Genomic DNA, 57671 nt, shown 5'->3' with positions numbered 1-57671 from the left:
TGGTATTGCCTAACTATCAGTTGATGGTTGGGCTTAAATTTTTAGTTTAATTTGGTAATAACCTAACCTCTGAGGAATTTTTCATGGAACTCACTTTAGGTCTAGTTGCAATTGCATCTGCTATCTTGATCGCTTTCGGTGCTTTAGGTACTGCGATTGGTTTTGGTCTTTTGGGTGGTCGCTTTCTAGAAGCTGTTGCTCGTCAACCAGAATTGGCTCCACAACTTCAAACTCGTATGTTCTTAATCGCGGGTCTTCTTGATGCTGTGCCTATGATCGGTGTTGGTATTGGCTTGTTCTTCATCTTCGCTAATCCATTTGTAGGTTAATAGCTTAATTCCTAAATCCACATATTGAGGAATAGCGAAATGAATATCAACCTCACATTGATTGGCCAAGCGATTGCATTTGCGGTTTTTGTCGCATTTTGTATGAAGTTTGTTTGGCCACCACTAATCAATGCGATTAGTGAGCGTCAGCGTAAAATTGCTGATGGCTTAAATGCTGCTGAAAAAGCGAAAGCTGACTTAGCTGATGCGCAAGCACAAGTAAAGGCAGAGATCGATGCAGCAAAAGCACAAGCGGCTCAATTGATCGAACAAGCGAACCGTCGTGCGGCACAATTGGTCGAAGAAGCGCGTACCCAAGCTGCGGCTGAAGGTGAGCGTATTCGTCAACAGGCGAAAGAAACTGTTGATCAAGACATCAATGCTGCTCGCGAAGAATTACGTCAACAAGTTGCTGCTTTGGCAGTTGATGGCGCAGAAAAAATTCTGAACCAACAAGTTGACGCAGAAGCTCATAATGCCATGCTGACTCAGCTGGCTGCTAAACTTTAAGCGAGGGAAATATGGCTGAACTCTTGACGTTGGCACGCCCATACGCTAAAGCAGCATTTGCTTATGCATCTGAGCAGAATGCAACTGACGCTTGGTCAAATGCGTTACAACTGCTCGGTGCTGCGGTGCAAGATGAAGCATTTTCCGCTTATTTAAATCGCCCTGAGCTGACTCCTGCGGAACAAGTAGGTCTTTTTGCGAAGGTTTTAGGTGAAGATCAATCTCAAGCAGTGTCAAATTTTCTGACACTTCTTGCAGATAACGATCGTTTAACGTTGTTACCTGAAATCGCAGCAGAATATGAATTACTTAAATCGCAGAACAACAACACCTTGGAAGTAGTGATTGAATCTGCTTTCCCGATGGACGCGAAGCAAGAGCATATTTTAGCTCATGCACTAGAAAAACGTTTTAACAAAACAGTTCAAATGACTGTGACCGTTAATCCGGCGTTGATCGCAGGTGTTGTGATTCGTGCAGGCGACCAAGTGATAGATGACTCTGCGCTTAACAAGCTTGAAAAAATGCGGACTCGTCTTCTTGCGTAATAGCAAAAAGACTGAACTTAAAAAAGATTGAGGAATAGCGCAATGCAACAACTGAATCCATCCGAGATCAGTGCGCTCATTAAACAGCGTATCGGCGATCTGGACACCAGCGCGACCGCAAAAAATGAGGGTACCATTGTTATGGTATCTGACGGTATCGTGCGTATTCACGGTCTTGCGGATGCCATGTACGGCGAAATGATCGAATTCGACGGCGGCTTATTCGGTATGGCACTGAACCTAGAACAGGATTCAGTGGGTGCCGTTGTTTTAGGTAACTACCTAAGCCTGCAAGAAGGTCAAAAAGCTCGTTGTACTGGTCGTGTATTAGAAGTTCCAGTAGGTCCTGAACTTCTTGGCCGTGTAGTAGATGCTTTGGGTAACCCAATTGATGGGAAAGGCCCTATTGATGCAAAACTAACTGATGCTGTTGAAAAAGTAGCACCAGGTGTAATTTGGCGTCAGTCAGTAGACGAACCTGTTCAAACTGGTTATAAATCAGTTGATACCATGATCCCTGTAGGTCGTGGTCAGCGTGAGTTGATTATTGGTGACCGTCAAACTGGTAAAACAGCAATGGCGATCGATGCGATCATCGCTCAGAAAAACTCTGGCATTAAGTGTGTATATGTTGCGATTGGTCAAAAACAATCAACAATTGCAAACGTTGTACGCAAGCTAGAAGAAACTGGCGCTATGGCGTATACAACTGTTGTCGCAGCAGCGGCTGCTGATCCTGCAGCAATGCAGTACTTAGCTCCGTACTCTGGCTGTACAATGGGTGAATACTTCCGTGATCGTGGTGAAGATGCGTTAATCATTTATGATGATTTGTCTAAGCAAGCTGTTGCTTACCGTCAAATTTCATTGTTATTACGTCGTCCACCAGGTCGTGAAGCGTATCCAGGTGACGTATTCTATCTTCACTCGCGTCTTCTTGAACGTGCTTCTCGCGTTTCTGCTGACTATGTTGAGAAATTCACGAACGGCGAAGTTAAAGGCCAAACTGGTTCTTTAACTGCATTACCGATCATTGAAACTCAAGCTGGTGACGTATCTGCATTCGTACCAACCAACGTAATCTCGATTACTGACGGTCAGATCTTCCTAGAAACATCATTATTCAACGCAGGTATTCGTCCTGCTGTGAACGCGGGTATCTCTGTATCTCGTGTTGGTGGTTCTGCTCAAACTAAGATCATCAAAAAATTGTCTGGCGGTATCCGTACTGCTTTAGCGCAATACCGTGAATTGGCTGCGTTTGCTCAGTTTGCTTCTGATCTTGATGAAGCGACTCGTAAGCAACTTGAGCATGGTCAACGTGTAACTGAGTTAATGAAGCAAAAACAATATGCTCCATACTCAATTGCTGACCAAGCTATTTCTGTATATGCATCTAACGAAGGCTACATGGCTGACGTAGAAGTGAAGAAAATCGTAGACTTTGATGCTGCGTTGGTTTCTTACTTCCGCTCTGAACATGCTGCGTTAATGCAACAGATCGATGAAACTGGTGATTACAACAAAGACATCGAAGCTGCAATCAAAGCAGGTATTGAGAGCTTCAAAGCGACTCAAACTTACTAAGTTAAGCTTTAGTTAAGTTTGGTTCACGGATCAACCTTCGAAAGCTCGAAAGAGCTTTCGACTACTAGGTTAAGCGTATGGCAAATTTAAAAGAAATTCGCGCCAAAGTAGCTAGTATCAAGAGCACGCAAAAGATTACTCGCGCGATGCAAATGGTAGCTGCTTCTAAAATGCGTCGTGCGCAAGAGCGCATGGCTCAAGGCCGTCCGTATGCCGATAATATGCGCCGTGTAATTGCTCACTTGGTTCAAGCAAACCCTGAATACAAACACCGTTATATGGTTGAACGCCCTGTTAAGCGTGTTGGCTATATCGTGGTGTCTTCAGATCGTGGTTTGGCAGGTGGCTTGAACATTAACTTGTTCAAGAAAGTTGTGCAGCATGTCAAAGCACAACAAGAGCAGTCAATTGAAGTTGAATTTGCTTTGATTGGTCAAAAAGCGGTTTCGTTTTTTAAGAGTTACGGCGGTAAAGTGCTTGGTGCAACTACCCAACTTGGTGATACACCGAGTTTGGAACAGTTGACAGGTTCTGTTCAGGTGATGCTTGATGCATTTGATAAGGGTGAATTAGATCGTATTTACCTTGTGTCAAATGGTTTCGTCAATGCGATGACCCAACAACCTAAAGTTGAACAACTTGTTCCTTTGGCACCAGCAGAAGAAGGCGAAGATCTTAACCGTACTTATGGTTGGGATTATATCTACGAACCAGAAGCAGAAGAGCTGTTAAATGGTTTGTTGGTTCGCTATATCGAGTCGATGGTTTATCAAGGTGTAATTGAAAACGTTGCATGTGAGCAATCTGCTCGTATGGTCGCAATGAAAGCAGCGACAGACAACGCAGGACAATTGATTAAAGACCTACAACTCATTTACAACAAGCTGCGTCAAGCCGCGATTACTCAGGAAATTTCCGAGATCGTTGGCGGTGCCGCTGCCGTTTAACATTATTAAGTTTGAATTGAGGAGACAGCAATGAGTAGCGGTCGTATCATTCAGATCATCGGCGCGGTTATCGACGTCGAGTTTGAGCGCAATAGCGTTCCTAAGATCTATGACGCTCTCCAAGTTGACGGTACTGAAACTACATTAGAAGTTCAGCAACAGCTTGGCGATGGTGTTGTTCGTACCATCGCAATGGGTTCTACAGAAGGTCTTAAACGTGGCCTGAATGTAACTAGTACAAATGCACCGATTTCTGTTCCAGTAGGTCCTGCTACGCTTGGTCGTATCATGGACGTTTTGGGTCGTCCGATTGATGAAGCGGGTCCAGTTGCGACTGAAGAGCGTTTGCCGATTCACCGTGAAGCACCTTCTTATGCAGAACAAGCAGCTTCTACTGATCTTTTAGAAACAGGTATTAAAGTCATTGACTTGCTATGCCCGTTCGCTAAAGGTGGTAAAGTTGGTTTGTTCGGTGGTGCTGGTGTTGGTAAAACCGTTAACATGATGGAGTTGATCAACAACATCGCTAAAGCGCACTCAGGTTTATCTGTATTCGCTGGTGTTGGTGAGCGTACTCGTGAAGGTAACGACTTCTATCACGAAATGAAAGATTCTAACGTTCTTGACAAAGTAGCAATGGTCTACGGTCAGATGAACGAGCCACCTGGTAACCGTTTACGCGTAGCGTTAACTGGTTTGACCATGGCTGAATATTTCCGTGATCAGAAAGATGAAAATGGTAAAGGTCGTGACGTATTGTTGTTCGTAGACAACATCTACCGTTATACACTTGCAGGTACTGAAGTATCAGCATTGTTAGGCCGTATGCCATCTGCAGTAGGTTACCAACCGACACTTGCAGAGGAAATGGGTGTTCTTCAAGAGCGTATTACGTCGACTAAGTCTGGTTCGATCACATCGATCCAAGCAGTATACGTACCAGCCGATGACTTAACAGATCCATCTCCTGCAACTACGTTTGCTCACTTGGATGCAACAGTTGTATTGAGTCGTGACATCGCTTCACAAGGTATTTACCCTGCGATCGATCCACTTGACTCAACTTCACGTCAGCTAGATCCATTGGTTGTTGGTCAAGAGCATTATGAAATTGCACGTTCTGTACAGAACGTATTGCAACGTTATAAAGAGCTTAAAGACATCATCGCAATCTTGGGTATGGACGAATTGTCTGAAGAAGATAAATTGGTTGTTTACCGTGCGCGTAAAATCCAACGTTTCTTCTCTCAACCATTCCACGTAGCTGAAGTATTTACTGGTGCACCTGGTAAATTAGTACCACTTAAAGAAACGATTCGTGGCTTTAAAGGTCTATTAGCTGGTGAATACGATCACATTCCAGAACAAGCGTTCTATATGGTTGGTGGTATTGACGAAGTGATTGCTAAAGCCGAGAAACTTTAATTAGCAACTCTAATTTAAGGAGATTCTCATGGCGACGATGCAATGTGATGTTGTAAGTGTGAATGAGTCGATTTACTCTGGCACGGTTACGATGTTAATCGCAAAAGGCGCAGGTGGTGAGCTTGGTATTTTACCAGGGCACGCACCACTTGTAACTTTGCTCCAACCGGGCCCGATTCGTGTTCAGTTGGAAAATGGTACAGAAGAAATCGTTTATGTATCTGGCGGTGTGTTAGAAGTTCAACCTCATGTTGTGACTGTACTTGCAGATACTGCAATCCGTGCGGACAACTTAGATGAAGCGGCAATTTTAGAAGCTCGTAAACAAGCTGAACAATTGCTCGCAAATCAAAAGAGTGATTTGGATTCTGCTGCTGCACTTGCTTCGCTTGCAGAAACTGCAGCACAGCTTGAAACGATTCGTAAAATCAAAAATCGCGCACTTTAATCAGTACCGATTTTCGATTGAAAAAGCCACCGTCAGGTGGCTTTTTTATTGGAAAATATACTGGAAACAAAATTCAAATAGTTCTCATTTTCATATAAAGTACTGCTCGCAACATATAACTTCATGAGAATTATCATAATGAAAATTTTACTTCCAGCCATTCTTGCACTTACATTTGTTGGTTGTGCTTCCGTACCGCAAGCAACACCGCAATTGTCTCAACAAGCAAAAAAACTTGATGCACCTACAGAAGGTAAAGCTGCGGTTTATGTTTACCGTTCAAATAGTGTGTTGGGTGCAGCACTCAAAAAAGATGTTTGGATTGACGGAGAGTGTTTAGGTGAAACTGCGCGTGGTACATTCTTCTTAAAAGAGGTGGAGGGTAATCAGAAACATACGATTTCGACTGAATCAGATTTTTCACCGAATCATTTGACACTGAATACAGAAGCAGGAAAACAATATTTTATTCAGCAATATATCAAACCTGGTGTAATCACAGGTGGCGCGAACCTGAAACAAGTAGATTTAGAGACAGGTAAAAAAGCGATTGCTGAGTATAAATTTGCACAAGCTGGAAAGTGTAGTAAGCAGAGTATTAGTTTGGATAAAAAGTAAATTAGCGATTTTTTAAATAATAACAACGCTTAATTCAGTTTTTAGCACCTTCAATATCAATCTTAGATTGTTTTGAAGGTGCTTTTTTATTATCTCGAAACATAATATGATGAATGCTTAACGATGAATGGATGACATCGTTGTAAGCGAGAAAGAATGCGTATATTAAATAAAAAATTAGGAAAAGTATGTTAGCAAGTAATGTCTTAAAGTTGCGCTTGGATCGTATTGAACAACAAGGACATCATTTGTGTGTCAAAGATCAGATAAAACTCGTGACATTAATACAGCCGGATTTAACGGCTAACCTCTATACGCAGTTATTTAATTTAACCCTACCTAAGATTTGGTATTTCCGACACAATACAGTCGATGAAATTCATTGTTCATTACGTTTAATTCAGCTCATCAATCGGGTTTTTATTCCTGCTTATCCACAACATGCCTATCGATATGCTTGGTTTGAGCAAGGCCTGATGTTCAGACTGCAATATACTCAGCAACCGCTCGCATTATCTGAACGTGCTGCGGTACTAACTCAGTTACTCGCTTGCCAAGATAGTGATCTCAAACTGAGTATTTTTAACCAGTTACAAGATAAATATAATGATGCTCCCGTTAAGTTAGCATTAGCCGAGTTATATTCCCGTTTAGAGGATTGGTCAGCCGCAATTAAAAGCTACCGTATACTATTTCAACAGCAAGCCACTCAGCCAGAAAGTGTGCATTATGATTTTATACGCTGTTTATTGAGTCGAAATGATTATTGCAATGAGCAAGGACAGCGTGATGCGGTTGAGGCTTTAGAATATTTGACCAATCTTGATTATATTCAGCAACCGCATTTACATGAGCAATTAACACAAAGGGCAGTTGCTTTGTTATTGCCAGAAAATGTGCAATCACAGCCTAGCGAATTACCTAAATCATTGCTTGGTATCCAGCATAAATTAAAATTTGTTGGATATTCCATAAATTATTGGCTAACAATGGATGAATTCACAGTTCCCTATTACAGGAATGTAGTAGAGGATGCGCCTAAGCTGTTAAGTAACCAAGAAATTGTGATGAGTTTGGATCGTCATAAAGCAGCAAATACAGCCTTACAAAAAATTCTAGCAGGGCGTGATCTGAAGTTAGTCAGTGGAATTAATGCGATCAATCATCGCATGGGATTTATTTGGAACTACTTACAAATTAATCCACTAGTACTTGATGCCTTGGTAACGACCGCTCATCGTGAACCTGATGCATTTTATAATTTAAAGCAAATCTCCGCACCTGATTACCAGCATGATGCAGCGTTGTTACAAGTGTCATCTTATCTTGCTAAACAGCAGGTTGCATATAATCTAAGTCAACAAGGACATTGCATCGAATTTGTTGAGCATACTGATGTTGCAAGTTTTGATTTAATTGTTGATGGTACGCCGATGCAGGTAAAATGTAGCTTAGATGCAGAACGAATTGAGGCATTTGTAAGACAGCATCCGCATATTGCGATTATTGTGAATATTGAACTAGCGCATTTACAAGAAAAATATCCTTCAGTTTTTGCTGATTTTGCTTTGAGTTATGCTTCAGTACAGCGCTCAGCTGTTGCGTGTTTGCAGCATTCAACTGGCAATGAAGAGTTTTTACCGATTCCATTGATGAATACCGGTTTTGCAGTATATCGTAATTTTAATACAACGATAAATTCACCGATATTGGGGATGTATTCGCAAGATAAATATTCGAGTTCAATACCAAAAAATGGCTTGGCCATTGGGACTAGCGTCGGTAGTGTGGTTTCGGATTCAATTGGTGCTTTCTTTGTTGGAGGGCTTACAGTATATCGAAATTGGCGAATACAGAAGATCGAGCAACGTCGACCTGTTTCAGAGAAAGTAGCGATAAAAGCTCAATCTGATTTGGTCATTGATTTGTTAATCCGCTTTGCTGAATGGTTTAATCAAAATTTATTAAAATATCGTGTTGATTTATATGCATTTCAACTGAGACAGATTGAAACAAAGCTGATGGGTAAGCTTCCAGATGCTGTTATTTCAACAACCTTATATGCTTATAAGTTTGAGGCTTATCAACGTGCACTCAGGTTGTATGTATGGATACAAAAACAATTAGCGCATGATCATCCTAAACGCAGAGCTCAGGCAGGCTGGGTTGCATTAGCACAGGCAGACCAATTTATGTCGATTGAGTTGAAGCAACGTATGACACAGCTAAATACTGAACTACAAAAATATAAGCACATGTCTCAACATGTTGTTAAGTTGCCAGATTTGGAACAACAAGCCCCCAACGATGCCAATCCACCTTATTCAATGCAAGCCATCTAAGATTTAGAAATCAGAAAATTTATGGATTAGCTTGAATGATCTGCCTCTGAGGTTGAACTCCCTAAAACAAGGGTTGCAAGTTTTAACATATCGACTTGAATTTTATTAAACTGTGCTGCGATTTTTTCAAAATCTAATTGGCTAATGTCTTGTTGACCATGTAAAAGAGGTAGATTGAGTAACTGTTGATTTGCACTCAGCAGACTTTGGCGGATTTGGTCTACTTCGGTGCTTTTGAGTTGCAAAGACAACAAAACATCATGTAATGCATGAAGCTCTTGTTTAAGTTTTGCAGTACTTTCTTTGAGTTGTTGAACATTCTGGTTTTGAATCGCCTGTTCGAGTTGGCTCTGTGAGTTCTGGAGCAATGCTGTGTAGTCATCTGTTTTGAGTTGCAATTGCGCAACATCACGGATGATATTAAACATATTGCCATGACTTAGACTCTGTTCTTCTACTATATTCGAAAGGGGCTTTTGTTCTGTGCTCGAAGAAATATTTTGTTCTAGTTCAGTAGATTGCTGAGTTTGTTCATTCTTTTGAGGTGATTCGTCACAACCGACCAGCGCAATCGTGCTAATCAATGCTGCTGCAGAAAGAATCGCGGAGATTGGGCGGTATTTAAGCATGACAGAACTTCATCAAAATCTGAAAAGAGCGTCACTATAATCAGAAAGTGTGAAGAAAAATGTGATTTTTGCAATTCGTTAACATTTTCATGCAATAAGATAATACAGGTTGGTTTGAGCTGAAGTATGAGAAGAATAAGGCTATTCTTCTCAGTGATGATTAAACTTATTTCGCCAATTCAGCTTCAATCGCAGTCACAATGCGCTCATCATCTGCCGTGATATCAGGTGCGAAGCGTGCAACGATTTCACCATTTTTATTGACGAGAAATTTCTCAAAATTCCAAAGAACCTCTGGTGGGTTGTTCGGTGTTAAACCATAATCTACAAGATCTTTCCACCAAGGTCCTTCACCGATTCGTTCAGGAATCGCTTGGGTCAATGTTTGATAAAGTGGATGTTTATCATCACCGGCCACAGAAATCTTGGCGAAAAGTGGGAAATGTACATCATAATTGAGTGAACAGAATTGTTCGATTTCTTCATTTGAACCCGGTTCTTGTTCTAAGAAGTTATTGGCAGGGAAGCCGAGAATTTCCAAGCCTTGATCTTTTTTAGCTTGATATAGTTTTTCTAAACCTTCGTATTGAGGGGTCAATCCACATTTTGAGGCTACATTCACCAAGAGTAAAACTTTGCCTTTATATTGTTCTAGATCAATTTCTTGACCTTTAATGTCTTTAACTGGAATGTGATAAACCGATTGGCTCATGGGGGATGTCCTAATTTGTTGTTGTGAAATCACTTGTTTGTTTTAACTGCTAATCTTTTAGAGTGCAATGCTATTGATATGAATACATACAAAATATGCTGAAAAATGTATAACTTTAAAGCGTTGCATTTTTAAGTTGTATGGGGGTTTGTCCTGTGTAGCGTTTAAAGAACTCGATAAAACTTGAACTGTGATGATAGCCGAGTGCAAATGCCAGCTGTTTGATGGTCATTCCTTCGCGAATTTGATTAATTGCAAAAATAATTTTTGCTCGATTGCGCCATTCTGAGAGTGTGAGTTGTAACTCTTGTTGACTCAGTCGTAATACATGTCGTTCGCTCACGTTAAAATGATGAAGAACCTGTTGTAAGCTCAAATGAAATAACTCAGGATCAGCAAGCTTTTCTAAAATTGGCGATAAAATAGGATGATTGCTTTGCGGAAGATAATGGGAATACGTCGGTGCTTGTTTGAGTTGATCGAACAATACTTGGAGTAGATGTTCCAAATACTCTGGTGAATGGTTTTGCTTTTGTTGTTCTAAGATTTGAATGACCAATGCGCGGAAAAAAGGTTGGATACTGAAACAACGACAACTATTTCCTAAAAATTGCCCAAATTTAGGGTGTAGACGAATACAAATATAATGAATTTCATGTTCGACGGGCAGCGATTGATGTTCAGTACGTGGGGGTAACCACAGTCCATAGCTGGGGGGAGAAAGGTAATATTTCCCTTCAATATCAAACTCTAAAGTTCCATTGAGACTGAAGTTAAAGTCCCCCCAAAGTGAAGAATGAGGGCTAACAACGTCATCTTTTTGATAAAGAAATTCATGCACTTCAATACCATGTAAAAAAGGAAATTGTTTAGCCAGATCATGCTTCATGGGGAATATCTCTATTCATTTTCACAGCTGAGTTGAGGATTATTTAAACCGCGTGCTAGCGTGAAAATCAAGACTAGAGAGCAAAGTACCAGCGGAAGCATGGCAAAGAATAAGATGGTGCCATCAAAATGATCGACAATAATTCCGCCAAACATACTGCCTAAGGCAATTAAAATGAGGAAGGTCAATGTCACCATTGGCATGCCTTTTTCTACTGCTTCTGGTGCGTGGGTAAACATCCAGATATTCACTGCCGTTGGTATGATGCCATAAGCGAAGCCCCATAAAGCCGTCAACACCATGGCGGTCATAATATGTGCACCAAACATCGGCAAGCTTAAAAATGCCAAAAAGAATGCAAAGCCACTGACTGCAAAAGTATAGCGAATATTGATTTGCCCGAGATAACCCGCAAAGATATTGCCAAAAATCCCCGCAATTCCATATACCAAAAGTAAACGGCTAATCAGCCCATCAGAGAAATCAATTTGATGTTTAAAAAAGGCGGAAAAATAACTATAAACTGCGAAGTGTGCAAATCCCATAAAGATAAAAATAATCAGCCCCTTACGAGCAGCGGGATGTTGCACAAGAATTGGAAGTTCTTTCCAACGCAGCGAAGACGATGGTTTTAATTGGGGTAAATAGAGGTATTGGAAGATAAAAAGCAAGATTCCCATGAGTGATATGACGGTGAAAGAGGTACGCCAGCCATTATACTGTGCCAACCACGTGCCCATAGGTACACCGAGTACACTTGCTAAAGTCACCCCGAAAGCGACCCAAGCCGTTGCTTTGGCAATCGGTAAATGCGGTGGAGCTAAGCGACCACTGAGAGCAACTGCTGTTGCCCAAAAGCCACCAATCGCAATCCCTAAAATAATACGTCCAAACAGTAATAATGCAAAGTTGGACGCAAAAGCTGTAATGAAATTGGCCAAAATCATGAGCAAGGTTAACAGTAGTAATAGTGTCCGGCGATCCAGTGTTTTGGCCGATATCGGGATCAATACTGCGGCAAACATTCCGACGATGGCCGTTAGCGAAACAGTTAAACCTGCTGTTCCAACGGACACTTGAAAATCTCGTGCGATCTCATTAAGCACGCCCACAGCAAGGAATTCACCAGTGACCAGCGCGAAAGCACTTAAAGTAACGGAGAGCAGTGCAAACCAATTGCCTTGAGAAGGGTTTGACTCAATGGGTCGTATATCAGTGGGAGATGATTGTTCCATAATAATTTCCTTTATTGTTATATAGATAACAATAAAATTGAAAAAGATTGAATTTTTATAACGATCGTTAAAAAATAAAATAGTTGATAAAAGCGATGGCGTCAATTAATTTAATAGTGATCGTTATAAAAATATTTGTGATTGCCATGACCCATGCAGATGATTCTCTAATAACACCGAGTGACGACACGCTCAAAAAAAAGCGTGGACGCCCAAAGTGCTTTGATGAACAACAGGTTTTAGAAAAAGCAATGTTGTTGTTTTGGGAGCATGGTTATGAAGCGACATCTGTCAGTGACTTAACACAAGCATTGGAGCTGACGGCACCAAGTTTATATAGTAGTTTTGGTGATAAAGCGGGGCTTTTCTATAAATGTATTGATTATTATTTGGCGCATGAAGCTTGCCCTATTGAAGCAATCTTCTTAGAAGCAAAGACTGCTAAAGTGGCATTCGAACTTTATCTTTATGACAATGTACAACGTTTAGCACAGCCAGATAAACCAACAGGATGTATGTTGGTGGTGGCGACCATTAACTGTTCGGATAATGCACAACAAATTCAGCATAATATTTTAGAAAAACGTTTAAAAACCAAGCAAAGACTACTAGAACGTCTGCAACAGGGGGTTGCCGAGGGTGACTTGGCAGCAACTGCACCCGTAACGGAAATGGCTGATTTCTATGCCACGGTGTTACAAGGCTTAACCATGCAAGCACGGGATGGTGCAACGGTCACCCAATTACATAAAGTGGTTGAGCATGCGATGCGGACATGGGAATTATTCGAATGATCGATGTCTAAAGCGCGATATAAATGTCTGATATACGATATTTCAATTATTTTGGACATCTCTCACAATATTTGCATGGTTGTAATAAGGTGAGACAAACTGATGGGTCAGTTATCTAAATATCAGAAATGGGCATTTGTATTGCCATTGATTGCGGTCTTGATTTGGTCGCTGAATATTGCAGTAACCCGCTATGTTGCTGATTATATTTCACCAGTTAGTATCAGTTTCTATCGCTGGTTGGTGGCATTTCTGATATTAACGCCGTTTATGTTACCTAAGATTTGGCAGCAACGCGCTTTGATTCGCCCTCTTATTCCAAAATTGGCGGTATTAAGTGCTTTTGGTATGGTGCTATATCAAGGTTTGTCCTACGCGGCAGCGCATTATACCACCGCCACCAATATGGGAATCGTCAATGCTTTCGTTCCTATCTTTACCATTTTTATCTCATATCTGATTTTAAAAGACCGCCCAAATCGATTTGCGATTTTAGGAAGTGTACTTTCATTTGCTGGATTACTTTATGTCATGGGGCAAGGTCATATTTCCAGCTTATTTATGCAGGGTGGGCATTGGGGTGATGCTGTGATGGTACTTGCGGTTGGATTTTATGCTTTTTATGGTGTATTCCTTAAAAAGTGGCAGTTAAAGCTGCCACTCATGACCAGTTTATATGTTCAAATCGGATTTGCATTGGTATACCACCTGCCATTTTTACTTTGGTTTGGGCTGGACTGGATCAATGCTGAAAATGCAGCAAGTGTCATTTATGCAGGCGTCTTTCCATCCTTAATCGCGCCTTTGCTATGGATGCTGGCTGTTCAGGTCATTGGACCCAATCGAACCAGTATTTTTATGAATCTGATGCCAGTGTTTACAGCAATTATCGCGAGTTTTTGGTTAGCGGAAAGCTGGACAATTTATCATAGTATTGGTGGTTTTATGATCTTGGTTGGGATTATTCTGGCGCAGAAAAAAAGCCTAAAACTGCCATCTCGTGCGTTAGAATCGACAACTTAAGATGTAAATAAAATGCGTGTTTGTATAAAAAATAGACAAACGCGCATTTTATTTGGTATGAAGACGATTCTTTCTATTTGATATTACAAGTATATTTTGAAGAACAGCTAAAATTATCATCAAAAAAAAGCTCAATAAAAATAAAAATATAATTTTATTGAAAATCCAAAGGTGACAAAAATGGTATGCTTTTCACATTTTTTGTTAGGAGAATAATATATTTGTATAAATGAGATGATTCCGCCATAATAAACACCGAAGCAAATTGATACATTTTTTATTTGCTGACCGAATTTTCGAACCCTCTGGATGTGATTATACACATCCTTTTTATGCTCAGTTATCCCTATATAACTGAGCTTTTTTTTGCCTATTTTAGGCGCGAATAACTTCACCTGTTAACGCATTGAGAATCCGACTCGGTTCTTGACTCAAGCCTAAATTGCCTGCTAAGTAATGTAGGGAATGACCAAAGTAGTTTTGTGCTTCCTCTAAACTGCGAGCTGGTGCTAACCCAGCAGGATTAGCGCTGGTAGACACAACAAATCCACCAAAATGGTGACAAAGTTGGACACATAATGGATGTGTAGTGACGCGCACCGCGACTAAAGGGTGCTGTCCTTTGATCCATGTCGGAATGTGTTGGTCTGCGGGTAATAGCCATGTCGTTGCGCGTTCTGTCTCAACACGATCTGACCAACTATTAATCACCTGATGCCGAATCGCGGGTTCAAGGTCTTGTAATAAATGCTCTACTTGCTCGATACAGCCTGCTAATAGAATGACACCTTTCTCAATTGGACGATGCTTGAATTCAAGGACATTTTGAAAAGCCTGTTCATTGAATGGATCACAACCTAGCCCCCAAACGGCTTCAGTGGGATAGGCGAGTACTTGTCCTTGTTTTAAAAGTTGAGCAGCATCAGCAACAGAGGAAGTAATCATGTTATGTATACGAAAAAAGGAGGAGACATCGCTTAGTTTAAAGCATTGGGCGACAACGTAAATAGCGTCCGCCTCGTTGTGTACATAAACCTAATAGCTCAAGTTCCATGAGGTGTGAAGTAAGCTCAGCAATATTGCTTTGCTGTAGTTGTGTGAGTTGGTCTATGTCTTGTCCAACCCAGTCTAAACATTGATACAGACCAACCAAGTGTGAGGGAAGGCTTGGAGCCGCATTTGAGGATTTTTCTGAAGATTGCTGTTCAGATTGCCATTGAGTAGGTAAGGCTAAGTCCTCGATTACTTGCTCAGGATGATCGACTAAGATTGCACCTTCTCGAATGAGTTGGTGACAGCCTTGATGGTGTTCACTATAAATATGCCCAGGAATCGCAAACACCATTTTTCCTTGGCTAGCCGCCTGATTGGCAGTAATAAGAGAACCACTTTTTATTGCAGCTTCAACCACAACAACACCAAGACTTAAGCCACTGACAATCCGATTACGACGAGGGAAATGTTGTTGTAAAGGCATAGTGGAGGGAAGGAACTCGGAGATGATAGCACCCGACTGTGCAATTTGCTGGGCTAGTTGTACATGTTGAGTTGGATAGACACGGTCTAATCCTGTTCCAACAACAGCAATGGTACGTTGATGAACCAATCCACCTTGATGTGCAGCATGATCAATACCATGTGCTAGACCACTACTAATATAAAAACCTTTTTCACTTAAATAATACGCAAAATCATAAGCGACTTGGCGCCCATGAGGACTCGGTTTGCGGCTTCCTACCATCGCGATTTGTGGTTGTAATAAAGCGTGTGGATTCCCTTGTCCAAAAAGTATCGGTGGATGGTCTGAGTAAGGGAGTAGTTGTGTCGGATAACCAATATCTTCGGGTGTTAAAATAAAATCACTATGTTGACAGATTAATTTTACTAACTGAGCAAATTGTTGTTGCCCTTCAGGTGTTTGAAATTCAGCTAAACGTTTTAAATGATTGGCATGTAAGCCCAGTTGTTGCCATTCAGGGAAGCGCTCAGTTTGGGTTGCTTGTTCGCAATTGCCAAAATAGTCGACAATTTTTTGAAAGCTAGAAAGTGAATGTTGAACCAAATACCACACCAGCACGGTAGAGTAATGGTGAGGTAATAATTGGTTCAACATATGCCATCTACTTAGTTATCTAAACGAGGTGGTTTGATACTTGAGCCCATTTTTATTGGTAACTCACTTTCAAGCACATACGCATAGCTGATACGGTCAAAGCTCTTAAAGATCATCACACTACCGACATACTGTCCTGGTAATTTGACATTTTCTTTCGTTTTCGGATCTTTTACTGTTTCACCGTCTTGATAAGCATTAAATACTTGTCCGATTTCGATTCCATCAGCTGTACCACGATCGACGGTGACAACACCATTTTTAGCGGCTGTACCAATTGAACCCATGACACGAATAATTTTACCGCCATCAGTGACTTGATTTGCATCGGTTGGGTAGAACAATGTTGGTAACATGGCATCTTGTTCAGGCATGACACGATCACCACGACGAACTTCACCGTTATAACTATCGGTTAACTCAACAGTGGTAATATCCTTTTCAGTGCTAATGGCAACACCTGAAGCAACTTGGGTCAATTCAACGCCAAGGACCTGCTTTTTGCCATGTTCATCAAGAATGGTGTACGGTTCACCTTCACGGAATACGCCATAGCGTTGACCATTTTCAATGCCGTTACCACGGACATAAACACGTTGACCTTTACCAGCGAGTACACGTTGATCGGCTGTACCCAGGATATAAGGTGTATGCGCAATTGCATCAGCTGGAAGAACCGAGGTACGCTCGAGCCATTGTTGAATATGCGCCAATGGAATAACTGGAATGCTATTGTTGAGTGCTTCGACACGCACCTGTGGGCGTAATGTTGAGGTGTTGCCTGTATAACGGCGAATAATACCCGCACAGCCATCTCCCTCATCTTTACCCACCAATGGTTTGCCATTCAAACTACAAAGCAATAAGCGGTCGCCTGGATAGATCCAGTGCGGGTTTTTAACGTGCTTATTGCTTGCCCAAATCTCAGGCCAACGCCAAGGCTTGCTTAAAAACTTACCTGAAATGTCCCAAAGCGTATCGCCTTTTTTGACCACATAAACGTGTGGTGCACCCACTTTTACTGAGGGTGGACTAACGTTCGGACTTGCAGCATGTGCAAGATTGACACTCATGCCTAGTCCTGCACATATTGCAGCGGCAATCAGTTGTTTTTTTAACCCCAAGGCATGAAATGATTGTATGCCGTTTAAAACCTTTTTCATTATCATAATTCCTAAAAATTATGTGTGTAGTTGCGCTATAATAACGACTTTACACACAATTTTTTTTGATCAAGCATTCCCTTCAGTCGGTTTTCTGATCAACGGCATAAGTTTAGGATGTCAGTATGGCCTTATTACCTATTCTAAGTTTCCCTGATCCCCGCCTTCGTACCATTGCTAAGCCAGTCGAAGAAGTCACTGATGAGATTCGTCAGCTTGCAGCAGATATGCTTGAAACCATGTACGAGGCACCGGGTATAGGTTTAGCGGCAACTCAGGTTGATCATCATATTCAGCTTATTGTTATGGATCTCTCTGAAGAGAAAAACCAACCGATGGTGTTCATTAACCCCAAAGTCACTCCGCTGACTGAAGAAACGCAGCCTTATGAAGAAGGCTGTCTCTCTGTGCCTCAAATATACGATAAAGTTGAGCGTCCGTCACGCGTAAAAATCGAAGCAATTAACCTTGAAGGTCAAGCATTTGAGTTAGAAGCTGACGAACTTCTCGCTGTTTGTATCCAACATGAAATGGATCACTTAAATGGCAAACTTTTTGTTGATTATTTATCACCACTAAAACGCCAACGTGCGCGTGAAAAGGTCGAAAAAGTGGTTCGTCAACGTGAAAAAGAGAAAGTTGCAGTTAAACGCTAAACTGTAAAAATCATTTGAAGATGCTTTCTTTGTTTCGTTGTGGGTTATTGCTTGCGTTTACCGCGGTCTGTTTACAGATTGCGGTATTCTTGCAGCCATTACTGCCCAAGCAATATCAGATTGCACCTGTCTGTGAAACGATTACACAGGCGTTGCTACTACCGAAAGTCATAACAGCGCATAATCAACATACGCAACACTCTTCGCATCATGGTCATCAGTTTGATCAGACTCAGGCATCGGTGTCACAGCACGATCACCACGATCCCAATCATCAATGCCAATATTGTACCGTTTATGCCAACTTGATCTTGCCACCTGAGCTTGGCATCAAAGAGGTTTTAGTTCGGATTCAAATCCGTTTAGTTGCATATCAGCAAGCTTTTAAGCATGTTTATTTTGCACTACAACGATTGTTCTTATTGCCCCAAGGGCGGGCTCCACCTCTTTCAGCATAAATTAAAACTTTATTTTATTAGGGTTTGCATAACTCTAGCCCAGTTTTACTTATGTTTTTAAGAGAGACCAATCATGGCTCAACCTAAATTTTTATTACAACCATTAACGGTTGCGATTCTTGCTGCCTCAAATGCCGCGATGGTATGGGCAAATGCTGAAGTTCAACCACAATCTCAAACGGCTCAAGTGATACTTGCACCGATTGTCGTCACCGCACAACAACCCAATCAAAACAATGGTTTGGTGGTACAGGCCGATCCGAAGAAGCCCATCCAACCTGTGCCAGCAACAGATGGGGCAGATTATTTACAAAGCATTATGGGTTTTAATGCGATTAAAAATGGGGGAACCAATGGTGATGTAACGTTCCGTGGAATGTTTGGTTCACGGATTAAAATGCTCGTTGATGGTAGTGAAAATCTAGGGGCATGTCCGAGTCGTATGGATGCCCCAACCTCTTATATTCAGCCTGAAAGCTTTGACAAAATTACCGTGATTAAAGGACCACAAACGGTACGGTATGCAACACCAGGTTCGGCTGCCACGGTGATTTTTGAGCGTCAACCAGAGAGTCTCAGCAAAGATCAACCTTATCGTGGGCAGGCGAGTGTGGTGACAGGGTCATATGGACGTTTAGATCATAATGTCGAAGCCGCAATTGGGGATGAGACGAAATATGCACGTTTGAATGCCAATCGCTCTGTAGCCGACAACTATAAAGATGGTGATGATCAAACCGTTCATTCTAACTGGGAGCGTTGGAATGCTGATCTCGCCTTAGGTTGGAAACCGACACAGGATTCATGGTTGGAACTGCGTGCTGGTAAGGGAGATGGCGAAGCAGCCTATGCAGGCCGTAGTATGGATGGTTCGCAATTTAAACGAGAAAGCCTTGGTTTACATGCTGAACAAAAGAATCTAAATGAGGTGATTAAAAAGATCGAAGCTCAAGTGGATTATAGTTATAACGATCACATCATGGATAATTTTAGCCTGCGTACACCACCCATGACGACAATGGAAATGCATGGTATGGACATGACTGTACCCAACAAAATGTCGATGCGTGTTGATCGCCGGACCTTAAATACGCGTTTCGCCGTAACAACTGATTGGAATAAGTTTAGTGTCATTTCAGGCGTAGACACACAGCATAATAAACATGGTGGGGACATGGTGATGTATGCCATGCCGTCAATGAATTCACCTTATGCTGAAGATTTAAAATTCCAGTCTTATGGTGGGTTTAGCGAGTGGACCTACAATGTTGATTCTGACCAAAAGCTAGTTGCAGGCGCACGTATTGATCAAGTCAAAATTGATAACTTAAAAAATGGTAAAGATCGCCGTGATACATTGGCAAGTGGTTTTATCCGTATCGAAAAAGCTGTACCTGAACATGGTGTAAAAACCTATGCAGGCTTGGGTTATGTTGAACGCAGCCCTGATTTCTGGGAGCTATATAGTACTTCAACAAATCGTGGGGTTGGAGCAACCGATATGAAGGGGAAAACTACCTATCGTATGCTTGATAATTTAAACAATCTCAAAAATGAACGGACAGCACAACTGGATGTTGGTTTTCAAACAGAACATGGTGCATGGAACACTTGGGCTTCTGCTTATGCAGGCTTAATCAAAGACTTTATTTTGTTGGAATATAATACACCAGCTAAGAGACAGCCTTTGGCGCGTAATGTGGATGCAACGATTGCTGGGGCAGAAGCGGGTGTAGGTTACCAATTTAATGATCAGATTCAAGTGGATGTATCCACCATGTATGCTTGGGGAAAAAATACCTCTGATGATCGTGCCTTGCCACAAATTGCACCTTTAGAAGGACGTATTAATCTTCGTTATGTTGAGGATAAGTATAGCTTGGGGTTATTGTGGCGTGTGGTCGCTAAGCAGAATCGTATCAGCCTAAATGAAGGAAATGTGGTGGGTTATGATATGAATGAAAGCAAAGCGTTCAATACATTAGCAGTGAACGGTAGTTATCAATTAACCAAGGCAATGGATGTTTCGGTTGGTATTGATAACCTTTTAGATAAAACTTATGCCGAACATCTTAATAAAGCAGGCGCTTCAATGTTTGGTTATGGTGCCAGTGAACAGTTCAATAATATTGGACGAAACTATTGGATGCGCATGAGCATGAAGTTCTAAGCAACAAAAAAACAAGGTGGATATTTCCACCTTGTTTTTTTACATTTAAGCCAAGCAATCTTGTTTTGGCATTAAGCTATCGCAGTACAACGGATTGAGTGCACATTGTAGGTCATCAATCTGTCCTTGAGTGACATATCCATTGGCTTTGAGATATTCGGCGACACGATCATCACGTAGACTTAAGAATGCAGCATCATAAACGCCCAGATCAACAAACAAAGCAGCCGTTTCTAAGCTATTAAAATGATCTAGGAATACATCATTTTCATACATCAAGAAAATATGTCCGAATTCAGCTTTGCTACGAATTTTTAAATGTTGTGCCAATTGTTCAGGGCGTGTTTTGATGAACAATAAATCTGAAAGCTCATCAAATTGAGTACGATCGAGTTGGTTAGCCCCTACTTTGACATGACCAAGCCATGCTTTAAAGACAAGCACCGCACCGCCACGTAATAACATACTCCACATTTGATATCGTGTTTCTTCATCGAGATGTGCTGATTCAGTTTCTAATGTATTTAAAAACAATTCTTCCTGTTGAGCGAGCTTTTCAAACAGTCCAAGTCCCTGAGGCTGATAAGCAGCAGGTGCAAATACATCAAAATTCAATTCATCAAAGACCTTTAAAGCCAAAGGAATTGCTGTTTGATAAAGCGTATCAAGTGCACGTATATGCGCGTCATTTAATTTATTTTGTACAAAAATCGCTTTCCAGTCCAATTCTGGCAATAACGCATTGGCACTGTATTGGCGATAAAATTGCTGTGAACGAAGTTCTTTTGTGGGCTGCTGATTCATGTTCAATGTCCTTTCTGATAATAATGATGAGAAACCCATGAAACATGAACCTAGGTTCCTCTTGATTCGCATAAATTTATGCGTTATTCAGAAAGCAAGTAGAATACGACTAAAGTCTTATATGTTTATTTTTGTAGTTAAAGTCTAATAAAAACAATAGGATGTTAAATTGTAAATAAATATACAAATGTTCTGTAATGTAAGTGAACATTTTTGCCATAGTCAAAAAAGCTTTGAGCGTTTTGGTCACTTAATCATCAGCTAAATCTAATTATTTTGGTGTTTTACGCCTATGTTTCAAAATATATTGCTATTTTGTTGAGACATTACGCTTTTGACCAAAGAGAAATCTCTAATCAGTTCACAGAATTGATTACATCGGCATAATTTTTAATCCTGATAGCCATGCACGTAAAGCAGCGGGTTTCAATGGTTTTCGAAGTAGCACAATATTTTGCTCTTTGAGTCGTTGCGGTAATTCAGGATCTGAATCTGCGGTGATCAACGCAACTGGTACATGGGTAGGTCGATGTTGCTCAATAAAATCTAAGCCGAGTTGGTCATGGTTTAAATGCTGATCGATCAACCAGACTTGGATATCTTCTTGTTCAATCAATTTAAGTGCCTCAACTGGTTCGGTGGCAGTGAAAATTTGATAGCCCCATTTACCGAGCAGTGTGCGCATACCTTCTAGTATGTTTTCATCATTGTCTAAGCACAGTACCTTGTAAGCAGTATGCTGTAGCGCCGTGTTTTGTGTCGGTGCGAGATGAGGTTTCTTGGCTTCTGCCAAAGGCACTTCGATCATGAAGCAGGAACCTTTGCCTAACTCAGAGTACACATAGACTGGAAAATCCAATAAATGAGTCATGCGTTGGACAATTGCTAAGCCAAGCCCTAGTCCTTGCTCTCCCCAAGGTGAGGTATGTCCACAGCGCTCAAACTCTTGGAAAAGTTTGATTCGTTGTTGTTCATTAATGCCCGGACCTGTGTCCCATACACCAATCCGGATATGATGTGGACGCTGAGCTGAACGTAGAACACCGACCACGACACGACCTTGGGCAGTATAACGCAGTGCATTACTGACAAAGTTTTGGATAATACGTCGCATCCATTGTGGGTCCGTATCGACCCAAAATTTTGTATCGTGGACATGGAGCTGAATCTTTCGTTGAGCGGCAATCGATTTAAATTGCAGTTCAAGATCGCTGAGTAAATCATGCAGGGCATAGGCTTGACGTTTAGGCTGAATCGTCCCACCTTCCAATCGAGCAATATCTAATAATGCAGACAGCATACTCTCAGCCCCATATAAGGCGCGATCGAGTTGTTGCAGTGTTTGTTGGTCTTCGGCTGAATGTACGCTTTGTTCTAATGCAGTACTGAACAACCGTGCAGCATGCATAGGTTGTAATAAGTCATGGCTGGCTGCGGCAAGGAAGCGGCTTTTGGATTGATTCGCTTTATCGGCTTGCTCGAGTGCTAATTGCTGTTCTTTCAGTGCATCTGCAAGCTGTTGGGTTCGGTCATGCACACGTTCTTCGAGTACCGCTTCATTGGTACGGAAGGCTGTAATATCTGCAAAGGTGGTGACAAAACCACCGCCTTTAATCGGATTGCCTCGCATTTGAATGACACGCCCATCTTTACGAATTCGCTCAAACTCATGTGCACTTCCAACCTTCATCCAGTGAAGGCGTTTACGTACATGTTCTTCAACAGGACCGGGGCCACATTCACCACGTTCTGCGTTATAACGAATCAAATCGGCAATCGGGCAACCGACATAAACCAGATCTTTGGGATAATCAAACAGTTTTAAATATTGATTATTCCAAGCAACCAAACACATATTTTTATCGACCACGCTTACACCTTGTGTCATGTGATCAATCATGGTCATCAACAGGTTTTGATTAAAACGTTGCCATTGTGAGGCCTGATCCAAAATATTGGCCACTTGTCCCAAGGCCAAACCATTATTGATGAGTGCTGTGGTCAATAAAGTTCGTGCAGAGGCTGCTCCAATAATGCCAGCGAGATATTGTTCAGTGAACCGCCACCACATACCATTGGCGACATGATTTTCATTTAAAACAATGTGGTTTTGTTCGCAGAATTGTTGGAAGGCTTGGTTGGTTGGTCGTTCTCCCGTAATGCGTTTGGCAAGTGCCAATAAGTCTCCAACTTTGAGTCGAGCTGCGTTTTGATGTAAGTCATTCAGATCTACAGTTGCATGTGTAGAAGCCACGGGTTTGGTTTCATAGTAAAAGAAGCTTTCGGCTTGAATTTGTTCGGCAATACTTGGACGGTAAAGTCTTGAAATCCAGATATATAAAATGAGATTCAATCCTAAAGACCAAAGCACACCGTGTGTTAATGGCGCAAACGACTCAAAACCGAGTAGCGCTTCAGGGCGGAGGCTATGAATGTCAAACGGCCCAAACAGTAAGATATGTTGGGCAATGTTCTGATAATCTTCAGGCAGACTGCGTAATAAGGTCGGAAAAAGTAGAGTATAACTCCACATGAAAAAACCAACGATCAACCCGACATAGACCCCTTGGCGACTTGCACCACGCCAATATAATCCGCCGATGAGAGAAGGTGCGAATTGTGCTACGGCACTAAATGCTAAAAGACCAAATACTGAAAGTTGATTAATATCATTAAAGAAATTAAAAAATAAAAAGCCAAGTAACATGACACTCAGAATACTGATACGCCGTGTTAGCTTAAGCACTTTGGGGAGCTGAGGATCATGTCGAGAAATCACTTTGAAATGCCAAAGTGCAGGCATAATCAAATCGTTACTCAGCATGATGGAAAGTGCGACTGATGCAACCAGCAACATCCCTGTGGATGCGGAAAAACCACCCAAGAAAGCTAACAGAGCCAGCCAATCTTGTTGATAGCTGAGTGGTAATGCTAAAACAGCAATATCTGAGGTGCCCAATGATTCAGGAAGGGCATTTAAAGCCCAACTCGCGATAGGGATGATCGCGAGTGTTGTTAAAATTAAATAGATGGCAAACCAGAGTCGTGCGCCATGAATATGCTTTTCATCACGAAGTTCAACAACAGCAACATGAAATTGGCGTGGAAGGCAAATCATCGCAAGGGCAGCAAGTAAAGTTTGAACCCAGAAGGTTTCAGGTACGCCGAGTTGCTGTACATTATAAAAATGCTGCGATACATCATGGCTGACCTGTTTAATGTTTTCAGGGGACTGCAACAAGAAAAATCCAGCAACACAGAGTAAAGCAAACAATTTGACAAAAGATTCAAACGCGACGGCAAGCATGAGCCCACCGTGTTGTTCAGTATTTGCAATATGACGTGTTCCGAAAATCATTGCCAAAATGGCTAACAGCGCTGTAAGCATCAAGACACTGTTGGTCGTGGTATGAATTTGTGAGTTGGGTTCTAAAATTACTGCCGCACTTAAGGCAATCGCATGGAGCTGAAGGGCGAGATAAGGTACGATCGCGATTACTGCCAATATCGTTACTAAGGCTGCCAAACGACCACTTTTGCCGTAGCGAGCAGCAATGAAATCAGCGATGGAAGAAATGGAATGGTATTGTCGGATACGTCCTAAACGTTTCCAAATATCATAACCAAACCAAATAAATAATAAGGGCCCAAGATAAATGGGTAGAAACAGGATTCCATCACGGACAGCTGCACCTGTTGCTCCGTAAAATGTCCAAGATGAACAATATACCCCTAAGGTCAGGCTGAATAGCAGCATTCGACCACGCGCACTGAGGCGACTGGCGTGTTTTTCTCCAAAAAAAGCACAACCAAATAACAGCGCAATATAAAGTGCGAGTATGCCAAGAATAAGCCAACTGTTCATATTGCTCACGTGATCAAATTCCATTTTTTATCATACCCGAAGCACGGGCTTGGAGATGCGTATCAATGCGTTTGTAGCGACCAAAGTCTAAGTTACGGCATCATCATAAACTTGCTAACTTGGATAGTGAAGAATCCCGTAGAGAAAAAGGGGTCCATGGTCGGACACAAAAATAAGGAGTTGGTTATGGATGATTCACAAGTAGATCAGATTCTACGAAATCCAAAATTTAAGGAAATGGTGAGAAGGAAAAGCATCTTAAGCTGGACGCTCACAGGAATTATGCTGTTTATCTATGTCGGTTTTATGCTTTTGGTCGGTTACAACAAAGAATTTTTAGGAAGCTCATTTAGCGGAGGAGTAACCACTGTAGGTATCCCCCTTGGTTTGAGCATCATCGTGTTGTCATTTTATTATGTGGTGTCTATTCCTATATTGCCAATAATAAACTTGATCAATTAAACGAAGAAGCACTCAAGGAAGTTGAGGCGATTACGCATGAAAAAGGGATGCACTAAGATGAAAGGAATGTCATTTACAGCAAAACTTTTCGCCGTGATCAGTTTTTGTTGTTCAAGTATTGCATTTGCAGGACCTGATTTGGGCGCGGCAGAGCAACAAGCAACCAACTGGCATGCGATTATCATGTTCGCAATTTTTGTTGGTTTAACGCTATTCATTACCAAGTGGGCCGCAAAGCAAACTCAATCTGCTAAAGACTTCTATACTGCGGGTGGCGGTATTAGCGGTTTCCAAAATGGTTTGGCGATTGCTGGTGACTATATGTCTGCCGCATCGTTTTTGGGTATTTCTGCCATGGTCTTCATGTCAGGTTTCGATGGTCTCCTTTACTCACTTGGTTTTATGGTCGGTTGGCCCATCGTATTGTTCTTAATTGCCGAGCGTTTACGTAATTTAGGTAAATATAATTTATCAGATGTGGTGTCTTTCCGTCTGGAAGAGAAACCTGTACGTACTCTTGCGGCAATGAGTTCATTGGTGGTGGTTGCATTTTATCTGATTGCACAAATGGTAGGTGCAGGTCAGTTAATTAAACTACTCTTTGGTCTGAACTATAATGTTGCGGTAGTGATTGTTGGCTTACTGATGATGGCGTATGTCATGTTCGGTGGGATGTTGGCGACGACATGGGTACAGATCATTAAAGCAGTGATGTTACTAAGCGGTGCAACTTTCATGGCCTTTATGGTGATGAAAGGTGTTGGGTTCAGCTTTACCAATATGTTCAATCAAGCAATTGAGGCCTATGGTCAAGCGCATAACTTAAGTTGGAATGAAGCTTTAAGAATTATGAGTCCTGGTTCGTTGACAGCAAATCCAATTGATGCTGTTTCACTGGGTCTTGCGCTAATGTTTGGTACGGCTGGTTTACCACATATTCTAATGCGCTTCTTTACCGTTAAAGATGCGAAAGAAGCACGTAAATCGGTTGTAGTGGCCACAGGTTTCATTGGTTACTTCTACCTTTTAACCTTTATCATTGGTTTTGGTGCAATCCTATTTGTTGCCAACAACCCGCAATTCCTTGATGTTGCAAAAATGGCAGTCACTGGAAAGTTAGAGTTGATGGGTGGGAATAACATGGCTGCGGTGCATCTGAGTGATGCCGTCGGTGGCGATTTATTCATGGGCTTTATCTCAGCGGTTGCCTTTGCCACAATTTTAGCAGTGGTTGCTGGCTTAACTCTGTCAGGTGCATCAGCGATTTCACATGATCTTTATGCAAACGTATTCAAAAAAGGGAAAACTACGCCTGCATCTGAGCTACGTATGTCAAAAATTGCAACTTTAGGTTTAGCTATTTTTGCGATGGTACTTGGTATTTTATTCGAAAAACAAAACGTTGCATTCATGGTCGGTTTAGCATTCTCGGTTGCATGTTGTGCAAACTTCCCGATTTTAGTGTTATCTATGTTCTGGAAAGGGTTGACTACACGTGGCGCAGTTATCGGTGGTTTAGTAGGCTTGATTGGTGCGGTCAGCCTCATCATTCTTTCTAAAGCTGTTTGGGTTGATACGTTGGGTATTTCTGACACTGCACCAAACCCATTCAACGGTCCAGCATTATTTGCGATGCCACTCTCATTCTTCTGCTGCTGGTTCTTCTCTGTAACGGATAAGTCAGCACGTGCTGAAAAAGAGCGTAAAGCATTTGATGCACAGTATGTTCGTTCAATGACTGGGGTGGGTGCTACAGGTGCATCTGATCACTAATCAACATGTTGATATAAAGATAGAGCCCTCAATTGATTGAGGGCTTTTTCAATTGTTATTGATGCATACTGGCAAGTTGTTGTGATTGCTTTCGATATAACGACAGCCCCGTTTTCTGTAGTTGTCGTCCATTTCGTTCAAGAAATTGGTTGATTGGCGCAATATATTTGGCACTGGTATAGAGGGTGAGATTACGAAGTATCAGATAGTAAGCAAACCATGACGCAGACTGAGCATCTAAACCAAGGCGTTTCATTTTCTTACGACCAATAAAAAACTGGGTAATTTCTAAATGTTGTTTATAGGCGAGTTTCTGTTGAAAAGTACGTAAATAACGGTATTGACGTTCAAAAGGTTCTTTGGAAAGGCTAGATCCCAGTGAAATACTGCTCGCATCAGATTTAGGATGAGCAAACTGCATCCAGTAAATGAGTTTCCAACCATCACGCTCTTGATCAACCAGCCATTTCTCTTCAATTCCCATTAACCAGCCTGCATATTTCCAAAAATGTAAAAAACTATCGACTTCCTGTTTATTTGGGAAAATACCGAGAGCGCGGATACCAATTAAAACCACGCCACTAAATGCAATATTGGTCATTGCTTGGTCATATTGATTGATTGGAAGACCCCATGTTTCAGCATCCCATTTTTCTGATTTTCTCAGTTGATGGCGAACCAGAGCGTGAATGAAACGAACGTAGATCGTTGAGGTAAAACCTTTACCAAAACGTGTAAAGCCATCTGGTTCAGTGATATCCACCCACCATTTCGTGGTTTCAGCAAGACGAGTGCCAGCTTGTTTTTTTAATGCACCTGTCAAAATCAATGGCTGATTAAATCCAGGATACATGTAGCCTGTCATTAATGATAAATCTCTTAAAATCAAACCATTATTGATACCTAGTCGATAGGTAAATTTGATTGCAGCGTCAATTTTATGTTGCTCATACCAAACTGGTTTTTGTTCAACCAAATGAAAAAAATCAGTAAGCTCTGGAATGTTATGGGGGAGTTTATCGAGTCCTTCATAAAGTGCAGTTTCAAAATACTTACGGTGTAGTTTGGGGTTTTGCAACATCCACTGCATCACTTGATCCATTGGTTCGTCACCACTTTGTAATGCTGTATTGAGTGCCAGATATTCGTCATAATTTGGCTGTATGTCTTGGTTAACTAAATAACTTAATACTTTGCTGGTGATACTGGATTGGACCATTTTTTCATAGGAAGCCAAACGCTTAGGTTTATTTAGATTTAGCATTGCATCACGCCTCAGATTATTATCTAATCAAAGCTTAATACGAATAAATATTCGCATTCAATTCGCATTTAAATCGAGGCTGTACATGAGAAAACGCCCACAGCAACAACGTGCCAAAATGATTGTGGAAAGTATTTTAGAGGGTGCTCAAAAATGCATTGCTGAGCATGGGGTGCTACAGGTCACCACGCCTAAAATTTCTGAAAAATCAGGTGTTGGTGTTGGCTCGATTTATCAATACTTCGAAAATAAAGAGCAAATTATTGCCGAGTTGCTATTACGTAAAAGTGAAAATTTGGGGCAAGCTTTAAAACAGTTAGTGGTCTTGCAAGAGCAAGCTTCTATTCAAGACATCATCACATTAAGCATTGCCTTTGGTTTCGAAACATTAAAGTCTGATCAAGGCTTTTTTATTGAGATTTTAAAAAATTGGCATGCCTATAGTGAGTCTGAAGCAGCTCAGGTTTTGGAACAACATTTTCTAGAAATAGGGATGTATTTGTTTGGGCGATATTATCCCCAGTGGGACTTTGAAACCTTAAAGCATAAATCTTTTGTGATTATCAATAGTACTTTATTTACCATGATGCGTTATGCCAGTAAAAATACATTTTTAATTGAAGAACAAAGACTTCAACAAGAATTAGCGAAAATGATTATTGCCTTTTTAACGACGGATTAAATGTCACATTGTGATTATCAACGCACAGTAATGTGTAGTGTATTGGTGAGCAAAGTGGTTGATGATTAGGTGTTCAGTACATTCTTTGTTACCCTAAAAAATAACCGACATAGTGGTTTTTTATTGGAAAGTTATCATTTCTGTACCCACAGCTTTGATAATTCCTTTTATAAACTCTGATGAGTTTTTTTATAGTTTAGACGTTTTTAATTATTCACTTTCCGTCTTCTAGTGTGCCGAAGCGACGCAATAGCTATTAGAATAGTATGGAGAAAATATGCATTCCAAAACATCATCTTGGTTGTCCAACGTCAACCGAAATGTTTTCTTTAGCACGGTATTGATTATTTCCGTATTCCTTTCGTTTGCAATCTTTACCCCTGGTATTTTTGAGAGTTTATCTGCCCAAGCAAAACAATGGATTACCGATTCTTTTAGTTGGTTCTATATTTTATGTGTGGCGATTTTTCTTGTTCTTTTGGTTTATATCGCCTGTTCTGCAAGTGGCAATATTAAACTAGGCCCAGATCATAGTCAGCCAGACTATAGTAAGGGTTCATGGTTTGCGATGCTGTTTACTGCAGGTATGGGCGTCGGACTGATGTTCTTTGGTGTGGCTGAACCGGTTATGCACTATGTAACCCCACCAAATAGTGATCCTGAAACAGTGCAAGCAGCCAAAGAGGCATTGAGAATTACTTTCTTCCACTGGGGGGTACATGCATGGGCTGTTTATGCGTTGGTAGGTTTATCACTGGCATATTTTGCTTACCGTCATAATTTACCGCTTAAAACACGTTCTGCCTTATATCCGATTATTGGTAAACGTATTTATGGGCGTTGGGGAGATGCAATTGATACCTTTGCGACCGTTGGTACGATTTTTGGTGTTGCGACTTCATTAGGTTTTGGTGTGTTACAGGTCAATGCAGGCTTAAACTATTTGTTTGGTCTTGATCAAAGCACATCTACACAGATTATGCTGATTATTTTTGTCAGTATTTTGGCAGCTTTATCTGTATTTGCAGGTCTAGAAAAGGGGGTGAAACGCTTATCTGAGCTGAACTTAATCCTTGCTGTCGTTTTGGTTACCTTTGTTTTTTTAGTTGGACCGACATTACATCTATTACGTACTACGGTTGAAAATACTGGACAGTACCTTTCAAATCTATTTGTGATGACCTTTAATCTTCAGGCTTATGAGTCAACAGGTTGGATTGGTGGTTGGACCGTATTTTATTGGTCTTGGTGGATTGCTTGGTCTCCATTTGTAGGGATGTTTATTGCTCGCGTATCCCGTGGACGTACCATTCGAGAGTTTATTCTTGGGGTCATTCTTATTCCAACAGGCTTCACGATTGTATGGATGGGATTTTGGGGGAATGCCGCACTGTTTAGCATCATGCAAGAAAACAATATTGCCTTGATGCAAATGGTACAAGAAGATTCATCAGTTGCTCTTTTTGAGTTTTTAAATCATTTGCCGCTTTCTGGTGTCATGAGCTTATTGGCTGCGATACTGGTTCTACTCTTCTTTGTGACCTCAGCCGATTCAGGTGCATTAGTGGTGAACTATTTAACTGCCAAAAATGAGGAAACGCCTGCATGGCAAAGAGTATTTTGGGTGGTGCTGATTGCAACACTGACGATCTGTTTGTTGTTGGTTGGTGGTTTATCAACTTTGCAGGCATCAATGTTAGTCAGTGCACTGCCATTTGCGTTAATCATGTTGCTGATGAGCTGGGGTTTATTAAAAGCATTAAATCTTGATGCGACCAAAGCCAAAATGTTGACTGAGGCACGAACAACACCGCGAGCGATGAACAACCCGCGCAGTTGGCAGCAACGTTTAGGTTTGATCATGCATTACCCGCATACTGAAGAAGAGGTCAAGCAATATATTGCGACACAAGTAAGAAAAGCGTTTGAGGCTGTACAAGCTGAATTTAAACGCCGTAAATTACAAGTCAGTATTGATGAAACCGAACAAGGTTTACGCTTACGTGTGGATCACCATCAGGAAATTAATTTTGAATATACGGTTTTTTCACATCAAACCACGCCACCTAGTTTTATGTTGGGGCAAAGTGAGGCTGAGGATGAAGACCGAGAATACTTTCAAGCTGAAGTATTTCTACGAGAAGGTGGTCAAAATTATGATGTGATGGACTGGACACAAGAAGATTTGATCCAAGACATTATTGATCAATATGAGCGGCACTTATATTTCCTCAATGTGGTCCGTAGTTAAGCCTAATCGATCAATCAAAATAAAAAAGATGTCCAATACGGGCATCTTTTTTCATTCAGAACGAGAAAAAAATCATATTTTTGTGGATAAAATAGACAAACTCGCCTTTTTTGTAGAAAAAAGAAGCATGCAAAAGGAAATAATAAGAAAAGGGGTTGTGTTGGGTTGTGAATGCTGTAGAATGCACATCCATCGGCGGTGATGCGGATAAAAACTTGTTGATAAACAAGGATTTGGCTTTAGTGGTTAGATTTTTGGGTTGTTTGATAAGTTTTAAAAATATCTAAATTACCTGTTGACTTTTAAGAGATTGAGAGTAATATAGCCGACCTAGCTTGATGATGACGAATCATCGAGAAGATCATTAAGAGAATAGAAGAACAACTTGTGTGGATTTTTACTGGTTAATCGATCGAAAATATTTCATTGATTGAATGGTAGAAATTACTCGAAGTTTATTTGAGAAATTAATGTCAGAAAATTGATGAGCCAAGATTTGTAGCCATAAGCTACTAATGATTTTAAACTGAAGAGTTTGATCATGGCTCAGATTGAACGCTGGCGGCAGGCTTAACACATGCAAGTCGAGCGGGGAAGTGTAGCTTGCTACATTACCTAGCGGCGGACGGGTGAGTAATGCTTAGGAATCTGCCTATTAGTGGGGGACAACATTCCGAAAGGAATGCTAATACCGCATACGTCCTACGGGAGAAAGCAGGGGATCTTCGGACCTTGCGCTAATAGATGAGCCTAAGTCGGATTAGCTAGTTGGTGGGGTAAAGGCCTACCAAGGCGACGATCTGTAGCGGGTCTGAGAGGATGATCCGCCACACTGGGACTGAGACACGGCCCAGACTCCTACGGGAGGCAGCAGTGGGGAATATTGGACAATGGGCGGAAGCCTGATCCAGCCATGCCGCGTGTGTGAAGAAGGCCTTTTGGTTGTAAAGCACTTTAAGCGAGGAGGAGGCTACTCTAGTTAATACCTAGAGATAGTGGACGTTACTCGCAGAATAAGCACCGGCTAACTCTGTGCCAGCAGCCGCGGTAATACAGAGGGTGCGAGCGTTAATCGGATTTACTGGGCGTAAAGCGTGCGTAGGCGGCTGATTAAGTCGGATGTGAAATCCCTGAGCTTAACTTAGGAATTGCATTCGATACTGGTCAGCTAGAGTATGGGAGAGGATGGTAGAATTCCAGGTGTAGCGGTGAAATGCGTAGAGATCTGGAGGAATACCGATGGCGAAGGCAGCCATCTGGCCTAATACTGACGCTGAGGTACGAAAGCATGGGGAGCAAACAGGATTAGATACCCTGGTAGTCCATGCCGTAAACGATGTCTACTAGCCGTTGGGGCCTTTGAGGCTTTAGTGGCGCAGCTAACGCGATAAGTAGACCGCCTGGGGAGTACGGTCGCAAGACTAAAACTCAAATGAATTGACGGGGGCCCGCACAAGCGGTGGAGCATGTGGTTTAATTCGATGCAACGCGAAGAACCTTACCTGGTCTTGACATAGTAAGAACTTTCCAGAGATGGATTGGTGCCTTCGGGAACTTACATACAGGTGCTGCATGGCTGTCGTCAGCTCGTGTCGTGAGATGTTGGGTTAAGTCCCGCAACGAGCGCAACCCTTTTCCTTATTTGCCAGCGGGTTAAGCCGGGAACTTTAAGGATACTGCCAGTGACAAACTGGAGGAAGGCGGGGACGACGTCAAGTCATCATGGCCCTTACGACCAGGGCTACACACGTGCTACAATGGTCGGTACAAAGGGTTGCTACCTAGCGATAGGATGCTAATCTCAAAAAGCCGATCGTAGTCCGGATTGGAGTCTGCAACTCGACTCCATGAAGTCGGAATCGCTAGTAATCGCGGATCAGAATGCCGCGGTGAATACGTTCCCGGGCCTTGTACACACCGCCCGTCACACCATGGGAGTTTGTTGCACCAGAAGTAGGTAGTCTAACCGCAAGGAGGACGCTTACCACGGTGTGGCCGATGACTGGGGTGAAGTCGTAACAAGGTAGCCGTAGGGGAACCTGCGGCTGGATCACCTCCTTAACGAAAGATTGATGGCCGGTAAGAATCCACAACAAGTTGTTCTTCGAAGATGTATCTGAGGGTCTGTAGCTCAGTTGGTTAGAGCACACGCTTGATAAGCGTGGGGTCACAAGTTCAAGTCTTGTCAGACCCACCACTACTGACGAAGTGATGAATAATCACAAGCTGCTAGATTAAAAGATATGTCGTTCATTATGATTAAAGCTGGGGACTTAGCTTAGTTGGTAGAGCGCCTGCTTTGCACGCAGGAGGTCAGGAGTTCGACTCTCCTAGTCTCCACCACTAAAGATTACAGAATTTAGTAAGTTAAAGCTTATTAACTTCTGTGATTTATCACAGTTTACTGCAAGCTGACGAGGCTGTAGTTAATCATTAACAGATTAGTAGAATTGAGTCTGAAATAAATTGTTCACTCAATTCATTCGAAAGAATGAAATTGAGAACTAGCAAAAACACTGAATCAAGCGTTTTGGTATATGAATTTAGATTGAAGCTGTACGGTGCTTAAGTGCACGAGGCAACAAACTGGATGAGAGCGATGTGAGTTGAAAAACAAACATAGCAATCTGTCCTAACCTTACTTGTAAGGGTTAGCGACTGTTTGGGGTTGTATAGTCAAGTAATTAAGTGCATGTGGTGGATGCCTTGGCAGTCAGAGGCGATGAAAGACGTGATAGCCTGCGAAAAGCTCCGGGGAGGCGGCAAATATCCTTTGATCCGGAGATATCTGAATGGGGGAACCCACCCGCTATAAGGCGGGTATCATAAGCTGAATACATAGGCTTATGAAGCGAACGAGGGGAAGTGAAACATCTCAGTACCCTTAGGAAAAGAAATCAATTGAGATTCCCTTAGTAGCGGCGAGCGAACGGGGATCAGCCCATTAAGTTGTGTGTGTTCTAGTGGAACGCTCTGGGAAGTGCGAACGTAGAGGGTGATATTCCCGTACACGAAAGGGCACACACAATGATGACGAGTAGGGCGAGGCACGTGAAACCTTGTCTGAATATGGGGGGACCATCCTCCAAGGCTAAATACTCCTGACTGACCGATAGTGAACCAGTACCGTGAGGGAAAGGCGAAAAGAACCCCTGTGAGGGGAGTGAAATAGATCCTGAAACCGCATGCATACAAGCAGTGGGAGCACCTTCGTGGTGTGACTGCGTACCTTTTGTATAATGGGTCAGCGACTTATATTCAGTAGCGAGGTTAACCGCATAGGGGAGCCGTAGAGAAATCGAGTCTTAATAGGGCGTATAGTTGCTGGGTATAGACCCGAAACCAGGCGATCTATCCATGAGCAGGTTGAAGGTTGGGTAACACTAACTGGAGGACCGAACCCACTGTCGTTGAAAAGCCAGGGGATGACTTGTGGATAGGGGTGAAAGGCTAATCAAGCCTGGTGATAGCTGGTTCTCCCCGAAAGCTATTTAGGTAGCGCCTCGGACGAATACCATTGGGGGTAGAGCACTGTTTCGGCTAGGGGGTCATCCCGACTTACCAAACCGATGCAAACTCCGAATACCAATGAGTACTATCCGGGAGACAGACTGCGGGTGCTAACGTCCGTAGTCAAGAGGAAAACAATCCAGACCGCCAGCTAAGGCCCCAAAATCATAGTTAAGTGGGAAACGATGTGGGAAGGCATAGACAGCTAGGAGGTTGGCTTAGAAGCAGCCACCCTTTAAAGAAAGCGTAATAGCTCACTAGTCGAGTCGGCCTGCGCGGAAGATGTAACGGGGCTAAAACTATGTGCCGAAGCTGCGGATTTGACTTTAAGTCAAGTGGTAGGGGAGCGTTCTGTAAGCCGATGAAGGTGTATTGAGAAGTATGCTGGAGGTATCAGAAGTGCGAATGCTGACGTGAGTAACGACAAAACGGGTGAAAAACCCGTTCGCTGAAAGACCAAGGGTTCCAGTCCAACGTTAATCGGGGCTGGGTGAGTCGACCCCTAAGGCGAGGCCGAGAGGCGTAGTCGATGGGAAATTGGTTAATATTCCAATACTTCTGTGTAATGCGATGAGAGGACGGAGAAGGTTAAGTCAGCCTGGCGTTGGTTGTCCAGGTGGAAGACAGTAGGCATGCATCTTAGGCAAATCCGGGGTGCTCTATGCTGAGAGTCGATAGCAAGCTGTACTTGTACAGTGAAGTGGCTGATACCATGCTTCCAGGAAAAGTCTCTAAGCTTCAGTTACACAGGAATCGTACCCGAAACCGACACAGGTGGTCAGGTCGAGTAGACCAAAGCGCTTGAGAGAACTCTGCTGAAGGAACTAGGCAAAATGGTACCGTAACTTCGGGAGAAGGTACGCTGCTGACGGTGATGGGACTTGCTCCCTGAGCTATTGGCAGCCACAGAAACCAGGCCGCTGCAACTGTTTATTAAAAACATAGCACTCTGCAAACACGAAAGTGGACGTATAGGGTGTGATGCCTGCCCGGTGCTGGAAGGTTAATTGATGGGGTTAGCGTAAGCGAAGCTCTTGATCGAAGCCCCAGTAAACGGCGGCCGTAACTATAACGGTCCTAAGGTAGCGAAATTCCTTGTCGGGTAAGTTCCGACCTGCACGAATGGCATAATGATGGCGGCGCTGTCTCCAGCAGAGGCTCAGTGAAATCGAAATCGCTGTGAAGATGCAGTGTACCCGCGGCTAGACGGAAAGACCCCGTGAACCTTTACTGCAGCTTGACATTGAACTTTGACCTTACTTGTGTAGGATAGGTGGGAGGCTTTGAAGTTGGAACGCTAGTTCCAATGGAGCCGTCCTTGAAATACCACCCTGGTAATGTTGAGGTTCTAACTCTGTCCCGTTATCCGGGACGAGGACCATGTCTGGTGGGTAGTTTGACTGGGGCGGTCTCCTCCTAAAGAGTAACGGAGGAGTACGAAGGTGCGCTCAGCGTGGTCGGAAATCACGCGTAGAGTATAAAGGCAAAAGCGCGCTTAACTGCGAGACCCACAAGTCGAGCAGGTACGAAAGTAGGTCTTAGTGATCCGGTGGTTCTGTATGGAAGGGCCATCGCTCAACGGATAAAAGGTACTCTGGGGATAACAGGCTGATACCGCCCAAGAGTTCATATCGACGGCGGTGTTTGGCACCTCGATGTCGGCTCATCTCATCCTGGGGCTGAAGCAGGTCCCAAGGGTATGGCTGTTCGCCATTTAAAGAGGTACGCGAGCTGGGTTTAGAACGTCGTGAGACAGTTCGGTCCCTATCTACCGTGGGCGCTGGAAATTTGAGAGGATCTGCTCCTAGTACGAGAGGACCAGAGTGGACGAACCTCTGGTGTACCGGTTGTGACGCCAGTCGCATCGCCGGGTAGCTATGTTCGGAAGGGATAACCGCTGAAAGCATCTAAGCGGGAAGCCTACCTCAAGATAAGATTTCCCTAGGAATTTATTCCTCTAAAGAGCCGTTCGAGACTAGGACGTTGATAGGTTGGGTGTGGAAGCACGGTGACGTGTGAAGCTGACCAATACTAATTGCTCGTGAGGCTTGACTATACAACACCCAAACAGTTGTTGTATTCAAGATAAATTCAATACATAACTTGATTTAGTGTCAAAACTAGTTACAATACGACTCGATTAACTAATCCGTTAATAACTCTTTCGGTACTAAGTGGCATGAACTTAATAATAAGTTCAAAAGTAAGACCACCCAAAGCCAAAACAGTTTGCTGGCGACAATAGCAAGAGTGAACCACCTGATCCCTTCCCGAACTCAGAAGTGAAACCTCTTCGCGCTGATGGTAGTGTGGCACTTGCCATGTGAGAGTAAGTCATCGCCAGCTTTTAAATATAAACACCCCTAACCTAACGGTTAGGGGTGTTTTTTATTGCAACGAGAAAAAGGAAATAAGCGCTTAGCAATTTTTATAGTGATGCTAATAAATTGTATTAAAAACACTTTATTGTCATACCTAAATCAAATATAAATATTTAAATAGAACAAACGAAGTTAATCCTAAGTCAGTCTAAGTTTTTAATCTGAAAATTATAAAAAGGACGTTTTTGTGCTCAATGTCATTGTTCAATTAGTAGGTGGAATTGGTTTATTTCTTTTGGGCATGTCTTTGATGACAGATAGCTTAAAAGCAATTGCGGGTGAAGCATTACGACAATGGCTGGTTCGATTTACCAATTCACCGACGAAAGCTGTTTTATCAGGGATTGGTCTAACAGTTGTGGTCCAGTCTTCTACAGCAACGACACTAGCAACCATTGGCTTTGTCAGTGCGGGTATCTTAAGTTTTAGTCATGCAATAGGTGTGATTATTGGTGCAAATATTGGGACCACGAGTACAGGCTGGATGGTTGCACTATTAGGCTTAAAGTTTTCAATTGCGAGTTTTGCTTTGCCGCTTGTTGGTGTTGGGGCGTTACTTAATTTATTCGGTAAAGAAAAGATTGCTTTTATTGGTCTAACTCTAGCTGGTTTCGGACTACTGTTCTTAGGGATTCAATTTCTACAAGATGCCATGAGTGGATTGGCATTACTCATCGATTTATCACGTTGGTCAGAACCAAGCTTGATGATGAAGCTTGTTTTACTGCTCATCGGTGTGTTAATGACCATCTTATTACAGTCTTCGAGTGCTGCGATTACAACGACATTAGCTGCATTGTCTACTCAAACGATAAATCTGGAACAGACATTAGTTTTGGTGATCGGGCAGAATATTGGGACGGTTGCCACAGCTGTATTGGCTGCAATTGGTGGTACAACAAGCGCAAAGAGAACTGCTGCTGTTCATGTGATTTTTAATGTTGTGACTGCTGTATTTGCTTTTATTTTATTATCGCCTGCCTTTATTTGGGCATATCAACATTTTGAAAGTGTTCAGCAATTGGGCCCTGTATTGTTGGTGGCCGCATTTCATACCACTTTTAGTTTATTAGGGGCATGTATTTTCATGCCTTTCTTGGCTAAATTTGAACAATTGATTATTCGTTTACTTCCAGAAAAAGAGCATGCCACTACACGATATTTAGATGAGTCGCTTTATAGTGTTCCAGCACTTGCAATTGCAGCCGTTGAATGTGCTTTGTTAAGGTCAATCTCGGATATGTATGGAATCTTTGTGCGTTGTATTCGTGGGCAAATGGTGGCTGAATTAGTTAAAACTGATGAATTTGACTATACGTTAGGCAAGATTGAGAACTATCTTGATAAAATGTCTGCCCCACAATCTATAGCAGATCAACATCGATTATTGATTTTGCTGAGATTAGTTGTATATGTACGGGTGCTTAAAAATGATTTAAGTAGTGTGGCTCATATAGAAAGTATTCAAAATCAGAGCAATATTGAGGAATTAGCCAATCGTTTTGCCGTGATTCTTGAGCAATTTATTCCTTATTTGCTGAATGAACCTTTTACCCGAATTCCTAACGCTTTGGTCGATGAGTTGGCTAATTTTTCCTCAGAAATGCAGGCTCATCAAGATTTAGTTCGACAAAAAATAATTGAAGAATCTTCGTCAAGAATGGTGTCAGCCGCTTATACATTAGAACAACTGGCAGCACAGCGGTGGTTAGAGCATTTGGTGATTCATTGTAGTCGTGTCGCAATTTTATTGGGGGACAATGAGCAAGTGTTGGTTAATGAGGAGTTAGAGGCTACTCAAGCATGATCGTACTTGATATATAAGTCTGAGAAGTAAAAATGAATCGAAAGTACTATTCGACTTATGTCTTTTATGCAGTGATGAGTTGCTGCATCGTGGTGGGATATGCTTATTTGCGAGGCGAATCTTTTCAGTGGTTAGGTGTTGGTATCGCGTTGATTCTTGGAATTATTTTTATATCATTTATTGTTAGGCTGCCTGTATTTAGTCAATACTATATTCCAAATAAACAACGCAAAAATGCAATTGTTCGTCGGCATTCTATCCATTACGCGAACCGAAGGGCTGCACCTGTGATGTCAGGCTTAGTATCGGCAATGTTACTAATCGGGGTTTTTTATTTATTAGGATTTGAGACATTTAAAATTGAATGCTTTGTGGGAGCTATTGTCTCAGCAATCATGAGTTTTTATTATGAACCCTAAGCTTTCATGTTCTAAAAGGATAGTTTTTCGTAAAAGCAGTTGCTTTAAGCTTTCTTCATTTGCTGACAAGCCTATAATGATTAAGAATCATTCCAAATCTAATAAGGAAATAACATGTCAACTGATCAACAATTTCCGACACCAGCCAATCTTGGTATCGCAGTGTATTCAAATAATGCCGAAGCAATCGGTAACACGCCTTTAGTACGCATTAACCGTGCTATTCAAACAGGTGCAACTGTACTGGCAAAAATTGAAAGTCGTAATCCTGCATTTTCAGTAAAGTGTCGTATTGGTGCGGCATTGATTGCTGATGCAGAGAAACGTGGCGTACTTAAAGCTGGTATGCATATTGTTGAGCCAACCAGTGGTAATACTGGGATTGCGTTAGCATTCGTTGCAGCAGCAAAAGGCTATCCAATTACTTTAACAATGCCATCAAGTATGAGTTTGGAGCGTAGAAAAGTATTAAAGGCATTGGGTGCAAATCTCGTTTTGACTGATCCTGCGAAAGGTATGAAGGGTGCGGTAGATGAGGCAGTACGTTTAGCCACTGAAAATCCTCAGCAATATTTTTTACCACAACAATTTGAAAATCCAGCTAATCCTCAAATTCATGTGGATACCACTGGCCCTGAGATTTGGCAGGCAACCAATGGTCAAGTCGATATCTTAGTCGCTGGTGTGGGGACGGGTGGAACGATTACAGGAATTTCTCGCTATTTTGAGCAAGTTCAGAACAAGCCATTATATTCAGTCGCTGTTGAGCCTGCTGAATCTCCTATTATTACCCAGACTCGGAATGGTGAGAGTATCAGCCCTGCACCACACAAAATTCAAGGGATCGGCGCCAATTTTATTCCTAAAAATTTAGATTTAGATTTGGTCGATGAGGTTGTGCCTGTAAATAGTGCCGATGCAATTGAGTGGGCAAGAAAATGTGCAACTCAGGAAGGAATTTTGGTGGGTATTTCAAGTGGTGCAGCATTAGCAGCAGCAGCAAAAATTGCTGAACGTCCTGAAAATGCTGGCAAGACCATTGTGGTGATCTTACCTGATAGTGGTGAGCGTTATTTATCTTCAGTCTTGTTCGAAGGGATGTTTGAAGAAGCTTAATATCTTTTTAAAACCAAAAACCATGCTTGATCAGCATGGTTTTTTATAGATTACAGCGCTCTTTTGAGCTCTTTTTTATGCCGTTCAACGGAGCGAGCATATTTTCTGGCTTTGTGCCGATTGCTAAAACTGCGTTGATAGCCTGTCGGACCTACATAATAATAACCCAATGCTTTGTGCCAACTGCCTGCGGATTTGTAATAGGTTGCAAGGACATGTGTACCACAATTGATATTAATATATTCATTGTATAAATCACCAGGACAATCTTGTCTCCAATGACTTGGGATGATTTGCATGAGCCCAAGTGCTCCTGTTGGTGAGCGTGCATTTGAGCGATAACTGGACTCTTGACGAATCACCGCTGCCACTAAGAGGGGAGGAACGTCGTGTTGTTTAGCACTTTGGAGAATAATGGGAGAGAGTCGATCAGCTGTGGTCGGAGAAACAGAATAAGCTTGCTGGATACCTTTGGATAGTTTTGGGGCATTTAAACTACTACATGCGGTTAAACTCACAATGGATAAAAATATGATCAATTTGAATGGAATCAAAAAGTAATTTTTGAGTGTAAAAAGAGTCGTCGTGTTAAAAACAACCAAAGTAATTCATCCACGTGCCAAAAGTTGGTCCGATGTTAGAAATTATGAGGTTGAAGATCAATAGAGATTCTGTTGTATAAATAATAAAACAAGAGCATTGTTTAGCGTTTTTCAATCGCTTCAGGATAGGCGTATACTGTTTCCAGTCAAGGAGTCACGATGTCTAAGCCTGAAGCACTGTCTGCTCATATTGAGTATGGGTCTAAATCATTTACTGCAATTCTATGGTCGTTGTTCTTTGCAGGTTTTGCCTCATTTTCATCTTTGTACTGCGTACAACCGATGATGCCGATTTTTGCAAAATTCTTTCAGGTTTCACCTACACATAGTAGTTTCCCACTTTCTTTTTCCACCGTGGCTTTAGCCATAGGTTTATTGTTTACGGGTTTTATCTCTGATCGTTTTGGGCGAAAACCCATTATGGTTTTTGCTTTGTTTTTGGTTTCTCTTCTCTTGCTCATCAGTGCCTCATTTCCGATTTGGGAAGTCTTTTTGACTACTCGTATTTTTATTGGATTGGCGGTGAGTGGCGTTGCTGCGGTTGCGATGACGTATATCGGGGAAGAGATTGCCCAGCAAGATATTGGTTTTGCTATGGGATTGTATATCTCTGGCACCGCCATTGGTGGGATGGGTGGGCGTTTGATCGCAGGTGTTTTAGTTGACTTTATTTCTTGGCAATCGGCTACTTATATCATTGGATTTTTGAATCTGGTCATCGCTTGTTTATTTTATTTGTTATTACCAAAGTCTCAACATTTTCAACCTTACCCATTTCGATTTTCCCGTTTTAAAGCTGCATTTGAACAGAACCTTAAAGATCCAAAATTACGGATTTTATTTGCTCAGGGTTTTATCTTAATGGGCTGTTTAGTGACGGTATTTAACTACATTAGCTATCATTTATTAGAAGCGCCATTTCATTTATCACAAGCATGGATTGGTGTGATCTCAATTGCTTATCTAGCAGGTATTTATAGTTCACCTAAAGCGGCACAATGGGGCTTTAAATATGGACGTGATAAGGTGTTGCCTTGCTTGTTATTGAGTATGATACTGGGATTATTCATCACGCTCATTCCATCGCTGTGGGCGGTTTTACTCGGTTTAACGATTTTCACTTTTTCCTTTTTCGCAGCACATTCAACAGCCAGCAGTTGGGTTTCTGTGCAAGCGGTGCAATATCGTGCGGTGGCCTCGTCCTTGTATTTATTCTGCTATTACGTTGGTTCAAGTTTGCTTGGTAGCAGTGGTGGTTTGATTTGGGAAAATTTTGGCTGGGTTGGGATTAATCTGAGTGTAGGGATGGTGTTGGTGCTTGGTCTGGTTTTGGCAATAGATTTAATGCGTAAAGAAAAAAATTAAAATAAAACGACAACTATAGTCGCACCAACTTGATAAAAGTCTTTGAAATTTAGTAAGTTAAACCTGTGTCATGTTGGCACAATTTTGATATTAAAATTGGGGAAAATAAGATGGAACTGCACAGTCGCGTTTACTATAAGCATCCTGATACCAAAGTAATGGGGCTATTAGAATCATTATTTAAAGATCATGCAGGGAGCGCAGAAAAGTTTCTAGAAGCTGCGCTAGAAATTAATGCTGACGGTACGGAACTAACGCAAGCTTTATTAGATCAGATTGATTCAATTCAATACGATTTAGATCCAGAGCACTTAGATTATATTGCGGGTTATGCTGTTTTAGAATTTACACATGGCTCAAATGGCGATGAAAATATTGAGAATATTCTATTATTTTTAAAAGGCTTATTACCTGATATTCATGCACAAGCTTGGGGTTGTGGAGATGATGATCCATGGGAGTTTTGGTTCAAATTTGATGGTGATGAACTTATTCGTGAAGATGATGAACCTTATAATGACCCTGATGAAGATGAAGAAATTAAAGCTTCTATTTACGTATGGTGGCATCAAGACTTACCTGTAGAAATTAAGGAAGGTTTCTTGAACGAAGACGAATAATTATCAACGCTTTATATGTGTATTTCCTCGAATAGTTACAAATTCTTTTTGAGGAAATGCTTTTGTTTATTTTTTAATCTATAAAAATGAATGAAATTCATGTTAAAATGATCGGCTTTCATCTTTGATGCTATCCCAGCATTTCAGCTAGCCGAGATTCGCAAGCCATGTCTACTGCCTATACCAAGCAAACTGCGCCAAAAGCGCTGTTTGATTACGACAAATATTGGGCGTCGTGTTTTGAACCTGCACCATTTTTACCGATGTCACGAGAAGAAATGGACTTACTCGGCTGGGATGCCTGTGACTTTATTTTAGTTTGTGGCGATGCTTATATTGATCATCCATCTTTTGTATCGGGTGTGATTGGTCGTGTGCTTGAGGCACAGGGCTTTCGTGTGGGGATCATTGCTCAACCCGATTGGACCAATGTCGAAAGTTTTCGTGTTTTAGGGAAACCGACTATTGCATGGGGTGTAACCGCAGGCAATATGGATTCGATGATTAACCGTTATACGGCAGATCGTAAAATCCGTTCGGATGATGCGTATTCGCCAAATAATGAACCGAATAAACGTCCTGACCGCGCAGCAACAGTATATTGTCAGCGTTGCCGTGAGGCTTTCCCAGATGTGCCTGTCTTGCTTGGCGGGATTGAAGGTAGTTTACGTCGTATCGCACATTATGATTATTGGTCCGATAAAGTCCGTCGTTCTATCTTGATGGACTCTAAAGCCGATTTATTAATGTATGGTAATGGTGAGCGTGCCATTATTGATGTGATGCACCGTTTAGCCAAGGGTGAAAAAATCCACGAAATTACCGATGTTCGTGGTACTGCATTTATTATTAATAAACACAATAAAGCATCGAAAGCACAATTCGTTGAAATCGCAAGTAATGACGTGGATAGCATTGGTCGTGTTGATCCAATTATCAATCCTTATGTCATGACTGAAGATATTGATGGCTGTGAAGTTGAAAAAGAAAAAGGCAACTCACTCGCACAATATCAAAACTTCCAAAAAGAAATTGTGACCAATCCAATCGTTCGTGAAGGTGATCAACTCGATCCAGATACACAGATCGTACAGTTAAAACCTGCACCATCCAAAGCGATTAAACATAAATTACCGCCACGTGAACTCGCTGTGATTCGTTTGCCTTCTTTTGAAGAAGTAGCCAATGATCACGTGCTTTATGCGCATGCCAACCGTATTTTGCATCTGGAAACCAATCCGGGAAATGCTCGTGCATTGGTACAACGTCATGGTGAACGTGATGTTTGGATTAATCCGCCACCAATTCCGTTAACAACGGAAGAAATGGATTATGTCTTTGATTTACCTTATGCACGTTTACCGCATCCAGCTTATGGCAATGCACGTTTCCCTGCGTTTGATATGATCAAATTCTCTGTGAATATCATGCGTGGTTGTTTTGGTGGTTGTACTTTCTGTTCGATCACTGAACATGAAGGGCGTATTATTCAAAACCGTTCTGAAGAATCAATTCTGCGTGAAATTGAAAAGATCCGTGATACTGCACCTCAATTTACAGGCATTATCTCAGACTTAGGTGGTCCAACAGCAAACATGTATCGTTTGCACTGTAACGACCCTGAAATCGAGAAGAACTGCCGTAAACCGTCTTGTGTTTATCCCGGTGTTTGTCAAAACTTACATACTGATCATGCACCATTGGTTCAGCTTTATCGTAAAGCACGTGAAATCAAAGGTGTGAAGAAGATTTTGATCGGTTCAGGTCTTCGTTATGACCTTGCTGTGTTAAACCCTGAATATGTCAAAGAGTTGGTACAGCATCATGTTGGTGGTTATCTAAAAATTGCACCTGAGCATACCGAACATGGTCCATTATCGAAGATGATGAAACCAGGGATCGGCACTTATGACCGCTTTAAGCAAATGTTTGAGCGTTTTAGTAAGGAAGCAGGGAAGGAACAATATTTAATTCCTTACTTCATCGCTGCGCATCCCGGTACAACGGATTACGATATGATGAACTTGGCGATTTGGCTGAAAAAGAATGGTTTCCGTGCCGATCAGGTACAAACCTTCTATCCATCGCCAATGGCAACTGCGACCACCATGTATTATTCAGGCAAGAATCCATTGTCTAAAGTGGCGCGTTATACCGAAAACGTTGATATCGTGAAAGGTGAAAAACGTCGTCGTTTGCATAAAGCCTTCTTGCGTTACCATGATCCAAATAACTGGCCGTTATTACGTGAAGCACTGAAAGAAATGGGTCGTTCAGATTTAATTGGTAATTCGAAACAACATTTGATTCCAACCTATCAGCCACAAGGCACGGCTGAAGGTGAATATAAGTCTGCGCGTAAGAAAAACTCGAGTGTTGCTGGAGATTCTGCTAAACGTGGTCAATCATCTCGTCCACAGTCTCATTCTGGTCAAAAACGTCCACAAAAAGGACAGGTGTTGACTCAGCACACTGGTTTGCCACCACGTGAAACTGGTGAGAAAAGACCTTTTTCGGGTAAACCAAAATCGAAAGTAAAAGCGCATCGTTAATTACGGTGCTCAAATGAAGAGAAGAGGACATCCAAAACGATGTCCTCTTTTTTATTAAAAAGTGATAATTGTGTCGCAGTTCAATTTCAAAACTATAATTTATAGAAACATATACTGACAATATTGACTTGAATATTCAGTGTATGCTGATTATAAGTAGAGCTAGGGTAAGCTTTTACGACTTTGGTCGCCTAGTATAAAACGATTAAAAAATTTAAGTTTACGCTGTTGAAATAACTTTACTATCGTTTGTTATTGATTAAAAAATTGGCATAAAGCCAAAAAATGATTATAAAAAATCTAAAGGGATTAGTTAGAAATGTATTATTTCATAACCATTATTGGTTTGCTGCTCATTACAGCACTTGCACTTCGACGTTTACATCAAAATCGGCGTCAAGACAGTCCATTAAAGCGACGCGGTATCTTGAATATTGCTGAACAAATTACTTTGATGCGTTTACAAGCTGTGTTACATCGTCATACTGTGCTTGCACATGTTTCTTTTGATGCATTGTTGACGACTAAATTTGCACATACACGACGCAAATATCAGGGCTTAGTTGCTGATTTTGTAGTATTGGATCAACAACTACAAGTTTTGGCAATTATTGAGATTGCAGACGAATCTTATGTGAATCGTCTGCATTTAAAACATTATCAAGATAGCTTGTTAGAGTTGGCTGGATATCGCGTATTGCGTTATAGCAGTATTCCAACTGAGCAAGAGTTGCGAGAAGATTTGTTACCTGATTTATTTGATCCTATGGTTTCATCAAGCAGTTCATTTACTGCCATGCCTCATGCCGATCGGATGATGAAATATAATGTGCTTGCGGCTAAATCTTAATGGGCGTCAGGTCTTACAGCCGTGACAGTCATTTCGACTAAAACATCAGGTGCATAGAGTTTAGATTCAACACAGGTACGTGCTGGGGGATGTCCCTCAGCAATCCATGCGTCCCACACCGCATTCATTGCTGCATAGTCTTTTTCAATGTCTTTCAAGAAAATCAATACAGACAAGATATGAGTTTTATCTGTGCCTGCTTCTGCCAGTAAACGATCAATATTATCTAAAGTTTGTTGAGTCTGTGCGCTCACATCAACGCTGGTATCATCTGCCAGTTGGCCTGCTAAATGAACGAGATTTCCTGAAATTGCGACTTCGCAAAAACGTGATGTAACATGTAATCGTTGCACAGACATAGTGAAACTACCTAATTAAAAACTGTATCAATAGGATTGTACTTGAAGCATTCTGAGCACAGTGTAATTTTGTATAAATCAAGCTGAAAAAGTTTCTATTTCCATTAAATTAGGTTGTTGAATAAAGTCGTGCGGCAAGACAAGAAAAAAGTTATCGTGGAAATTATTGTTTTGAAAAACTGAACAGATGAGAGGCTTTTGAGAAGACTAGCTAAAGTGCCCTGTAATATTCGGATTTGATCGTCACGCCAACCACAGGAGCAAATGCTAAAAGCGAGGATTTCTTTAGCAAAGCGAATAACATGGATAATGTTACTGCGTTGCTTAGAGTACTGAAAACTGCATAAAAAGCAAACATAAATTTGAGCTAAAATCGTACTGTTGTGTAAAAAAACAACATTACCATAGGGAAAGTTGTGATTCTTGTTGTAGAGCTTGCAGTTGATAAACGCCAACACCAACGAGACGAAACTGAAAGTCTGGATCGATATGCATTTCATTGAGTAGTTGTAAAACCACTTGTTCTAAATCTTGTTGAGAGCGAAGCGGCAATTTAAAACTTTTACTATGTTGTAGGGTTTGGAAATTTTTGAGTTTCAGTTTGACGTTAACGCCACGAGCTGTCAGTTGTTTTCTTTCCAAACTACGCCAAACCTGTTCAGTTAGAGGTTGCCAAGCATGATTGCATTCAGTGAGCGTATAGTCATCATCAAAGGTAATTTCTTTCGAGATTTGTTGCCGCTCCCGCTCTGCTTTGACAGGACGATGATCAATACCTTGAGCATATAAGTACAGTTGTTTGCCGTATTTACCAAAATGATGAATGAGTACATTTTCTTCAATTTTTTGTAGGTCGCCTAAGGTGTGCAAGTTTAATTGACTTAATTTTTCATAGGTGACTTTGCCAACACCAGGGATTTTCTTTAGTGCCAAGTCTTGTATGAAATGTTGGATTTGATGAGGTTTAATTACAAATAAACCATTTGGTTTGTTCCAATCGGAGGCAATCTTGGCCAAAAATTTATTCGGTGCTACCCCTGCAGAAGCTGTTAGCCCTGTTGCTGCAAAAATATCTGCACGAATTTGTGTCGCGACTTCGGTTGCACTGGGTATATTCTTTAGATTTTCTGTCACATCCAGATAGGCTTCATCTAACGACAATGGTTCAATGATGGGGGTATATTGCTGAAAGATTTGGTGAATTTGTGCTGAAACTTTTCGGTATTTTTCAAAGTTGGGTTCAATCACAATCACTTGTGGGCATAGTTTTTTGGCTTGCCCCATCGACATGGCAGAACGTAAGCCAAACACACGGGCGGGGTAGGACGCTGCGGCAATCACTGCACGAGGGTGGTGAGAAGAAATCACCACAGGCAGATCTTTAAGATCTGGTCGATCTAGAAGTTCGACTGAAGCAAAAAAGGCATCCATGTCGATGTGAATGATTTTACGTATTTCATTTACCATCGAGGATGCCTTGTTTTTCTAGAAAAACATGCCACTGCTGTGGTGACTCTGCGTAAACATTTAAGTCGACTGCTTTAGGAATACCGTCAATTTTTCCTGTTTGGCTATGTTGCCAAAATAACCATTTTCGGCCGTCTTTTAATTCGGGCTTAGCCTCGTAATCACGTACCCACAATGGTGTGTTATTAAAGCTGCCCATCAATACGATATGATAAAAGCTCTTCGAAATATAGAAAATTGGCTGTTTGCCATAATGTTGCTGCAACTGATCATGCATGATCTGAATTTCTTTGAGTAGCTGCTCTTTGGTATAGGTATTAATACAGTTGCTGTCATATTCCAAATCAATGACGGGTGGGAGAGCATCCACTTTGTTCGGGACAGTCGCAATAAAATTTTCTGCTTGTACCTTGCCATCACGGCATAAACGATAGAAGTGATATGCACCAACATGAAAACCTTGCTCACGTGCTTTGAGCCAGTTGTCTTGAAATTTTCGATCTTTAAAATCGCCGCCTTCAGTTGCCTTTATATATACAAATTGATATTGCAGCGGAGAGATCTTTTTCCAGTTAATTTCACCTTGATGATGTGATACATCAAAACCACGAATCGCATAGTCTTGTGCCGATGCTTTTTGCTGGTAAAACAAACCGAAATAGCTCAGTACCCCCAATATGACAGCTAAAGTAATGCTGACATAAGTTGGATAATGTTGAGCATGTGGACGTTTCGCAGCTTTCTTTGCCATATTGTCTTTAAGGTTATAAGCCCGCGATGAGCTAAGTAGAAATATCAATTATAGAATGATTGTTGCGCTTTGGCTCTATTTTGGCCCACACAGCAAAGTATTATTTTAGTCAGCAACTTCTTTAGGAATCTGCCAAAATACCATCGCAGTGATAATGTTAATACAACCTAAGGCAATGAGGGCTGCATGAAAAGCACTGGTCACAGAGGCAGTTGGATAATGCTGACCAAAGAGGTTGATCAATGTTCCCGCCAGAGCGACCCCGATACTCATCGACAGCATCATGATCATCGACAAGAAACTATTGCCACTACTAGCATCATGCTGCGGTAAATCTTTTAATGTCAGCGTGTTCATACCGACAAATTGTAAAGAGTTCAACGTCCCAAAGATAAAGAAATGCAACACTTTTAGCCACAATGGTGTGTCCGCAGTCATCAGTGAAAAACTGGCGATACATAAACCCACTAATACGGTATTGGTCAGTAAAAACCGACGATAACCGACACGTTGAATAATTGGACGAATAATCGGTTTGGAGAATAATGATCCTAGCACCAAAGGAATCATCATTAAACCTGTGATAAAGGGTTCAAAACCAAAGGCGACTTGTAGCATCAGTGGCAAAATAAAAGGAATTGCATTGCTACCTAAACGCGCAAAGAAATTGCCTAAAATACCGATCGAAAAAATTTTGTAGCGGAACAATCGTCCATGAAATAAGGCATTCTGATGGTTATGCGCATGATACGCATAGCCAAGCGTTGCTAAAGATCCGATTACCAGTAGACTGATGCTAATCCAGCCAGAATATTGTGGCGCAGCGATATTCTCAATCCCAAGCGACAGCCCCACCATAGCAATCATCAATAAGATAAATCCACCGAGATCAAAGGATTTGACGGTTGGTTCTTTTTGATTTGGCATGACTTTAAGCGCCATGATTACCCCAAGCACACCCATGGGGAGGTTAATCAGGAAAATCCAGTGCCACGTGGCAACTTCGACTAACCATCCACCCAAAGTCGGCCCCATCAAAGGACCTATGAGACCAGCCAGACTCATTAAGCTCATCGCTGAAAGAAATTGGCTACGTGGAATAATTTTAAGTAAAGCCAAGCGTCCAACGGGCATCAATAATGCGCCGCCCATCCCTTGAATAACACGACAAATCAAGAGTTGATCTAAGGTCTGAGACAGGCCACAACCGAGTGATGCCAGACTAAAAATCACCATAGCAGCAAGATAAGTATTACGGATACCAAAGCGGTCTGCCAACCAACCACTTAATGGGATAAAAGCAGCAACTGATAGGACGTAGGCAACAATTACCCCATGCATTTGTAATGGATTTTCATTGAGCTGAATTGCCATCACAGGAATCGCCGTATTGACAATCGTGGTATCCAAGGCCTGCATAAAAAAGCCGATAGAAACCAAGAGCACCAGTAAACGAAATTCAGGCTGTACGGCTTGATGAGTGGTTGTTGTCATGAGTGGTGACGTGTGAAATATCTGCTTTAGTTTAATGGAATTGTATTTGAAATAAAGCCCAAAATTGTCAAAGACTCGTCATCGAACTGACATGAAAATGTCATCGTATTTGCACCTCGAATGACTAGATTAGCTCTACAAAATAAAATCTATGGAATTTGATCATGAAATTTAAGATTTCAGTGTTATTCACTGCAATGCTGTCAGTGGGGTTGGTGGCGTGTAATGATGATGACAAAACAGAAAAATCATCAAATCCTGATCCTAAACCTGAAGTAGTAGAGCCTACACCAGAGCGTATTCAGTTAAGCTTTTTAAGCCGATATGAATCAGGTGTTTTTGGAAAGAGTGCAGCTGAAATTCCTGCCTATGACCCTGCGACAAAACGTGTTTTTGTGGTCAATGCTGAGCTGGGGGCATTAGATGTACTTGATCTTGCTGATCCAGCTAAGCCAACTTATTTACAATCACTAACTGTTGATGACATCGCGGAAGGTGCAAAGGTCAACAGTGTCAGCATCCAAAATGGCATTATTGCTTTGGCTGTTGAAGCTGCGAATAAAACAGATCTTGGTTTTGTTGCCTTTTATCAAGCCAGTGATCTTAAACGCCTGAGCCATGTACAGGTGGGTGCTTTACCCGATATGCTGACGTTTACACCAGATGGAAAAACGGTATTGGTGGCCAATGAAGGTGAACCCTCTGATGATTATAAAACCGATCCAGAAGGCTCTGTCAGTGTGATCAATGTGACTGATATCAGCAAGCCAACAGTCAAAACTGCTGATTTTAAAGCGTTTAATAGTCAAAAAGATGCGTTACTTGCCAAAGGAGTTCGTATTTTTGGACCGAAAGCGACTGTCGCTCAAGATCTAGAGCCAGAATATATTGCAGTTTCGGATGATGGTAAAACCGCTTGGGTTGCACTACAAGAAAATAATGCGATCGCGGTTTTAGATATTGCGACGGCAACAGTGACCTCGATTGAAGCAATGGGATACAAAGATCACGGGCTTAGCGACAGTGGTTTTAAGTCGATGCTGGATCCGAATAAAAACTCAAGTAATGCTTTGGATGTAAGTGATTTTGACGGTAAAAAAACAGTTCAAGATATTATGATCAAGGCATGGAATGGGCTCAAAGGGATTTATCATCCTGATGCCATTGCTGCTTATACTGCCGCGGATAAAAAAACCTATTTAATTTCTGCAAATGAAGGCGATGCGCGTGCATGGGGTGAAAATACTGCCGAGTATTTTGGCTTAACCAAACTGAAAGACTTTGAAAAGAATAAATTGCAGCGCTGTGACAATGACAATAGCAAAGGATTCGTTGAAGAGTGGCGCGTAAAACATCTCGTGCACAAGGATGGTTTTGATCGCCGTTGTGCCGATGACCTTCCTGCGCAATTACGTGATTTAGCTGCTGGTGCACATCTGAATCCAACCACGTTTGCTTACTGTGGTGCGAGCAAAGGTGATGCTGGTAACTGCCGAGATGACAAGCAATTGGGACGTTTAAAAATTACCTGGACACAAGGTTACCAAACTGAAAATGGTAAACCTGTGTATTACTCAAAAGCTGGCGATAAAATTGGTGTCAATGGTAATCCACTTACCGATTATTTGATGTACGACGACTTGTACCTGTTAGGTGGACGCTCATTCTCAATTTGGGATACACAAAATCAAGTTAAAATCGCTTATGACTCGGGTGATTTCATTGAACAATATTTGAATAGTGATCAATGTAAACTTGGTAAAGCACGGAATATTCCATGCCAAGATTGGTTCAATAGCAACCATGAAAAAGGCAACACATTAGGCGGACGTAGCAGCAATAAAGGACCTGAACCTGAAGGCTTGACGATTGGCAAAATTGGCAACAAACAATTCTTGTTCTTAGGACTTGAGCGTATGGGTGGGGTCATGGTATTTGATGTTAGTAATCCTAAACAGCCAATTTTCCAAGATTATTTAAATACACGAGAAGTATGGGATCAGGCTGATCCGTCGACGGCATTGTCTGCACATGGTGATCTTGGACCAGAAGGTCTAATCTTTATCTCTGCCAAAGACTCGCCAAATGGCAAGCCACTATTGGTTGTGGGTAATGAGGTGAGTGGTACCACTAGTATTTATCAAGTAAATCTACATTAAATTGAGACATAAAAATGCGGATCTAGATTGATCCGCATTTTTTATAGGTGATGTTTAAACTTCAATGTGTGTTGGTGCATTGAGGTTCTTGATGACATTAGAGATTTGTTCTGGGTTTTCACAAATAATAATTTTGGCGCGATGCTGTGGCGGTAGGAAGCCTTCTTCAACAGCATGATCGAGCTGGGCGATTAAAGCATCATAAAAACGATTTACATTGTAGATAATCATTGGTTTCTGATGTTGATTCAATTGTCCCCACGTGGCAATTTCTAAAATTTCCTCGAAGGTACCCAATCCGCCCGGTAAAGCGATAAAAGCGCTGGCACGTTCAGCCATTAAAGCCTTACGTTCATGCATGCTTTGAACAATGTGCAATTCGGTCAGTTGGTTATGTGCAATTTCATAATCCAACATAAATTCAGGAATAACACCAACGACTTCACCACCATGCTCTAGGACGGTATCTGCAACTTGGCCCATAAGTCCGATACTTGCTCCGCCATAGACGATACCAAAGGATTGATTGGCAATATGTTGAGCCAATTCAATGGCTGTGTCACGATAAATAGGCTTGTTACCTGTGCGGGAGCCACAGTACAACGCGATGAGAGGTTGGGTTGTCTTTATAGGAGTAGATATAATCGTTTTCTTTTCAGTCATTATTAAAACACTATTCATTTGGTTTATTTTTACCTTATCATTTTCATTGTGCTTGTCTAGTTTAAATCACATATATGACAGTTTTATGCACATTTCGCATACAAAGTATGGAAGCGTATAGCGTAATGAATTGCAAAAAACATCCCTATAAAAAATGATGAATTTTATTTTGTTCTTGCCTATACTGAAAATCCGTTAAGTAAAAAATGTACTTCTATGAGTAGTGGTTGTTGTCACTCCGCTTTGATATTTTATATTTCTAAAAAAAATGTTTTGGCTGCCAATGCCGATCTTTTCAATCAGCAAATCCATGCCGATCTTTATGATTCTGTAGGGGAGTCACATCTATGATTTTTGAATGGATGTCTGATCCTGCAGCGTGGGTCGGTTTGGCGACTTTGGTGGTGCTTGAAATTGTACTGGGTATTGATAACCTTGTTTTTATTGCAATTTTAGCTGAGAAGCTGCCTCCTGAACAACGTAATGCCGCACGTAGAATTGGCTTGATTCTCGCATTATTGATGCGCTTAGTCTTGCTGGCCTCCATTGCTTGGGTGGTCACCTTAACAGCGCCATTATTCCATGTTTTTGATCATGCCTTTTCAGGACGAGACTTGATCTTATTGTTTGGTGGGGCGTTCCTTTTATTTAAAGGGACTATGGAATTACATGAGCGTATTGAAGGTAAGCAGGCTTTAAGACAGGAAAATCCTGTACATGCTGTGTTCTGGGTCGTAGTGGTTCAGATCGTCGTGCTTGATGCGGTTTTCTCGTTGGATAGCGTGATTACAGCTGTGGGTATGGTGAAAGATCTCTCGGTGATGATGATCGCAGTCACGATTGCGATTGGTATTATGCTGATCGCTTCTCGACCATTAATGGATTTTGTAAATAAACATCCAACGGTTGTGATCCTGTGTCTTGGCTTTTTGATGATGATTGGTTTCTCATTGATTGTCGAAGGCTTTGGATTCCATATTCCAAAAGGTTACTTATATGCCGCAATTGGCTTCTCGGTTTTGGTCGAGGCGGTCAATCAAACCATGCGACGCAATCAAGAGAAATTGGTAACGACTACGGATTTGCGTTATCGCACTGCTTCTGCGGTGTTGCGAATGCTCGGTAATAAAGGCATTAACAGCGATAATCAACACAAAGAAACAGAAGATGTATTGGCAACGCAGGCCTATGCCAATGAAGTGTTTGATGAAGATACAGGCGTTTATCACAGCGTTCTAGTACAAGGTGTATTAGGCTTGTCTGAGCGTCCTGTGAAATCGGTGATGACGCCACGACCAGAATTGGAGTGGTTGGATCTCGATGCAGATCCAGCTGAATTAAAAGAACGTTTAATGGCAATGACCCATTCGCGTTTAATTATTGCCCGCGGTGAATTGGACAATATTGAAGGTGTTGTTCTTACTCACAAAGTGTTAAATGAATATATTGAAACAGGGGCAATTGATTTCGATAAACATTTACGTGAACCTGTGATTGTGCATGAAAATGCACAAGTTCTCATGGTCATGGAGCAACTGCGTCAAGCACCATTGCAAATGGCAATCGTACTCAACGAATACGGTTCGATAGAAGGGATTGCAACACCAATTGATATTCTTGAAGCGATTGCTGGTGAGTTCCCAGATGAAGATGAATTAGAGGCAGCGGCTGAAAGTCTAGAAGATGGCTCACTTTTATTGGAAGGCTCAACGGATATTCGACACGTTTCACTTTTGTTGGCGAAAGATTTGGTTGATGAGAGTGAAGAATACTCAACATTATCCGGGTATATTTTATTCCATCTAGGGCGCTTACCTGAAAATGGTGAAGCGGTGGAAGCCGATGGATATTTATTTGAAGTGGTAACGATGGATGGGCACAAAATTGAAAAAGTGCGTATTGTTGCTAAAGAAAAGCCTGAGCGAGGTTGAGCAAACATTTACGTATAGCTTAGATGTATAACGTCAGAAAACAAGGCTTTGTTCTATTGTATTGATAAGTGACGAAAGCTTTTTAATAAGATGAATTGCTTAACTGTAATTAGAATAGTAAATAAGTTAAATAGCCCTAGGGTTTGGCCATCGTGACATGATGATGGTTTTTACTCGGGCTATTTTTATTTGAGAAAGAAACATGACACTGTTAAAGAACTGTCCATGTGGACGCGGCTTATATGTAGAATGCTGTCAACCGCTTCATTTAAAACAGCAAGTTGCTGAAAGTGCTGAGCAATTGATGCGCTCGCGCTATAGCGCCTTTGCCCTACAGCAAATTGACTATATTTTGGAAACAACGGCTCTGGGACAACAAGCATTGTTAGATCGAGAGGCGATTGCTGACTGGAGTCAGTCTAATCAATGGTTAAAATTAGAGGTGCTTCGACATCAACCCAAGCTTGATAAAACACATGCATTGGTTGAGTTTAAAGCGCATTACTGTGATAAAAATCAGGATGGAAAACAGCCACATATTCATCATGAGGTTTCGCATTTTGTCTTGTATCAACAGCGTTGGTATTTCCTTGATCCTACTTTAGATATGCAAGTCACCATGAAACAAGCATGTATTTGTGGCTCAGGGAAAAAATTTAAGCAATGTTGTGCACAATTCATCTAAGTTTGTCTTAAAATAGCGCACACTTTTCCGCCTTGTTTAAGGATTCAGGCAAATGTTACTGACCGTGATTTATATTATTGCCATTACTGCAGAAGCAATGACAGGTGCACTGTCAGCAGGCCGCCGTAGTATGGATTGGTTCGGTGTGACATTGATTGCTTGTGTTACTGCTTTGGGCGGTGGTTCTGTACGTGATGTTTTATTGGGGCACTATCCTTTAACTTGGGTGAAGCATCCAGAATATTTGGTTTTGACGTGTTGTGCTGCCTTTGTCACGATCCTTATTGCCAAATGGATGAAGCATTTACGTAATATCTTCTTGGTACTTGATGCACTTGGTTTAATCGGATTTACGATTATTGGCTGTCAGATTGCCTTGGAAATGGGGCATGGTTTTGTCGTCTCAGCAGTTGCTGGTGTATTAACTGGTGTATCAGGCGGTATTTTGCGCGATATTTTGTGTAATGACGTGCCTTTGGTGTTCCGCCGTGAGCTGTATGCCAGTATTTCCTTTGTAGCGGTGATTTGTTATTGGGTGTGTTTGCAGTTGGGGTTGGGCTTAGAGTTGACTGTGATTGCGACTTTGGTTTTTGGTTTTTCACTGCGTTTGATTGCGATTTATTTTGGTCTGGAAATGCCGAAATTTATCTACCAAGATGATGATGCCGAGTCTGCTTCATCAACTGATGAGCATTAAAATGAACAATGATGCACTCAAACAATTAATACAATAGATCAAAACTCTTAGTGATTCTGTTAGTCAAAAATTAAGATAAGAGTGCTGTTCTAAAATAATTTTTATAGATTAATTGCTTATGTTCTATGCGTCATAATTCGACGTTTTAATCTTTATGCTTGTATTTTATAAATTCAAGCACTTTATACTTTAAAAAAGATATAGGGCAGATAGAGAAATGTCTAATAATTTAGAAGTCAAAATAATTTCGCCTGATCATCCTGAATTTAAGGATATATTGAAGAAAGGGGAGGTTGGATTGGGGAACAATCCAATAGAATGTGTACTTCGTAATATTTCTTATCCAGATGTGAAAAAAGTGCGAGAAAAAACTTATTTATCCCAAGAGGAGTTTGCTGCACGTTTGCATATAGATGTGAAAAAGCTTCAAAGTTGGGAAAGTCGAAAGCGATCTCCAACGGGTTCAGTGTTGCTTTTACTTCGTATTTTAGATATTCAACCTGAATTAGTTTTTGAATAATTATATTTTATGGAAAGGAGAAGGAT

At 41.5% G+C, this 57671-nt stretch carries 46 protein-coding genes, 2 tRNA genes, 3 rRNA genes and 1 pseudogene (1 of these 52 cut by a window edge); 36 read left to right on the top strand and 16 right to left on the bottom strand.

Annotation, left to right across the window (positions count from 1 at the left end):
• Positions 1–83 precede the first annotated feature (83 nt).
• The 9 genes from atpE (at position 84) to DS737_RS15170 (ending at position 8754) form a co-directional block, all read left to right on the top strand.
• The gene (gene atpE / locus DS737_RS15210) at positions 84–329 is read left to right on the top strand and encodes a F0F1 ATP synthase subunit C (RefSeq protein ID WP_000424060.1); all 246 of its coding nucleotides are present in this window, start codon (positions 84–86) and stop codon (positions 327–329) included.
• Positions 330–368: 39 nt separating this feature from the next.
• On the top strand, positions 369–839 hold the full coding sequence (locus DS737_RS15205) for a F0F1 ATP synthase subunit B (RefSeq protein WP_004637483.1): 471 nt from the start codon (positions 369–371) through the stop codon (positions 837–839).
• Between the two features lie 11 nt (positions 840–850).
• Positions 851–1387, top strand: coding sequence for a F0F1 ATP synthase subunit delta (locus DS737_RS15200; RefSeq protein WP_004637485.1), 537 nt, complete (start codon positions 851–853; stop codon positions 1385–1387).
• A gap of 42 nt (positions 1388–1429) precedes the next feature.
• Positions 1430–2974 carry a F0F1 ATP synthase subunit alpha gene (gene atpA / locus DS737_RS15195; protein ID WP_004637486.1) on the top strand — a complete coding sequence of 515 codons (1545 nt, stop codon included), beginning with the start codon at positions 1430–1432 and terminating at the stop codon, positions 2972–2974.
• Positions 2975–3051: 77 nt separating this feature from the next.
• Complete coding sequence (gene atpG, locus DS737_RS15190; protein ID WP_004637487.1) at positions 3052–3921, top strand: F0F1 ATP synthase subunit gamma; 870 nt, start codon at positions 3052–3054, stop codon at positions 3919–3921.
• A 30-nt stretch (positions 3922–3951) separates the two neighbouring features.
• Positions 3952–5346 (top strand): F0F1 ATP synthase subunit beta, encoded by a 1395-nt coding sequence (gene atpD / locus DS737_RS15185; RefSeq protein WP_004637488.1) that lies wholly within the window; start codon positions 3952–3954, stop codon positions 5344–5346.
• A gap of 28 nt (positions 5347–5374) precedes the next feature.
• Positions 5375–5794 (top strand): F0F1 ATP synthase subunit epsilon, encoded by a 420-nt coding sequence (locus tag DS737_RS15180; RefSeq protein ID WP_004637489.1) that lies wholly within the window; start codon positions 5375–5377, stop codon positions 5792–5794.
• Positions 5795–5932: 138 nt separating this feature from the next.
• A complete protein-coding gene (locus DS737_RS15175) occupies positions 5933–6412 on the top strand; it encodes a DUF2846 domain-containing protein (RefSeq protein WP_005085684.1) in 480 nt (159 codons plus the stop codon).
• A 188-nt stretch (positions 6413–6600) separates the two neighbouring features.
• A complete protein-coding gene (locus tag DS737_RS15170; protein WP_113997864.1) occupies positions 6601–8754 on the top strand; it encodes a hypothetical protein in 2154 nt (717 codons plus the stop codon).
• Positions 8755–8780: 26 nt separating this feature from the next.
• Here DS737_RS15170 and DS737_RS15165 read toward each other — a convergent pair whose 3' ends face one another.
• From DS737_RS15165 to DS737_RS15150, 4 genes are all read right to left on the bottom strand, one after another.
• Complete coding sequence (locus DS737_RS15165; RefSeq protein WP_113997863.1) at positions 8781–9383, bottom strand: hypothetical protein; 603 nt, start codon at positions 9381–9383, stop codon at positions 8781–8783.
• Positions 9384–9549: 166 nt separating this feature from the next.
• On the bottom strand, positions 9550–10095 hold the full coding sequence (locus DS737_RS15160; RefSeq protein WP_075316380.1) for a glutathione peroxidase: 546 nt from the start codon (positions 10093–10095) through the stop codon (positions 9550–9552).
• A 115-nt stretch (positions 10096–10210) separates the two neighbouring features.
• Entirely contained in the window at positions 10211–10984 is a 774-nt protein-coding gene (locus DS737_RS15155) for a helix-turn-helix transcriptional regulator (protein ID WP_113997862.1), read from the bottom strand.
• A gap of 11 nt (positions 10985–10995) precedes the next feature.
• Positions 10996–12219 carry an MFS transporter gene (locus DS737_RS15150; protein ID WP_113997861.1) on the bottom strand — a complete coding sequence of 408 codons (1224 nt, stop codon included), beginning with the start codon at positions 12217–12219 and terminating at the stop codon, positions 10996–10998.
• Between the two features lie 146 nt (positions 12220–12365).
• On the opposite strand from DS737_RS15150, the gene DS737_RS15145 reads away from it, so the two are divergent.
• Both DS737_RS15145 and DS737_RS15140 read left to right on the top strand, forming a co-directional pair.
• Positions 12366–13013 (top strand): TetR/AcrR family transcriptional regulator, encoded by a 648-nt coding sequence (locus DS737_RS15145; RefSeq protein ID WP_017396658.1) that lies wholly within the window; start codon positions 12366–12368, stop codon positions 13011–13013.
• Between the two features lie 102 nt (positions 13014–13115).
• Positions 13116–14036 (top strand): DMT family transporter, encoded by a 921-nt coding sequence (locus tag DS737_RS15140; protein WP_005085672.1) that lies wholly within the window; start codon positions 13116–13118, stop codon positions 14034–14036.
• Positions 14037–14411: 375 nt separating this feature from the next.
• Here DS737_RS15140 and DS737_RS15135 read toward each other — a convergent pair whose 3' ends face one another.
• From DS737_RS15135 to DS737_RS15125, 3 genes are read right to left on the bottom strand one after another with little or no spacing between them, the layout of a single operon-like run.
• Entirely contained in the window at positions 14412–14981 is a 570-nt protein-coding gene (locus tag DS737_RS15135) for a Sua5/YciO/YrdC/YwlC family protein (protein WP_113997860.1), read from the bottom strand.
• A 37-nt stretch (positions 14982–15018) separates the two neighbouring features.
• A complete protein-coding gene (gene dprA, locus DS737_RS15130) occupies positions 15019–16149 on the bottom strand; it encodes a DNA-processing protein DprA (protein ID WP_113997859.1) in 1131 nt (376 codons plus the stop codon).
• Between the two features lie 11 nt (positions 16150–16160).
• Positions 16161–17312: a LysM peptidoglycan-binding domain-containing protein gene (locus tag DS737_RS15125; RefSeq protein ID WP_005092484.1), complete on the bottom strand. Its 1152-nt coding sequence runs from the start codon at positions 17310–17312 to the stop codon at positions 16161–16163.
• Positions 17313–17437: 125 nt separating this feature from the next.
• On the opposite strand from DS737_RS15125, the gene def reads away from it, so the two are divergent.
• The 3 genes from def to DS737_RS15110 all read left to right on the top strand — a co-directional run bounded on the left by def (position 17438) and on the right by DS737_RS15110 (position 20596).
• The gene (def, locus tag DS737_RS15120) at positions 17438–17968 is read left to right on the top strand and encodes a peptide deformylase (RefSeq protein WP_004637502.1); all 531 of its coding nucleotides are present in this window, start codon (positions 17438–17440) and stop codon (positions 17966–17968) included.
• A gap of 20 nt (positions 17969–17988) precedes the next feature.
• The gene (locus DS737_RS15115) at positions 17989–18426 is read left to right on the top strand and encodes a DUF2946 family protein (protein ID WP_113997858.1); all 438 of its coding nucleotides are present in this window, start codon (positions 17989–17991) and stop codon (positions 18424–18426) included.
• 73 nt (positions 18427–18499) lie between these two features.
• A complete protein-coding gene (locus tag DS737_RS15110) occupies positions 18500–20596 on the top strand; it encodes a TonB-dependent copper receptor (protein WP_113997857.1) in 2097 nt (698 codons plus the stop codon).
• A 45-nt stretch (positions 20597–20641) separates the two neighbouring features.
• Here DS737_RS15110 and DS737_RS15105 read toward each other — a convergent pair whose 3' ends face one another.
• Entirely contained in the window at positions 20642–21400 is a 759-nt protein-coding gene (locus DS737_RS15105) for a hypothetical protein (RefSeq protein ID WP_113997856.1), read from the bottom strand.
• Between the two features lie 373 nt (positions 21401–21773).
• The gene (locus DS737_RS15100) at positions 21774–25265 is read right to left on the bottom strand and encodes a hybrid sensor histidine kinase/response regulator (protein ID WP_162784532.1); all 3492 of its coding nucleotides are present in this window, start codon (positions 25263–25265) and stop codon (positions 21774–21776) included.
• 186 nt (positions 25266–25451) lie between these two features.
• Here DS737_RS15100 and DS737_RS15095 point away from each other — a divergent pair.
• Both DS737_RS15095 and DS737_RS15090 read left to right on the top strand, forming a co-directional pair.
• Positions 25452–25783 (top strand): annotated as a pseudogene (locus DS737_RS15095) (DUF485 domain-containing protein).
• Position 25784: 1 nt separating this feature from the next.
• Complete coding sequence (locus DS737_RS15090) at positions 25785–27500, top strand: cation acetate symporter (protein ID WP_113997854.1); 1716 nt, start codon at positions 25785–25787, stop codon at positions 27498–27500.
• Positions 27501–27555: 55 nt separating this feature from the next.
• Here the strand turns inward: DS737_RS15090 and DS737_RS15085 are convergent, their stop codons facing one another.
• Complete coding sequence (locus DS737_RS15085; RefSeq protein WP_004637513.1) at positions 27556–28764, bottom strand: oxygenase MpaB family protein; 1209 nt, start codon at positions 28762–28764, stop codon at positions 27556–27558.
• An 85-nt stretch (positions 28765–28849) separates the two neighbouring features.
• On the opposite strand from DS737_RS15085, the gene DS737_RS15080 reads away from it, so the two are divergent.
• The 10 genes from DS737_RS15080 (at position 28850) to cysK (ending at position 40930) form a co-directional block, all read left to right on the top strand.
• Entirely contained in the window at positions 28850–29446 is a 597-nt protein-coding gene (locus DS737_RS15080) for a TetR/AcrR family transcriptional regulator (RefSeq protein ID WP_004637514.1), read from the top strand.
• 277 nt (positions 29447–29723) lie between these two features.
• Positions 29724–31697 carry a BCCT family transporter gene (locus DS737_RS15075; RefSeq protein WP_005092474.1) on the top strand — a complete coding sequence of 658 codons (1974 nt, stop codon included), beginning with the start codon at positions 29724–29726 and terminating at the stop codon, positions 31695–31697.
• Positions 31698–32220: 523 nt separating this feature from the next.
• Positions 32221–33758: ribosomal RNA gene (locus tag DS737_RS15065) — 16S ribosomal RNA — on the top strand.
• A 59-nt stretch (positions 33759–33817) separates the two neighbouring features.
• A tRNA-Ile gene (locus DS737_RS15060) sits at positions 33818–33894 on the top strand.
• A gap of 70 nt (positions 33895–33964) precedes the next feature.
• Positions 33965–34040 (top strand) — tRNA-Ala (locus DS737_RS15055).
• A 331-nt stretch (positions 34041–34371) separates the two neighbouring features.
• A 23S ribosomal RNA gene (locus DS737_RS15050) occupies positions 34372–37263 on the top strand.
• 175 nt (positions 37264–37438) lie between these two features.
• Positions 37439–37553: ribosomal RNA gene (rrf, locus tag DS737_RS15045) — 5S ribosomal RNA — on the top strand.
• Together the 16S, 23S and 5S rRNA genes with 2 tRNA genes alongside form the textbook arrangement of a ribosomal RNA operon.
• A 222-nt stretch (positions 37554–37775) precedes the next feature.
• Entirely contained in the window at positions 37776–39395 is a 1620-nt protein-coding gene (locus DS737_RS15040) for a Na/Pi cotransporter family protein (RefSeq protein ID WP_113997852.1), read from the top strand.
• Between the two features lie 32 nt (positions 39396–39427).
• On the top strand, positions 39428–39814 hold the full coding sequence (locus tag DS737_RS15035; RefSeq protein WP_005084078.1) for a hypothetical protein: 387 nt from the start codon (positions 39428–39430) through the stop codon (positions 39812–39814).
• 114 nt (positions 39815–39928) lie between these two features.
• Positions 39929–40930: a cysteine synthase A gene (gene cysK / locus DS737_RS15030; RefSeq protein ID WP_005084077.1), complete on the top strand. Its 1002-nt coding sequence runs from the start codon at positions 39929–39931 to the stop codon at positions 40928–40930.
• A 50-nt stretch (positions 40931–40980) separates the two neighbouring features.
• Here the strand turns inward: cysK and DS737_RS15025 are convergent, their stop codons facing one another.
• Entirely contained in the window at positions 40981–41532 is a 552-nt protein-coding gene (locus DS737_RS15025) for a lytic transglycosylase domain-containing protein (RefSeq protein WP_005084075.1), read from the bottom strand.
• Positions 41533–41691: 159 nt separating this feature from the next.
• Here DS737_RS15025 and DS737_RS15020 point away from each other — a divergent pair, with 159 nt between their 5' ends.
• The 4 genes from DS737_RS15020 (at position 41692) to DS737_RS15005 (ending at position 46919) form a co-directional block, all read left to right on the top strand.
• On the top strand, positions 41692–42897 hold the full coding sequence (locus DS737_RS15020; RefSeq protein ID WP_113997851.1) for an MFS transporter: 1206 nt from the start codon (positions 41692–41694) through the stop codon (positions 42895–42897).
• 110 nt (positions 42898–43007) lie between these two features.
• A complete protein-coding gene (locus DS737_RS15015) occupies positions 43008–43517 on the top strand; it encodes a hypothetical protein (RefSeq protein ID WP_017395292.1) in 510 nt (169 codons plus the stop codon).
• A 167-nt stretch (positions 43518–43684) separates the two neighbouring features.
• Positions 43685–46069 (top strand): YgiQ family radical SAM protein, encoded by a 2385-nt coding sequence (locus tag DS737_RS15010; protein WP_004637522.1) that lies wholly within the window; start codon positions 43685–43687, stop codon positions 46067–46069.
• 319 nt (positions 46070–46388) lie between these two features.
• Positions 46389–46919, top strand: a complete 531-nt coding sequence (locus tag DS737_RS15005; protein ID WP_017395291.1) for a DUF2726 domain-containing protein — start codon at positions 46389–46391, stop codon at positions 46917–46919.
• Here the strand turns inward: DS737_RS15005 and DS737_RS15000 are convergent.
• The 4 genes from DS737_RS15000 to mdtD form a co-directional block, all read right to left on the bottom strand.
• Positions 46916–47278 carry a RidA family protein gene (locus DS737_RS15000; RefSeq protein ID WP_005084062.1) on the bottom strand — a complete coding sequence of 121 codons (363 nt, stop codon included), beginning with the start codon at positions 47276–47278 and terminating at the stop codon, positions 46916–46918. The genes DS737_RS15005 and DS737_RS15000 overlap by 4 nt on opposite strands.
• 399 nt (positions 47279–47677) lie before the next feature.
• Positions 47678–48733: a DNA polymerase IV gene (gene dinB, locus DS737_RS14995; RefSeq protein ID WP_171287618.1), complete on the bottom strand. Its 1056-nt coding sequence runs from the start codon at positions 48731–48733 to the stop codon at positions 47678–47680.
• A 1-nt stretch (position 48734) separates the two neighbouring features.
• Positions 48735–49496, bottom strand: a complete 762-nt coding sequence (locus tag DS737_RS14990) for a glycoside hydrolase family 25 protein (protein ID WP_113997849.1) — start codon at positions 49494–49496, stop codon at positions 48735–48737.
• A 105-nt stretch (positions 49497–49601) separates the two neighbouring features.
• The gene (mdtD, locus tag DS737_RS14985) at positions 49602–50990 is read right to left on the bottom strand and encodes a multidrug transporter subunit MdtD (protein ID WP_005087867.1); all 1389 of its coding nucleotides are present in this window, start codon (positions 50988–50990) and stop codon (positions 49602–49604) included.
• 164 nt (positions 50991–51154) lie between these two features.
• On the opposite strand from mdtD, the gene DS737_RS14980 reads away from it, so the two are divergent.
• Positions 51155–53149: a choice-of-anchor I family protein gene (locus DS737_RS14980; RefSeq protein WP_113997848.1), complete on the top strand. Its 1995-nt coding sequence runs from the start codon at positions 51155–51157 to the stop codon at positions 53147–53149.
• 54 nt (positions 53150–53203) lie between these two features.
• Here DS737_RS14980 and DS737_RS14975 read toward each other — a convergent pair whose 3' ends face one another.
• Positions 53204–53830 carry an LOG family protein gene (locus tag DS737_RS14975; protein ID WP_008942400.1) on the bottom strand — a complete coding sequence of 209 codons (627 nt, stop codon included), beginning with the start codon at positions 53828–53830 and terminating at the stop codon, positions 53204–53206.
• Between the two features lie 329 nt (positions 53831–54159).
• Between DS737_RS14975 and DS737_RS14965 the strand changes: the two genes are divergently transcribed.
• The 5 genes from DS737_RS14965 to DS737_RS14945 form a co-directional block, all read left to right on the top strand.
• Positions 54160–55743 (top strand): TerC family protein, encoded by a 1584-nt coding sequence (locus tag DS737_RS14965; protein WP_008942402.1) that lies wholly within the window; start codon positions 54160–54162, stop codon positions 55741–55743.
• 202 nt (positions 55744–55945) lie between these two features.
• Positions 55946–56428 carry a YchJ family protein gene (locus tag DS737_RS14960; protein WP_008942403.1) on the top strand — a complete coding sequence of 161 codons (483 nt, stop codon included), beginning with the start codon at positions 55946–55948 and terminating at the stop codon, positions 56426–56428.
• 52 nt (positions 56429–56480) lie between these two features.
• Positions 56481–57125: a trimeric intracellular cation channel family protein gene (locus DS737_RS14955; protein ID WP_005087871.1), complete on the top strand. Its 645-nt coding sequence runs from the start codon at positions 56481–56483 to the stop codon at positions 57123–57125.
• 217 nt (positions 57126–57342) lie between these two features.
• Positions 57343–57645 (top strand): helix-turn-helix domain-containing protein, encoded by a 303-nt coding sequence (locus DS737_RS14950; RefSeq protein ID WP_005087873.1) that lies wholly within the window; start codon positions 57343–57345, stop codon positions 57643–57645.
• A 9-nt stretch (positions 57646–57654) separates the two neighbouring features.
• Positions 57655–57671, top strand: partial view of a GIY-YIG nuclease family protein gene (locus DS737_RS14945; protein ID WP_008942405.1) — the 5' end (the start) only. Its footprint extends 817 nt past the window's final position; the window shows 17 of its 834 coding nt (coding positions 1–17); its start codon is at positions 57655–57657; its stop codon lies beyond the right edge, outside the window.

The organism is Acinetobacter haemolyticus (assembly GCF_003323815.1).
Taxonomy (GTDB): Bacteria; Pseudomonadota; Gammaproteobacteria; order Pseudomonadales; family Moraxellaceae; genus Acinetobacter; species Acinetobacter haemolyticus.
Note: the sequence above shows the minus strand (reverse complement) of the source record. Positions and strands in the feature narration are given on the sequence as shown.

Excerpts from the sequence above, each read along its gene's own strand:
- atpE (WP_000424060.1), top strand. The coding sequence starts at position 84 with ATGGAACTCACTTTAGGTCTAGTTGCAATTGCATCTGCTATCTTGATC.
- DS737_RS15205 (WP_004637483.1), top strand. The coding sequence starts at position 369 with ATGAATATCAACCTCACATTGATTGGCCAAGCGATTGCATTTGCGGTT.
- DS737_RS15200 (WP_004637485.1), top strand. The coding sequence starts at position 851 with ATGGCTGAACTCTTGACGTTGGCACGCCCATACGCTAAAGCAGCATTT.
- atpA (WP_004637486.1), top strand. The coding sequence starts at position 1,430 with ATGCAACAACTGAATCCATCCGAGATCAGTGCGCTCATTAAACAGCGT.
- atpG (WP_004637487.1), top strand. The coding sequence starts at position 3,052 with ATGGCAAATTTAAAAGAAATTCGCGCCAAAGTAGCTAGTATCAAGAGC.
- atpD (WP_004637488.1), top strand. The coding sequence starts at position 3,952 with ATGAGTAGCGGTCGTATCATTCAGATCATCGGCGCGGTTATCGACGTC.
- DS737_RS15180 (WP_004637489.1), top strand. The coding sequence starts at position 5,375 with ATGGCGACGATGCAATGTGATGTTGTAAGTGTGAATGAGTCGATTTAC.
- DS737_RS15175 (WP_005085684.1), top strand. The coding sequence starts at position 5,933 with ATGAAAATTTTACTTCCAGCCATTCTTGCACTTACATTTGTTGGTTGT.
- DS737_RS15170 (WP_113997864.1), top strand. The coding sequence starts at position 6,601 with ATGTTAGCAAGTAATGTCTTAAAGTTGCGCTTGGATCGTATTGAACAA.
- DS737_RS15165 (WP_113997863.1), bottom strand. The coding sequence starts at position 9,383 with ATGCTTAAATACCGCCCAATCTCCGCGATTCTTTCTGCAGCAGCATTG.
- DS737_RS15160 (WP_075316380.1), bottom strand. The coding sequence starts at position 10,095 with ATGAGCCAATCGGTTTATCACATTCCAGTTAAAGACATTAAAGGTCAA.
- DS737_RS15155 (WP_113997862.1), bottom strand. The coding sequence starts at position 10,984 with ATGAAGCATGATCTGGCTAAACAATTTCCTTTTTTACATGGTATTGAA.
- DS737_RS15150 (WP_113997861.1), bottom strand. The coding sequence starts at position 12,219 with ATGGAACAATCATCTCCCACTGATATACGACCCATTGAGTCAAACCCT.
- DS737_RS15145 (WP_017396658.1), top strand. The coding sequence starts at position 12,366 with ATGACCCATGCAGATGATTCTCTAATAACACCGAGTGACGACACGCTC.
- DS737_RS15140 (WP_005085672.1), top strand. The coding sequence starts at position 13,116 with ATGGGTCAGTTATCTAAATATCAGAAATGGGCATTTGTATTGCCATTG.
- DS737_RS15135 (WP_113997860.1), bottom strand. The coding sequence starts at position 14,981 with ATGATTACTTCCTCTGTTGCTGATGCTGCTCAACTTTTAAAACAAGGA.
- dprA (WP_113997859.1), bottom strand. The coding sequence starts at position 16,149 with ATGTTGAACCAATTATTACCTCACCATTACTCTACCGTGCTGGTGTGG.
- DS737_RS15125 (WP_005092484.1), bottom strand. The coding sequence starts at position 17,312 with ATGAAAAAGGTTTTAAACGGCATACAATCATTTCATGCCTTGGGGTTA.
- def (WP_004637502.1), top strand. The coding sequence starts at position 17,438 with ATGGCCTTATTACCTATTCTAAGTTTCCCTGATCCCCGCCTTCGTACC.
- DS737_RS15115 (WP_113997858.1), top strand. The coding sequence starts at position 17,989 with ATGCTTTCTTTGTTTCGTTGTGGGTTATTGCTTGCGTTTACCGCGGTC.
- DS737_RS15110 (WP_113997857.1), top strand. The coding sequence starts at position 18,500 with ATGGCTCAACCTAAATTTTTATTACAACCATTAACGGTTGCGATTCTT.
- DS737_RS15105 (WP_113997856.1), bottom strand. The coding sequence starts at position 21,400 with ATGAATCAGCAGCCCACAAAAGAACTTCGTTCACAGCAATTTTATCGC.
- DS737_RS15100 (WP_162784532.1), bottom strand. The coding sequence starts at position 25,265 with ATGAACAGTTGGCTTATTCTTGGCATACTCGCACTTTATATTGCGCTG.
- DS737_RS15090 (WP_113997854.1), top strand. The coding sequence starts at position 25,785 with ATGAAAGGAATGTCATTTACAGCAAAACTTTTCGCCGTGATCAGTTTT.
- DS737_RS15085 (WP_004637513.1), bottom strand. The coding sequence starts at position 28,764 with ATGCTAAATCTAAATAAACCTAAGCGTTTGGCTTCCTATGAAAAAATG.
- DS737_RS15080 (WP_004637514.1), top strand. The coding sequence starts at position 28,850 with ATGAGAAAACGCCCACAGCAACAACGTGCCAAAATGATTGTGGAAAGT.
- DS737_RS15075 (WP_005092474.1), top strand. The coding sequence starts at position 29,724 with ATGCATTCCAAAACATCATCTTGGTTGTCCAACGTCAACCGAAATGTT.
- DS737_RS15035 (WP_005084078.1), top strand. The coding sequence starts at position 39,428 with ATGAATCGAAAGTACTATTCGACTTATGTCTTTTATGCAGTGATGAGT.
- cysK (WP_005084077.1), top strand. The coding sequence starts at position 39,929 with ATGTCAACTGATCAACAATTTCCGACACCAGCCAATCTTGGTATCGCA.
- DS737_RS15020 (WP_113997851.1), top strand. The coding sequence starts at position 41,692 with ATGTCTAAGCCTGAAGCACTGTCTGCTCATATTGAGTATGGGTCTAAA.
- DS737_RS15015 (WP_017395292.1), top strand. The coding sequence starts at position 43,008 with ATGGAACTGCACAGTCGCGTTTACTATAAGCATCCTGATACCAAAGTA.
- DS737_RS15010 (WP_004637522.1), top strand. The coding sequence starts at position 43,685 with ATGTCTACTGCCTATACCAAGCAAACTGCGCCAAAAGCGCTGTTTGAT.
- DS737_RS15005 (WP_017395291.1), top strand. The coding sequence starts at position 46,389 with ATGTATTATTTCATAACCATTATTGGTTTGCTGCTCATTACAGCACTT.
- DS737_RS15000 (WP_005084062.1), bottom strand. The coding sequence starts at position 47,278 with ATGTCTGTGCAACGATTACATGTTACATCACGTTTTTGCGAAGTCGCA.
- DS737_RS14990 (WP_113997849.1), bottom strand. The coding sequence starts at position 49,496 with ATGGCAAAGAAAGCTGCGAAACGTCCACATGCTCAACATTATCCAACT.
- mdtD (WP_005087867.1), bottom strand. The coding sequence starts at position 50,990 with ATGACAACAACCACTCATCAAGCCGTACAGCCTGAATTTCGTTTACTG.
- DS737_RS14980 (WP_113997848.1), top strand. The coding sequence starts at position 51,155 with ATGAAATTTAAGATTTCAGTGTTATTCACTGCAATGCTGTCAGTGGGG.
- DS737_RS14975 (WP_008942400.1), bottom strand. The coding sequence starts at position 53,830 with ATGAATAGTGTTTTAATAATGACTGAAAAGAAAACGATTATATCTACT.
- DS737_RS14965 (WP_008942402.1), top strand. The coding sequence starts at position 54,160 with ATGATTTTTGAATGGATGTCTGATCCTGCAGCGTGGGTCGGTTTGGCG.
- DS737_RS14960 (WP_008942403.1), top strand. The coding sequence starts at position 55,946 with ATGACACTGTTAAAGAACTGTCCATGTGGACGCGGCTTATATGTAGAA.
- DS737_RS14955 (WP_005087871.1), top strand. The coding sequence starts at position 56,481 with ATGTTACTGACCGTGATTTATATTATTGCCATTACTGCAGAAGCAATG.
- DS737_RS14950 (WP_005087873.1), top strand. The coding sequence starts at position 57,343 with ATGTCTAATAATTTAGAAGTCAAAATAATTTCGCCTGATCATCCTGAA.